This is a genomic window from Photobacterium sp. R1 (assembly GCF_054600795.1).
In genome coordinates this window covers 57,672-115,342 of the sequence record NZ_BAAHZP010000006.1, presented here as the reverse complement: position 1 = coordinate 115,342, position 57,671 = coordinate 57,672, and the positions used below count along the sequence as shown (strand labels likewise).

The window sequence follows — 57,671 nt, the reverse complement described above, 5'->3', positions numbered from 1 at the left end:
GACCAAGCAAAAACTTCAGCTGGTGAATATTGAAATTGAGGCCCGTCAGGCCTATCGTAATAATCTCCAGCTGATGCTCAACCGGCTGTTAAGGACGGATGCAGAACAGTCTGCGCAGGATACCGATGCGCTGGTACAGGAACTGGAGGATCTGCCCCCCGAGCTCAAGCAGCTGAGTGAAGAAAACCGCCGCTATGCCAATGTACTGTCTGCCCTGTCTGATCAGCTCGATCAGGTTCAGGCACTTCAGGAAAAAACCGATCAGCAGATTGAGCAGGTGGCGAAATCAGCCCAGGACCTGAACAACATGGCCGAGTGGCTGCCACTCAGTCCGGCATTCAGTGAAAACATGCGCACCCGCCTGAGCCGGTTACCAAACCAGCCGGATATGGCAGGACTCGATAACAACATCGCTCAGAATCAGGTCCGAAAATATGAGTATCAGCAGCGCTTTGAAGACCTCTCTGATATTGCCAAGTCGCCGCAGGCCAAAAGTCTGTCAGAGGAACAAAAAGCACAACAAAGTGAGCTGATCAAAAATAATCTTTCCCTGCTCGAAAAGCTGATCGACAGCAGCGATATTCTGATTTACCAGCAAGCGACGCTGAAAGTCGCTTATGACAAACTCGATTCTTCGTTAAATACACTGAAAAACAATGCCGCCAGACTCTTATTCTGGGCACCGGATACCAATGCTTTCAACCTGAAGTTGATTGAGAACACGCTGGAAAAATTACAGTGGTTTTTTTCACCGGCTCATTGGGTGGGCTTACTGAAAGTTCCGTTCGTCGCTGACCCAATCCTGCTGATCTTCTGTCTGGTGATCATCGGTCTGCTGATTACAGCACTCAGCTGGTGCAGAAAACGCTGGAAACGTTACCTGAAAGACACCAGCCAAAAGATAGGCAAAGTGACGCAGGACCGATTCAGTTACAGCACAATCAACGTCGCCGTCTCCGGCCTCTTTGCCTGGCCGGTTCCACTGTCTATTGCCGTATTCGGTGCACTGTTGACGGCACTCTGGCAGCTTCCGTTTATCCATCACCTGGGTCAGGCATTGGCCCTTCCCTGGCCGCTGGTGATGTATTGTTTCATGCGGGAATTAGTTCGCCCTGACGGTCTACTGATCAAACACTTTGACTGGCATCCCAGCATCATTCAGCGGTGTTTCAGTCACTACCGGCGTTTAATCTGGATCTATTTGCCCATGATGATCCTTCAGAATTTCGCTTTCTTTTATAACGACAGCGAAGTGAACGCTACACTGGGCCGACTGGCATTTCTGATCAGTAATCTGGCCGTCAGCTTTTTCCTGTGGAAAATGGCCAGTGAACGTATTCCCATGACCTACCGGGATCTGCCGCAAGGTAATCTCCACATCGGCCATCATCTATTCTGGTGGGCACTGATTCTGTTGCCGCAAATCCTCAATTATTTTGCACTGCAAGGTTACCTCGGTTCGGCACAAAAACTGATGTCGAAACTCGAATACGCGGCTGTTCTGGGTGTCTTTACGCTGCTGATCTATTACCTGATCAAACGACTGATGCTGATTCAGCGCCGCCGCCTTGCTTTTGAACGCGCCAAAGCCAGACGTCAGGAAATCCTCGCCCAGCGGAAAGCTGAAATACTGGAGTCGAAGGAAGAGCATGCCAGTCATGAACTGCAGATTGAAATTGAAGAGCCCGAGTTAGATCTGGATGTGATCAGCGCGCAGTCGCTCAGATTACTACGCTCTCTCCTGCTGCTGATCTACCTGTTTCTCCTTGCGCTGCTCTCTTCCGATCTCTACCAGGCCACCAGCTTTCTTGAAGATATTACGCTGTGGGATGTCAGCGCGAACATTGATGGCATTGAGCAACTCAGCCACATCACCCTCAAGAGTGTTCTGCTGGCTTTACTGGCGCTGTGGCTGACCGCCATTATTGCGCGGGATTTACCGGGCGCCATGGAGTTACTGGTATTGCAGCATATCAGCCTGAGTCCGGGAACGGGCTACGCCATCACCTCACTGACCCGGTATCTGGCCATTTTCTTTGGCATTATTATCGGCTCTGCACTGATTGGCTTTGACTGGTCGAAGATGCAATGGCTGATCGCAGCACTCGGTGTGGGTTTGGGGTTTGGTTTGCAGGAAATATTTGCCAATTTTATTTCCGGCCTGATCATTTTGTTTGAAAAGCCTATTCGTATCGGAGATACGGTCACCATCAGGGATTTAACGGGCGTTGTTGCCAAAATCAATACCCGGGCAACCACGATCGTGGACTGGGATCGGAAAGAAGTCATTGTTCCCAATAAAGCCTTTGTCACGGAACAGTTTGTGAACTGGTCACTCTCGGATTCCATCACCCGGGTGACCATTGCAATCAGCGTGAAGTATCTTTCCGATACTGAGCTGGTCACCCGGCTGCTGTTTGAAGCTGCTGAAGAATGCGAGCTGGTGCTGGATAATCCGGCTCCGGAAGTGTTCTTTCTCAGTATCACTGCAGATGCGCAAAACTTTGAAGTGCGGGCGTATGCCGCTGAAACCGGGCACCGTCTGAGTCTCACACACGATCTCCACAGTCGGATCAAACGTAAGTTTCTTAGTCACGACATTGCCATCGCCCATCCGCAGCTTGAAGTCGCTATCAAGAAGCAACAACGACATCCGATGCGTTAACTTGTCCTTTCTTGACAATCAAAAAAGCAGCCTGAATCGGCTGCTTTTTATCAGATATTCATGTGCTTCAGGCTTGCTGATAATATCCCGGCACTCTGAACATTCGCCGGCAAGCTTCCAGAAACTGTCCGTAGACACCACCAAGCATGCCACTAACAACGGCATTACTGGCAACAGCAGTCATGATTTGCTCAGGCGCTGCGCCCACAGCCCACAAAATTGCGGCGTACACAGGTGACTGGAACAGTACATAAGCCAGCATATCAGAAAGAAATTTCATCCATTTCTGTTGGCTCCGTCGCGATCCCTGCCGAATCATCCAGTCCCGGAACACTCCATAAGGCCAGGCAATGGCGATATTGACCGGAATGGCGAGTGTTCGGGATGCCAAAGACTGCTGAAGCGTCATCCCGGAAACAAACACTTCAATCATCATGCCTGTAATAAAGCAAAAAACGACCATCGCAAAAGTGTCTGCCGCTGCATTACGCACGTTAAATTGTTCTTTCACTGCCACCCCGACAAAAACAAAGAGATATTAACCAAAAAATAACACAATGAAAGACTATGCGACCGCAAAACCACCAATCACCCAGTCATATGTCGTATTAAATCAGCTTTTTTAAAAAATATCCCACCATATTGATATCAAGGTTGTCAATTTACTACTAATAAGTGTGATTCAGACCGAATTTTTAGCTACTTGCGCATCATTGGCGTGCTACACGCTCCCAAAAGCACATCTGAAACGGTCATTTTATTACACTCTTCTCGGGCAAAAACAGGCTCATGAGCCAGGTTCTGATATCAATAAACAGAATAAATCGTCAGGATAAAGAGTACGTATCAAAATCTGATAAAACGTTCCAAATGACCAATTAATCCTCTTTAAAACAATCTCTTATAAAACAAGCGCAATCAATAGCGAAGGTTTTTCAACGAATTGAATGCCTTTGCGCTACAAAAAAGTGGGTTTAAGGATCGGTACAGAAGGCAGTCGCAGAAAACACAGGAAAAGTGACAATAAAGTAATACATACGCTCATTCGTCACTCTGGCAGTAGATTTCACCAAAGAAATTAAATTACATTTTCAGCCACCAAACAGCAGAAATGAAAAAAGGGAGCCAGGCTCCCTTTCAAGTTTTGTCTCGAACACACTTAGTAGTTCAGGCTTAGCGTCACACCAGAGAAGCTGCTGTAGCCACGAACCATGACATGATATGTCTGTGATGCAGAAGCTGCGACATTACAAGTCTCACTGTTACCATAGCGATATGGACGGCAATCCCAAGAAGTCGTTGTTGGCTGGCTGCCTGCTTTCACATACAGATCCGCGTCACCTGAGCCACCGCTGATGCTTACAGACGCAGTCACAGACGATGGAACAGTGAAGGTATAACGCAGCTCAGTACCAGTGTTACCAGTCAGGCCAGTGATTGGCTTACCTTTTTCCAGCACATCAGTTGGTGGTGGTGTTGTGCCACAGTTCGCGTTCACACCAACAGTATTAAAGGCATCAATAACATCAGCCGTGTTATAACCCAGATCCTGTGCCGCTTTCACAACACCACAACCGCCCTGGTCGAAGTTCGAATTTGGTGTCCAGTACATCTGGTTCGCAACCGCAAAGATTTCAAAGCCCTTACGTGGATCCCAGCCAGCTTTATTCGACAGCAGGTAGTAAGCACGGTTGAATACACCACTTGAGTAGTGAACATTCAGACCCGAAGTATATTCAGATGCGTGGTCAATCGAACGGCCATCGCGAGAAGGCTGATCGAAATAACGTAATCCACCGGATTGCTTAAAGATATCGCTGCCGACTAACCAGTCAACATGACCGCGCATGTAGTATTCCGCAGCCTCACCCGCAATATCAGAGTAAGCTTCGTTCATACCACCGGACATATCACGGTATTCCAGGCCGGAGTTTTGCTCGGTGAAACCATGGCTGACTTCGTGCGCAGTGACGTTAATGTCAACCAGCGGATAGAAGGTGGTGGCACCATCACCGAAGGTCATCGCACTACCGTCCCAGAACGCATTTTCATATTTGGAACCATAGTGCACACGCATGGTCAGCTGGAACGTCAATGGTGAAGTGTTCAGCCAGTCTTTGTACATGTCGAAAACGACTTTACCAAAGTAGTGCGCGTCATTCAGCGGCGAATATGCGCCATTGATTTGCTTGTGATCATTGTAGTTACTGTCCGTCGAACAGTTATAGCTGAATGCGCTGGCACCCGAAGTTCCACCGTTCAGGTCTACAGTTTTCACCGCACTGGTATTCATGGTACAAGTCGAACCATTTTTCTCAACCATGAAGTTCGGGTAGTCGGTACCAAACTGATACTGACCGGTCTTCTGGTTACCACCAGGGCCTGTACCCGGTGCCTGAATGTGCGCAATGCTATCCCAGTTATCCACAACCGCACCCGTATTCGCATCAATGAAGTAATAAGGGCGTGACGGTTCATCACTGGCAACAAAGAAACTGACCTGATAAACAAGCTGTGCCTGATTGCTCTCATCCAGACGAACCATCAGTTTGACTTGTTCATTCTCAACCGGCAGCACCTCCCCGGCAACAGTATGTGCTGCTGCATGATGCGCCTTAGCAATCCCCAACGCTTTTTGACCTTCCAGTCCAGGCTGAATCGCAGGCAAATCCTGCTCTACATTCTGAACCATCTGACCATGGACCTGGCTCAGACCTTTTGCGTTCGTCGTCGCAACCACGCCCGAGTTATAAATAGGTAAGCCTTTATACAGCTGCTGATAACGGACTTTTTGTTTACCATTCGGCAAGGTGATCGTTTTTACTGGTTGAAAACTGTTATTTAAAGGTGTCAGTGAACGTGCCGTTAGTCCTTGCTCAAGCACGGAAGCATCAGTCACATCGACAATGTTTGCTGCCATTGCAGGCAAAGTAAATAGAGAGCCTAGCGTTAATACTGCCAATTTTTGTCGTTTGTTTGTTTTCATTACTCATTCCTAGAGATTTTTAGCGAGCTGTCCTGTTTTTCCCCAACCAATAAACCACTTCACTACAGATGCTTTATCGCCATACTTCTGAGGCCTTCCTGTTTCAGCCCTGTTATAGGTTGATTTGCTTTTTGTTAAAAGCCAGTCAACTGTGGCGTACTTTTTCAATTTGTTGCAAACAAAATAATTAAAAAATAGGGAGGGGTGTGTATATGATAATTAACACTTTATTAACAAGCAAAACAGTTATTAAGAGCAAAAACTCTAAAGTCAATGGAAAACAACGAGTTGACACAAATATCAATGTATCAAAATCTTTACACTTTGGTATCAACTAATATACAGATACAGGTGAAATGAAAAGTAAAATGTAAATTCCGGAGTGAAAATGAATAGTGACTCGCAAATATTTCCCTTATTTACTTTGGGGGAAATATTAAGTTTTATTCAATAAACTTTTTTGATTTTTTCAAAACTTTATTGTGTTAAATCTTAATTGATATGCCGTGTTGAAATCATGTATCAGAAACATTCCCTGAACATCACTCTTTCATGACATTTTGATGAAAAACGCGAATTGGTTATTTTTCAATCACAATCAATTCGGACTAGAATTCCAATCAACAGACCATGATCTTCTGACAATGCAGAATGCAACATTTCAATATGAAAAAAGCCCGCTGTATTCACAGCGGGCTTTCAGGATATGGCGGTGAGGGAGGGATTCGAACCCTCGATACGTTGCCGTATACACACTTTCCAGGCGTGCTCCTTCAGCCACTCGGACACCTCACCAAATTGTTTGGTCACCGTTTCTCGGCGACGGGGCGTACTATAGTGATCCTCTCATAACAGGTCAACCCAAATTCTTACATTGGCGATCAAGTGGGTAATTTTCCATCAGACATGCCGCAATCCCCCCATTTTGGGACCAATCAAAAGAACAACGCTGTGTCTTCCGGCTTCGCCTGCTACAATACCGGCATTCTGCTACAGGCTCTGCCACGCCAAGCCTGTTCATTCGATAAGAGAACGGATCATGTCTGCACAACTTTCAGTCATTTTGCAAAATTCTGAGCTCAGTCAGCATTTACTGTCTGAGCATCAAACCCGAGGCTTTGTCACTGCGATGGCTGCTGCCCCGCACCTGCTGGATCCGGCTGAATGGCTGGCCTATCTGTGGGGCGGAGAAGAGACCTCTCCTTTCACCAGCCATGAAGCATTAGAAGAGTATGCCAACGCTATTGTTGAGCTTTGGAATGAATCCAGACAGACGCTGCTTTCAAACACCTGGCAATGGCCTGAAGCCTGTCAGCTTGATGACAAGGAACTGGTGACTGAAGCAACCCGGGAATTTGCGGAGGGTGTGTTACAAGGCTGGCAACTGGCGCGTGACGACTGGGAAACCATCATGCCGGAAAATAGTCAGGACAATGCTTTATTAGGGGGGGTGCTGCTTTCCATCAGTTTGCTGTACGATCCGGAAAGTGCCATGGCGGCACTCAGTGAACAAGGTGCAGAAGGCTTAGCGCAATTTGAAGAAGTCTACCATGCTGTACCCCAGATGCTGTGTGGTCTTACCCAACGCGCACAACAACTCACTGATGAAAACCCCTGATCTTTTGATGAGCCTCTGATTCTCGCCTTTTTGAGATGATAAAAAGTTAGGATGAAAAAAGCGGCTTTAAGCCGCTTTTTCTGTATGAGAGCAGTACCTGTTTTGTCAGGCGTTCCCTTTCACTTGCATTTGTAGTGAAGCAGCGAAATCCAGCATGCGGTTTAACGGGATCAGTGATTTTTGACGAATCGCTTCATCGACAAAAATTTCGTGCTGTTCACCACCTTCACGAAGTGCCGTTTCAATCGCTTTCAAACCGTTCATCGCCATCCAGGGACAATGTGCACAGCTCCGGCAAGTTGCACCTGCCCCCGCTGTTGGTGCTTCGATCAATTCTTTCTCTGGCACCATTTGCTGCATTTTAAAGAAGATGCCTTTATCCGTGGCCACAATCAGTTTTTGCTGTGGCAGGCTCTTCGCTGCTTTAATTAACTGACTGGTCGAGCCGACAGCATCTGCTAATGCAACCACACTGGCAGGTGATTCCGGGTGGACTAAAATCGCAGCATCCGGATGTAAGTGTTTCATATCTTTCAGTGCTTTGGCAGAGAACTCGTCATGAACAACGCACTCCCCCTGCCACAACAACATATCAGCACCGGTTTTTTTCTGGATGTAGCTTCCCAGATGGCGATCCGGCCCCCAGATAATTGGCTTACCTTCGCTATCAAGATGCTCAATAATTTCCAGGGCGATACTTGAAGTCACGACCCAGTCCGCGCGTGCTTTTACCGCTGCTGAGGTATTTGCATAAACAACAACGGTATGATCAGGGTGTGCATCGCAGAATTCGGTAAACGCTTCCTCAGGACAGCCCAGGTCCAGGGAACATTCAGCTTCCAGTGTCGGCATCAGAACCTGTTTCTCTGGTGTCAGGATCTTGGCTGATTCCCCCATAAAGCGAACACCGCAAATAATTAAGGTTTTCGCTGGGTGCTGGTTACCAAAGCGTGCCATTTCCAGAGAATCACCAACAAAACCACCGGTTTCCTCAGCCAGGGCCTGAATCTCAGGGTCAGTATAATAATGCGCAATCAACACTGCTTCTTTCTCTTTCAGCAGCGCTTTAATTTTCGCTTTATAGTCTTGCTGCTCGTCCACAGTCAGCGGTGTCGGCTTAGGCGGGAATGGGTAAATCATTTCTGTAGGGTCAAATGTCAGACTCATTACGTCTTGCTCTATCGCTCGTCCTTTCAATCCGGGCATTATACACTGCAATAGCAGTGGAGTACCAACACGGATCGCAAAGGATGAAGCTCACCATCAACCCACAGCGTCACTGGATTGATGGCGAAGATATTCATCTGACTGAATGCAGGAGGTTTACTTCAGTGATTTCAGGCTCTTTGTCGCCTGTTGGGAAGTGGCCGTATTCGGGTATTCTGCAATTACCTGCTGATACAGTTTTTTCGCCTCTTCCGGCTTTTTCTCACGTTCAGCCAGGACGCCCATCTTCAGCAGCGCATCACCACGCTTATTCGAATCTTTGTAATTGGCGACCGACTGGAAATGCGATTTTGCCTCAGACAATTTGTTCTGAGTGAAATACAGCTGCCCCAACCAGTAATGCGCGTTCGCTGCATAGACAGATTCTGGATAAGCTGACAGGAATTCGTTAAACGCAGTAATCGCTCCGGCATAATCCTTTTCTTTAAGGATCAGATTCACGGCCTGGTCATAGGCAGAATTCTCATCAGCATTCGCTGCATAAGACTCGCCGCCAGCCGTCTCTGCCTGGTCGTCTTTTGCTTTCGCCGGTTGCTCACGGCTCAGTTTGTCAATTTCACGATATAGCTCACGCTGACGTTCCAGCATCTGCTTCATATCATAGCTATTTCGTTCAACCATACCGCGCAGTTCACCGACTTCACGGGACAGTTCATCAAGTTGACGCTGCATCTCCAGTTGCATCTGGCTACGCGCTTCAAACATACGTTCCAAACGTTGCAGACTGCTTTCACTGCCAGAGGAGCCAGAATTCAGCTCTGTAACAGGAGCAGGTGCGGCGACCACTGGGGTCGCCGCACCAATCAGCAACGTTAATGCGATGTTTCGCATCATGTTACTGTTCATCTTAATGGCCTTTCATTAGTAAACCAGAACCGAACGACGGTTCTTCGCGTAATCGGCATCAGTGTGGCCCAGTACCAGCGGCTTCTCTTCACCGTAACTTACGATTGAAATCTGGCTTGCAGAAACACCCAGTGCTTGCAGGTATTTAGCAACTGCATTTGCACGGCGCTCACCCAGAGCGATGTTGTACTCAGGTGTACCACGCTCATCGGCGTGACCTTCGACAACAATTTTCACATCGCTGTGGTTACGCAGGTAATCAGCGTGTGCTTCCAGCATTTCCTGGTAGCTGTCCTGAATTTCTGCATTATCAAACTGGAAGTAGATAGTTTGCTCTTGACGCAACTGCTGGTTGCGAACTTCCTGCTCTGACATAGCCGCTGAACCAGAATCTACAGGAGTTACAACAGTAGTCTCTGTACCAGTCGTCGCACCAGCGTTCGTTTGAGCTGCAGAGCTGTCAGTACTTTCAGTAGAGCTACAAGCAGCCAGAGTAAACATTGGCAGCGCAATTGCCAAACCCTTTAAAACTTTATTCAGTTGCATTATTTTTCCTTATATATCGCTTTATTGCGGTGAACCTTATAAAAACGGTCCCCAAGATGGTGCCCTAACTCGACCACTGGTGGCTGGCAAACGGGCTTTGAAACGCCCATCAATAGACACCAGAGACAATTCGTTAGACTTGTTATTTACCGAACTGTAGATAACCATCCCACCGTTCGGCGCAATGCTTGGAGATTCATCCAGGAAAGTCTTGGTCAGAATCTGCAACGCACCAGTTTTCAAATCCTGTTTAGCAATGTTGTAGCCAGAATCCGATCTGTGCACCATCACCAAATAACGCCCATCCGGAGTCAGCTGACCACCGAGGTTTTGCGATCCCTGCCATGTCAGACGCTCAGTCGAACCGTCAGCTAAATTTACTCGATATATCTGAGGTTTACCACCTCTGTCTGACGTGAAGATCATCGATTGACCGCTTGGATCCCAAAACGCTTCAGTGTTGTTCGCTCGTCCGTCAGTCACCTGTTTCATCTTCTTCGTCTGCAAATCCATCACGTAGACCTGCAAACTCCCGCTTTTTGACAGAACCATGGCCAGCTTCCTGCCATCTGGCGAGAATCGAGGAGAGCCATTGTGTCTTGGGAATGAGGCGACCATTTCCCGGGTCCCATTTGTAATATTCATAATAAAAATCTGGGACTGCTGATTTTCAAAGCTGACATAAGCCAGCTGATTCCCATCCGGAGACCAGGATGGCGACATTAATGGCTGTTTCGACTTAAGAACCAGCTGCTCGTTATAACCATCGTAATCAGAAATGCGCAGCTGGTATGGATAGTCTGAGCGATCGTCAATCACGACGTAGGCAATACGCGTCAGAAACGCGCCTTTCTCGCCTGTCAGTTTCTCATAAACCACGTCCGAGATACGGTGCGAGAACTGGCGCAGACGGTTCAGTCTGACCGTCGCACGGTTGTGCAGCAAAATATGATCACTGGTCTGAACCAGCTGGCCATTTTCCAGACCGCGACTTTCGCCATTTGTCAGTTGCCCGCGCACCACATCAATCAGTTTGTAGTTGATGACATAATTCCCGTCGGCATTCTTCGAAACTGAACCTGTCACCAGGGCATCAACACCCATGGCTGTCCATGCCGCGTAATCAATCTCTGCATCTGTCGCTGGTGTCTGCGGCATTTCGCTGGGTGCGACAGGACTGAATTTACCACTGCGGCGCAAATCAGATGCAATTACAGAAGCCATGTCGACCGGTGCAGCACCATTCCCTTCCCACTGAAACGGAATAATCCCGATAGGCCGGGCAGAGTTAACACCTTCGGTGATCACCAGTTCCAGTTCAGCATGCGCTAATTGACTCATCGTGAGCAGGGCTGCGCACAGGCCCAATATCCAACGTTTCATTTAGCCTTTCCTCTTAACTTACTGGCTTCACGGTTAAGCGAATTGATCGCACTTTCTCCGCCACAGCCGGATCTTCCGGCATCGGGAACTGGCTGACTTTCACAACAGCGGCTTTAGCGGCACGACAAAGACTGTTGTCCCCGCCAACATCCGCAACATCCAGCAATAAGCCGCTTGCCGAAAGGCGCATTTGCAAATTGCATTCTTTCCCGTTAAAACTCGGATCAGTCAGCAGATTTTGTTGAATCATCTGTTTATAGATTTCACCATACCGAGCAGCTTCATCTGCAATAAACTGCCCTTTCGCTCCGCCACGCTGCTCACTTTCCGCTTCCAGACCAGCGAACATATCATTGAGTGCAGCCTCCTGCTGACGCTGCAACTCTTTTGCTTCTTTCGCCTTCCGTTCAGCTTCCTTTCGGGCAGCTTCAGCTTTACGGGCCGCTTCTTCCGCTTTCTTCTTCGCGGCTAATTTGGCTTTTCGCTCTTCTTCCGCTTTACGGGCAGCCTCTTCAGCGCGTTTTTGCTCTTCAACTTTCTTCTGACGGGCAATTTCAGCCTGACGGGCCGCTTCTTCAGCTTCCTGTTTCGCTTTGAGTTTCACCTGACGTTCAGCTTCGGCTTTCTTCGCAGCTTCACGGGCAACACGTGCTTCTTCGTCCGCCTGACGCTTCTCTTCGGCAGCTTTCGCTTTTTCGCGCGAAATCCGCTCACGTTCAGCATCCGCTTCACGGGCAGCTTTTTCAGCCTGAAGTTTGTCGGCTCTCAATTTACGCAGGCGTTCTTCTTCAGCCTGACGTTGCTGTTCAAGCGCTGCAGCCTGTTGTTCCAGACGCTCTAAACGCTCTTTTTCCGCCTTCTTCGCCGCGTCACGCTGCTCGCGGATCTTGCGGGCTTGCTGATTCACCAGTGCCGGATCGACGACCACAGCCTGAATTGTTGACCCGGCGGGTTTCGGTTTCGATGTGGTAAAATCCGCCCCCCAAATCAACGCAGCAATCAGTACAGCATGAAAAAATAACGAAACGATGATAGCAACTGAGTAGTTGTTTTTTTTCATTGACTTCCCTACTGCTCAAGCGGCTCTGTCATGAGTCCCACAGAGCCAACACCCGCCTGATTTAAGGCATCCAGTGTTTCGATAATGGCTGAATAAGGTACTCTTGCATCACCGCCAACCATCACCGGCGTTTTCGGGTTCAATTGCAACTCTGCTTTCACCCGGGTCAGTAGTTCTGTCAGTGCCAGACCCCGGATCATGTCGCCGTTATCGACACTCAGACCCAGCTGTCCGTCTTTATCCACTTCAACAATGATGGGCGAGCCGCTGTCATTTTCACCAGCCAGTTCTGCTGCTGTTTTTGCCGTATGTGTTGCTGGTAAATCAACATCAACGCCCTGCGTGACGAAAGGCGCTGTGACCATAAAAATGATCAGCAGCACCAGCATGACATCAATGTAAGGCACCACATTGATTTCAGCCGTCATTTTCCGTTTTTTCGGTTGATACGCTGCCATGGTGTTTACTCCTGGTTAGCAGCAAACGCCTGGCGATGCAGGATACTGGAAAACTCTTCCATGAAAGTCGCGTAGTTGTGTTCCAGCTTAGAAACTTTGTTCGACAGACGGTTATAGAACATGACCGCCGGAATGGCAGCAAACAGGCCCATAGCTGTGGCAACCAGCGCCTCGGCAATACCCGGTGCAACCATCGACAAGGTTGCCTGCTTCACCGCACCCAGCGCAATAAACGCATGCATAATCCCCCACACTGTACCAAACAGACCGATGTATGGACTGATAGAACCAACGGTGGCCAGAAATGGCAGATGCGTTTCCATGTCTTCAACTTCACGGGACAAAGACACACGCATCGCACGGCCGGCACCTTCCATCACGGATTCCGGTGCTTTACCGTTATTCCGGTGCAGTCGGGCAAATTCTTTAAAACCCGCGTAAAAAATCTGTTCAGTTCCGCTCAGGTTATCTTTGCGACTTTGTACTTCCTGAAACAGATGAGACAAGTCAATGCCTGACCAGAAGCGGTCTTCAAAACGTTCCGCTTTCGCCGTTGCCTGAGACAGGACCTGAGAGCGCTTGAAAATCAGCGCCCAGGAGATGACCGACATGCCCAGCAGGATCAGCATCACAATCTTGACTAGCAGGCTCGCCTGCAAAAACAAATCCAGAATAGAAAGTTCAGCACTCACTTAGGCTATCTCCGACAATATATTCTTTGGTATCACAATGGGTTTCATTGTTTGAGGGTTGACACAGGCTACCTGAACAGTGGCTTTACACAAGAACTGCCCCTCATTGTTTACTAAAACCTGACAAAATTCGATCGAGGCACGGCGCACCTGGAGCGGCCAGGTACGAACCTTGAGCTGATCGTCTAATCGTGCGCCTTTCAGGAAATTGATGTCCATATGGCTGACCACAAAGCTGTAACCCTGGTCCAGCATGTCCTGTAAGCTGACTCCGAAGCTTCTGAAAAGTTCAGTTCTGCTTCGCTCAAAGAACTTGAGATAGTTGGCATGATAAACAATCCCGCCAGTGTCCGTATCTTCGATATAGATGGTAATAGGCCACTCAAAGGCGTTTTCTTCCGTCATCCGAATACCACTGTGATGATGCATGTTGGACGCCAAAATTATGACGTCTGAGAAAAATTTTCAGCGGTAACTATACCGGAGTTAATTTACAGAATGAAACTCTCAGCCCTCCCCCGGCTTAATTTCCTTTCAATTTTTGACCCTGATGGAATTTTATTAATTTCTCAGAGCATAAAAAATACGGCCCGCAATGAAAGCGGGCCGTATCATGGACAACAATTTTGCTTCAGCTCAGACGAAGCCAGAGGATCACGGCCAGTACAGGTAAGGCAATATAGGGGCTGAACAGTACCTGCCAGTACCACCGGCACGGCACAAAACCGACGCCAAAAATCATGGCAGTACAGCAAGACCAGATCAGCGCAGGTGAAACGACTGGACCAAAACCGCCAATCTCACGTGCAAACAGCACCGGGTCCCACATCACCAAACCGCCGGTAGCCAGCCCCATCACCAGGGCAAGCAAACGAAGCGGACTGCAGGCCAGCCACGCATGGCTGTTCTTGACCCAGAGATCAATCCTATGACTCAATGTCTGACTCATCATTCGCATCCATGTTCTCTGTCGTTTCCAGCCACAGCGCATTGATGATGCCAAATGAACAGGCTAACAGGACTCCCAGAATCCAGGCGAAATACCACATTGTAAGCCTCCTTAGTACAGTGAATTCTTGTTGTCTTCGATAAGCTGCTTATCGAGACGACCAAACATTTTGTAATAACACCAGCAGGTGTAGCCCAGGATGATTGGCACCATCACAAAGGCAACGCCGGTCATAATCTTCAGCGTCAACTCACTGGACGTTGCATCCCACATTGTCAGGCTATGTGACGGAATCTCGCTGGATGGCATGATGAACGGGAACATGGCAAAACCAAAGGTCAGAATGATACCCGCCATGGTCAGACTGGAGAACAGGAACGCAAAACCGGCACGCTCCATACGGGAAGCCAGGACAGTCAGCAATGGCATCCCAATACCCAATGCCGGCGCCAGCCACAGCAGCGGCTGTGCATTGAAATTATCCATCAGGGCGCCCGTTTTACGCAGAACCTCTTTGTTCAGCGGGTTGGATGCCGCATCTCTGACCAGGTCAGTCACGACAACATAGCCTTCCAGGTTTTTCGCCCAGAATCCCGCCAGAATGAAAGCAACCATGGTCATCAATGCCGTAATTGAAGCAACATTGCGAGAACGAGTGTGCAGTTCATCTTTGGTTTTCATCTGCAGATAAACCGCACCCTGCGTGATGATCATGGCCAGACTGACCACACCACACAGCAACGCAAAAGGATTCAGCAGTGCAAAGAATGATCCTTTGTAGGTTGGAATCAGCAAATCACTCAGGACAAAAGGCACGCCCTGTAGCAGGTTTCCGAAGGCCACACCAAAGATCACAGGCGGTACCAGACTGCCAATGAAGATGGCGCGGTCCCACAGGTTCCGCCATTTCGGATCTTCAATTTTTGAGCGATAGTCAAAACCAATCGGACGCAGCCACAATGCCGCCAGGGTGACAAGCATCGCCAGATAGAACCCGGAGAAAGCTGTCGCATACACCAGTGGCCACGCCGCGAACAGCGCACCACCTGCAGTAATTAACCAAACCTGGTTACCGTCCCAGTGAGGGGCAATCGAGTTAATCATGATACGGCGCTCGGTATCAGTTTTACCGATCACATTGGTCAGTACACCAACCCCCATATCAAAACCATCTGTCACTGCAAAACCGATGCACAGCACACCGATCAGCAGCCACCAGATCAGACGTAACACTTCATAATCAAACATTTATTATTCTCCTGTCCGACACTGATTACTTCATGACCGGATTTTCAGTCAAATCATACGGCGCTGGATTCTGCTCAAAATGGTAACGGCCGGTTTTCAGGCTGCTTGGACCCAGACGAGCAAATTTCAGCATCAAATACACTTCCGCGACCAGGAAACAGGTGTACAGCGTAATAATCGCGGCCATTGACGTCAGGATATCCGATGCTGCCAGATTAGAAGCGGCCATACTGGTTGGCAGAATTTCACCGACTGCCCATGGCTGACGACCGTACTCTGCGACAAACCAACCGGCTTCAACAGCGATCCAAGGCAGTGGAATCGAGTAAAGTGCCGCACGAAGTACCCATTTTTTCTCGGTAATTTTGTGACGGCAGGTCTGAATAAAGGCAGCACCAAACACACCCAGCATGATAAAGCCACAGGCCACCATGATTCGGAAGCTCCAGAACAGCGGCCATACGGTCGGCAATGAGTCAGCCGCAGCGTTGGCAATGTCTTCCTCAGTTGCATCAACAACTTTATCTGTATACGGCTTCAGCAGCAGGCCGTAACCCAGGTCTTTTTTCACTTCATCGAAGGCTGCAATGTTTTCCGGCGATTTGTCACCAGCGCGCAGTTTTTCAAGCAGACCATACGCGACCATCCCGTTACGGATACGCACTTCGTGCTCATCTTTCAGATCACGAAGACCCGTCACTTCGGTGTCGATAGAGCGCGTTGCGATAATCCCCATCACGTACGGAATTTTAATCGCATAATCTGTGTGCATGGTTTCCTGATTCGGAATACCAAACAGTGTAAAGGCTGCCGGCGCTTCTTCTGTGTTCCATTCGGCTTCAATCGCTGCCAGTTTGGCTTTCTGGACGTCACCCAGCTCATAACCGGACTCATCACCCAGCACGATCACAGACAGAATCGATGCCATACCGAAAGAAGCTGCGATCGCGAAAGAACGTCGTGCAAACGGAATATCACGGCCTTTCAGCATGTAGTAGGAGCTGATACCCAGAACAAACATAGCACCGGTGACATAACCAGATGCGACAGTGTGAACAAATTTCACCTGAGCAACAGGGTTGAAGACAACTTCAGCAAAGCTCACCATTTCCATACGCATGGTTTCAAAGTTGAACTCTGCACCGACCGGGTTTTGCATCCAGCCATTTGCAACCAGAATCCACAGTGCGGAGAAGTTTGAGCCCAGTGCAACCAGCCAGGTGACCACCAGGTGCTGACGTTTGGTCAGGCGATCCCAACCGAAGAAAAACAGGCCGACAAAAGTGGATTCAAGGAAAAAGGCAATGAGCGCTTCAATGGCCAGAGGGGCGCCGAAGATATCACCGACGTAATGAGAGTAGTAGGCCCAGTTCGTACCGAACTGAAATTCCATGGTGAGACCTGTCGCCACACCCAGTGCAAAGTTGATGGCAAAAAGCTTACCCCAGAACTTGGTCATGTCCTTATAGATCTGCTTTCCTGTCATCACATACACAGACTCCATGATGGCAAGCAGGAACGCCATGCCTAAAGTCAGTGGGACGAACAAAAAGTGGTACATCGCAGTCATTGCGAACTGTAACCGCGATAGTTCGACGATATCAAACATGATAACTCCTTAAGTCACCAGTCAGCTGGTAACGTACGACATTGTAGATAGAGTACGCCCGGATAGCTCTCGTGCTGGCCGTTTTCACCTGCTGAAAATGACAGCATTCCCAGACTATTAATTATACCGCGCAATACTCATCGTAAGGCTTCGCAAAAATTTCCAGCCTAAATACCTGCGTGATCCTGAACCCTCATCCGGCAGCCCTTCAGGGGATTTCACAGATGTTGCAGGCTTGTTTCGAATTATTGATTTTAATGTAAAACCATAACTCCCCAAGCTGTAACTCATACTACTGACTTCATTGTTGAGGTTCAAAGATATTTGTAAAAAAACGCATGAACCCGCAAAACAACAGACGATTTAAATGGCATAAAATCAGCTTTACCTTGCGATAGATCAAACTTTTCATCATTGCATAGCGGTGTAGATAACACTTTAAAAAAATGTGACTTTTCAGCAATAAAACACGATTTTCCGCAAAATTATTCACATCAACCCGGCGCCAAAAACCAGAGAAATTCACGTAAAATTTCTCAGTAAAACAGCCATGGGATGATTGCATAACTATTGCTCACTCTTTATCAAAACAAGTGCTAATACAAAGTATTTAAAATCCACAGCACAAAATTATAAGATTAGTTTTTTTAATGATTAATGCACTTCACCACCAACCATCCACCGAATGTAACACCAGCAGATGCAGCCAGTATTGATGCCCTGAAAGCATTTCAGGGCACTTTGTTATTAACATTTTCATGTGTAATCACGTAGACCTTGCTCGCATTTTAAACAATGCGCTGGGTCAAACATGCTTCTGCTGGTGATCCGATTTATCCGTCATAAGCCGCAAATTTTGACATGCAACGACCCCGCATCCAGCCTCAGTCCAGACTCGTATGTGCCAGTCAGCCGCTCCCCTTCACGCAAATGTTAAAAATCCTCACCGGATTTTGCACTTGAACCCAACAATGCCTGGATAAAAAACAAACAAAAACGGAGCCTTGCGGCTCCGTTTTTAACATTTGATGATCCCTGATTTTCAGCTCTCAGGCAAATCCAGCCCGAAGTGAAGGTAAGCGCGCTGCGTCGCAATTCTCCCTCTCGGAGTGCGTTGCAGATACCCCTGCTGAATCAGATAAGGCTCCAGCACATCTTCAATAGTATCCCGCTCTTCACCAATCGCGGCAGCCAGGTTATCGAGACCCACCGGGCCCCCCATGAACTTATCAATAATAGCCATGAGCAACTTTCGGTCCATGTAATCAAAGCCGCTGCTGTCGACATCCAGCATATCCAGCGCCTGACTCGCGATGTCCGCACTGATATGACCGTTCCCTTTCACCTCGGCATAGTCCCGAACCCGGCGCAGAAGCCGGTTGGCAATCCGCGGTGTGCCCCGGGAGCGCCGTGCTATCTCAAGCGCACCTTCAGTCACCATCGACAGGCCGAGACAATTAGCACTGCGCTGAACAATGTCCTGCAAATCAGCAACTTTGTAGTATTCCAGACGCTGGGTGATTCCGAAACGATCCCGCAACGGTGACGTCAGAGAACCCGCTCTTGTGGTCGCACCGACCAGCGTAAAAGGTGGCAGATCAATCTTAATGGAACGCGCTGCCGGTCCTTCACCAATCATGATATCGAGCTGATAATCTTCCATCGCCGGATACAGCACTTCTTCAACCTGAGGGCTGAGGCGGTGGATCTCATCGATAAACAGCACGTCATTTTCTTCAAGGTTGGTCAGTAAAGCAGCCAGATCCCCCGCTTTTTCAAGCACAGGGCCGGAAGTCGTCCGGATACTCACGCCCATTTCATTCGCGACAATGTTTGCCAGCGTCGTTTTACCCAGCCCGGGCGGACCAAAGATCAACAGGTGGTCCAGCGCCTCAGAACGCAGTTTCGCCGCCTGAATAAAGATCTCCATCTGGCTGCGAACATGATCCTGTCCTTGATAATCCTGAAGCAGCTTCGGACGGATGGCGCGGTCAATCACCTCCTCTTCCTTATTCAGTGGGTAATTACCGGAAACCAGACGGTCAGCTTCTATCATAACGCCTCACTCAATTACACCATGGAACGCAAAGCTTCACGGATTATCGTTTCACTCTGCATGCCTTCCTGTGCAACCTGAGCCACAACTTTCGAGGCCATCTGTGGTTTATAGCCCAATGCAACCAGTGCACTCACTGCTTCATCCTCGGCACGGTTCTGCGCCGATACCATTGGCTGAGCCTGGCTGGCAGCCGTATCCAGTGCAGGTGTAAACAAATCACCCTCACCCCAGCCTTTAAGACGATCTTTCATCTCAACCAGCAGGCGCTCGGCTGTTTTCTTACCCACACCCGGAATTTTCACCAGCGTCATCACATCTTCATTTTCAACACACAGTACAAACTGACTGGCTGTCATGGCAGACAGAATCGCCAGTCCCAGTTTCGGACCGACACCATTGGCCTTAATCACTTCCCGAAACAGATCGCGTTCGCTTTTCTTATTAAAGCCGTACAGCAGCTGGGCATCTTCACGCACCACAAAATGTGTGGCGATCGTCACTTCCTTTCCCGGCTCCGGCAACTCGTAAAAGCAGCTCATCGGCATCTGGACTTCGTATCCGAGACCACCGGCTTCAATCACCACTTCCGGTGGCTGTTTTTCTATGATGATTCCACGTAATCGGCCAATCACTGCCTTGCCTCTATCTCGCAAACAAAATTGGCCCTAGGATAATCAAGTGCTGGATGGATATCCAGCCCTTTATCGGTGCAGCAATGAGATTAGTGGCGCACCTCAAACTGTCTGGCGGGAGACCAGTGCATTCAGACTGTCGGCCAGTCCTTTCAGGGTTTCAACCCGGCGGGTCAGCTCTGCGCCCTGCAATGCAACCTGATCAGACACCTGATTGGTTTGAACCACACTTTGCGCCACATCAGTGCTCGTTTGGTTAAGCTCTTTTAACGACTGAACCTGACCACCCAGCGTCTCTGCCAGCTGATTGACATCATCAGACAGCCCGGTGATCTCCGTGATAATCCGGCCCAGTTCAGTTGCAGTGGCATGAATGACTTTCTGCCCCAGCTCAACTTCCGTTTTGCTTTTTTCAAGTAATCCTCTGATTTCCGTCGCTGACGCATTACTCTTTGCCGAAAGTTTACGGACTTCATCCGCCACCACAGCAAAACCACGGCCGAATTCTCCGGCACGCGCCGCTTCAATTGCAGCATTCAGCGCCAGCAGGTTGGTTTGCTCCGCAACCGCGGTAATCAGATCCGCAGCCGTCATCACTTCATTATTACTGCTCTGAATTCGTGCAATGGCATCTGTTGACGCCTCCAGCGACGCAGAACTGTTTTGTGCCTGCTGTTCAATCGTTTTACTTTTCTGCCTGAGCTCAATCACGAATCGATCCGACTCATCCAGACTCTCGGTCATTTGTTCAAGTTGCTGACTCATCTGCTCGGCAGCACTGGCCTGAGACAGACAATTCTGATTGAGGTCTTTCACCTGACCGTGAAGGACATCCGACTGCGCTTCCAGCTCTTCCGACACCTGAGCCAGCTGGCCGGCATTATCGCTGGCTCGGGTCATGATATCCGCCAGCGCCTGTTCACCGTGTTTTGCCTGCTCAGCCAGTGAATAACTGGCTCGTTCAGCCTCAAAGGACTTCTTCAGTGCCGCTTCACGCTGCCGCACGGTAAAAGACTGCGCAATCCCGATCACGACCAGCGGCAACAGCAGCCCGGACCAGGTCTCCAGTTGCTCCGCGGCTGGCGTCAGCACAAGATGCGGAAAATCATGCCCCGCCAGATGTTCTTTGACCATCCAGGCCGAAATCAGCACAACCACGGCACTCCAGACCATCGCCGTCACCGGCCTTGCGGCCAGGAAAAAGGCAACGATCAGTAATGGCATCCAGAACGCCTGGGTCGATACCACAAGACCACCGCTCTGATACACAATATTGACGGCGTGAATCACCATGCCAAGAAAGCCGACATTAATTGCCAGCTCAATCTGTTTCAGCCACCGGACAATCAGGCCGGCACAAATTTCACAGCCAATGAGCGTCACCGAAGTCATCACCAGACTGGTGTGCGAATGACTGGCCCATTTTATCCAGCTGTAGAGACCAACAAAAAAAGAGATGAGGGTGAAAAATAGCAGGGTATCAACCAAGCGGGCCTGTTCGCCTTGCCACTCTTCCGATGAGGGAAGGAACAGACCGCGCCAGAATGCGACTGGGGACATGAGGTTATCCTTGTCTTTGTTTTTATTAGAGCTTCAACAGAGCTCCGACCACTATATTCCAGTTAACAAGGAAGTAACAAAGAAAAAAGCAGCACTAAGCTGCTTTTTTTGATCTGTTCTACACAACGAATACCCTGAAAGGATATCCGCCGGATTTGGATAAACGTCCGGTACTATCTGTACCGGCCCCGACGGGATCCGGTTGCTTGCCCAGCCATAGCGGCCAGCGTTTTGTAGGTATGCGCATGACAAATTGCCACAGCCAGTGCATCCGCTGCGTCCGCCTGGGGTTTGCCTGGCAGTTTCAACATATGGCAGACCATGTGCTGCACCTGGACTTTATCCGCACTGCCCTTGCCGACGACCGCCTGTTTGATCAGGCGCGCCGCATATTCGTTTACCGGCAAATGCGCGTTCACTGCTGCCACAATCGCACTGCCCCGCGCCTGCCCCAGCTTCAGCGCTGAACTGGCGTTCTTGCCCATGAAGACTTCTTCAATCGCAAAGACATCCGGGCGGAACTGGGTGATCACTTCGGTGACTCCGGCATAAATCTGATGCAAGCGCCCCGGAATATCCTCACAGCTGGTACGAATGCAACCGCTGCCCAGATATTCCAGTTGTCTGCCCACCTGACGAATCACACCATAACCGGTAATTCTGGAGCCGGGGTCAATCCCTAAAATAATAGCCATCTGACTTACAGCTGCGCTGCCACCTCATCGGAGATATCACCGTTATGGTATACCTCCTGCACATCGTCGAGATCTTCAAGCACATCAATCAGACGCAGGAGTTTTGGTGCGGTTTCCGCATCCAGATCGGCTTTGGTCGACGGGACCAGCGTCACTTCAGCGTTCTGCGCTTCAAAGCCGGCCCTGTCGAGTGCGTCTTTCACGGCACCAAAATCTGCCGGTGTGGTGTAAACATCAATTGAGCCGTCATCATGGGTCTCAACATCATCGGCCCCCCCTTCCAGTGCAGCTTCCATCACAACGTCTTCATCCAGACCCGGCGCGTAAGAAATCACACCTTTTTTATCAAAGAGATAGCTGACGCTTCCATCCGTACCCAGATTGCCACCAGCTTTACTGAATGCATGGCGAACCCCGGAAACAGTCCGGTTACGGTTGTCCGTCATACACTCCACCATGACAGCAGTACCGCCCGGGCCGTAACCTTCATAAATCACGGTTTCAACGTTATCGTCACCCTCGCCACCCGCACCACGACTGATGGCACGATTAATGGTGTCGCGGGTCATATTATTTGAGAGCGCTTTATCGACTGCAGCACGCAGGCGCGGGTTACTTTCGGCTTCCGGACCGCCTTCTTTGGCAGCGACCACAATTTCCCGGATTAATTTTGTGAAGATTTTACCGCGTTTCGCGTCTTGCGCTGCTTTACGGTGTTTGATGTTGGCCCATTTACTATGACCTGCCATAACAATTCTCCGATTGTCTGCTCCCCGAAGGGAACGAATGTACTTTGAGGTTGTTTCCCGGAATCATGTCACCGGGAGGCGTTGATCACTGTTCAGAACACGGTGTGAAATCGTTCATGTGATGGTATGAAGTTTAAAATACAATGTCTTGAAGAGTGATCGGGCTGGCAGAACAGCCAGCCCGGAATAAGCCGATCAGGCTTCAGCTTTTTCTGCGTCTTTCGCCGCAATTTTCACTGCAATGGCCAGTTCTTCCAGCGCCGCCGGATTCGCCAGGCTTGGTGCGTCGGTCATCAGACACGCTGCCGCCGTGGTTTTCGGGAAAGCAATCACGTCACGGATGTTTTCTGTACCGCACAGCAGCATCACCAGACGGTCCAGACCGAACGCCAGACCCGCATGCGGCGGCGTACCGAATTTCAGTGCATCCAGCAGGAAGCCGAATTTCAGTTGCTGTTCTGCTGCATCAATACCCAGAATGTTGAACACAGCCGCCTGCATATCTGCATTGTGGATACGGACTGAACCGCCGCCCACTTCATAACCGTTAATCACCATATCGTAGGCATTCGAGTTTGCCGCAGCCGGGTTTGCAGCCAGCTCTTCAGCCGTCACACCCAGCGGTGAAGTGAACGGATGGTGCATCGCATGCAGGTTCCCTTCGTCATCTTCTTCAAACATCGGGAAGTCAACCACCCACAGCGGCGCCCATGCAGACTCATTCGTAATACCCAGGTCTTTACCCAGTTTCAGGCGCAGCGCACCAATGGCTTCGGCCACTACGTTCGCTTTATCTGCACCGAACAGAATGATATCGCCAGATTGTGCACCGGTACGTTCGATGATGGCGTTGATGATCTCTTCTGTCAGGAATTTCGCAACCGGAGACTGAATGCCTTCCATGCCCGCGCTCAGATCGTTCACTTTCAGCCATGCCAGACCTTTCGCGCCGTAGATAGCCACGAACGCAGTGTATTCGTCGATTTGCTTACGCGTCAGCGCTGCACCGCCAGGGACACGCAGTGCTGCAACACGGCCTTTTTCATCATTCGCCGGACCGGAGAACACTTTGAAATCCACATCTTTCAGCAGATCCGCTACATCGACCAGTTCCATTGGGTTACGCAGGTCAGGTTTATCAGAACCGTAACGGCGCATGGCTTCTTCATACTTCATGATCGGGAACGCGCCCAGATCAACATTCAGCAGCTCCTGCCACATGTCTTTAATCATTTTTTCAGTGACGGCGCGCACTTCTTCCGCACTCATGAAAGACGTTTCGATATCGATTTGAGTGAATTCCGGCTGACGGTCAGCACGCAGGTCTTCATCACGGAAACATTTCACGATCTGATAGTAACGGTCAAAACCAGACATCATCAGCAGCTGTTTGAACAGCTGTGGCGACTGAGGCAGTGCATAGAAACTGCCTTTATGAACACGGCTCGGCACCAGGTAGTCACGGGCACCTTCTGGTGTTGCTTTTGTCAGAACCGGCGTTTCGATATCCAGGAAACCGTTCTCATCGAGGAAACGACGCACAAAGCTTGAGGCTTTCGCGCGCAGCTTGATACGGTCACTCATTTCCGGACGACGCAGGTCCAGATAACGATACTTCAGACGCTGCTCTTCAGTGTTCTTCTGATTGAAATCCAGCGGCAGAACATCGGAACGGTTGATGATTTCCAGACCTTTGGCAATCACTTCCACTTCACCGGTCGCCATGTCTTTGTTGATCTGGCTGTCCGGACGCAGACGGACTTCACCGGTCAGACGGATACAAAATTCATGACGCAGATGGTTCGCAACCTCGAAGATATCTTTCATATCCGGGTCAACCACTACCTGAACAATGCCTTCGCGATCTCGCATATCAATGAAAATAAGACCGCCTAAATCACGACGGCGGTTTACCCAGCCGCAAAGCTCCACGGTTTGTCCCGCATGGGACTTGTTCAGGTGACCACAATATTGGGTGCGCATAAGAATTTCCCGATCTGTTTACTTTCAATCCTGTGTGTCCGTCTGCAAAAGAGAATGACAGACACCAACTGTGCCAATTCCGGCCGTGATTTCCTCACCACAATCGGAGGATTTAACGCCCGGAACAAAATAACGAGGCATTATAAATGAAAAATCCCACTGTAGGGAAAACCTCAGGCTGAAATCAAGCAAAATAGCCTAATTCACAGCCATATGGTTGACCGGATGACGGGATATTCTCCACAATGCAGCCAGAAAACGATTTGATTCCCTCTAAAGACGTACAGCAAGGTTTCGTAATGGACTTTTCCTCTCCGCTCAGAATCGGCATGGCCATGTGGTCTCACGCCCCCTGGCAGCGCAGCTTATATGGTCGCGGCTGCCCTTCAACCGAACGGCTGAGCCGGTATGCAGAAACCTTTTCGACCGTAGAAGGCAATACCACCTTCTACGCCACGCCGAAACCAGCCACTGTTGTGAACTGGCATCAGGCGACTCCTGAAGACTTCCGTTTCACCTTCAAGCTGCCCAAAACCATCACTCATCAATATAAGCTGATGCACTGTCAGAGCCAGCTGAGCGAATTTTTCCAGGTGATGGCACCGGTGGCTGAAAAAACCGGGATCTGGAAAATTCAGCTGCCCGCCAGCTTCGGACCGGCTCAACTGCCTGCACTTTCCGCATTTCTGAAACAGCTTCCCCAGGATATGCCGGTTGGGGTCGAAGTCCGCCATCTGGCATTCTTTGCCAAAGGTGAAGACGAAAAAGCCCTGAACCGCCTGCTGATAGAACACCAGGCAAACCGCATCATAATGGATACCCGACCGGTCTTTTCCGCCCCGCCAACCACTGAAGCCGTCATCGATGCGCATCACAAAAAGCCAAAAGTCCCGGTTCATGCCATCGCTACCGGACATCACCCGGTCGTGCGCTTCATCGGCCACCCCGAACTGGCCGAGAATGATGCCTTCTTTGCCAACTGGCTGCAGCGACTGGCGCTATGGCTGAATGAAGGCAAACAGCCCTATCTCTTTATTCATACGCCGGACAATGACTTTGCCCCTGAACTGGCGGTCCGGTTGTACCGGCAACTTCGGCAGCAGATGCCCCTCAACACGATGCTGCCTGAGCTCAAGCTGCCCGAAGGCGGCGATCAGGGAACACTGCTGTGAACACCGCTCGTTCCGACCTGGGCACCGACCGCCATCGAACCAAATCGCAAGACAAAAGGCATGATTTTATCTACAATACGCGCCTTTTCAGCTGGAGAGGGACCCTCTGCACAGCAAAGAACGCCGACAGGCTACCCCGTCCGACGTTCTGCGGGAGTATGGAATCCCCGATGTTCTGGTAATGAATGTGAGGTAAGGACAATGGCAGGCCACGACAATCTGTTCGCCGCCCCGATTGACAAGCTGGGTGATTTTACCTTTGACGAGCGAGTCGCCGAAGTATTCCCGGATATGATCCAGCGCTCCGTGCCGGGCTACAGCAATATCATCTCTGCCATTGGCATGCTGGCAGAGCGTTTTGCCACACCGGATTCCAACGTGTATGACCTGGGGTGCTCGCTGGGCGCTGCGACCCTGTCGATGCGCCGTCATCTCAGCCAGTCCGGCTGCAAAATCATTGGCGTCGACAACTCGCCTGCCATGGTTGAGCGGTGCCGTCTGCATGTGAACGCCTATCGTTCCGAAACCCCGGTTGAAATTATTGAAGCTGATATCCGGGATGTGGATATTCACAATGCATCCGTTGTGGTGCTGAATTTCACGCTGCAGTTTCTGGTTCCGGAAGACCGCCGGCAGCTTCTGGAAAAAATCTATGCCGGTCTGCGTCCGGGCGGGATTCTGATTCTGTCGGAAAAGTATGTTTTTGAAGACAGTCAGGCTCATGAACTGCTGATCGACCTGCATCACGATTTTAAACGTGCCAATGGATACAGCGAACTGGAGATCAGCCAGAAACGCAGCGCCATTGAAAATGTGATGCGTCCTGACAGCATTCCGACACACCGGGCCCGTCTGACTGACATCGGCTTCAGCAGTGTGGAAGTCTGGTTCCAGTGCTTCAACTTTGGCTCTATGTTTGCCATTAAGTAACGTCAATTCATCTGAAGGTTCTGTTTCGCCCCATGTTTAGCTTTTCTGAATTTTACCGTTTACTGGCCAACGACGAGCAACTGCGTCCCTGGCTGAATGTTTTACCGCAGCAATTGTCGGACTGGGAAGCTGCCCAGCACGGTGACATGGGTCGTTGGATACGGGCACTGAAAAAATTTCCGACCGATAAGCCGGATTTAATCGACCTGAAAACCCGGGTCAGTGTGGACAATGAAATTCCGGTTGCCGATGGTGAGAAAAAACGCCTGGAAAGCCTGCTGCGCCTCCTTCATCCATGGCGGAAAGGTCCGTACCATATCCACGGCATCCACATTGATACCGAATGGCGTTCCGACTGGAAATGGGATCGTGTCCTGCCCCACATCTCCCCGCTGAAACACCGGAAAGTGCTGGATGTCGGCTGCGGCAACGGCTATCACATGTGGCGTATGCTGGGCGAAGGTGCAGCCCTGACCGTGGGGATCGACCCGTCCAATCTGTTCCTGATCCAGTTTGAAGCGATGAAGCGCCTGATGGGACAAGATGAACGAGCCTACCTGCTTCCTTTAGGGATTGAACAACTGCCTGAGCTGAAAGCGTTTGATACCGTTTTCTCCATGGGCGTGTTGTATCACCGCCGCTCTCCGCTGGATCATCTGCTTCAGTTGAAAAACCAGCTGCGTCTGGGCGGTGAGCTGGTTCTGGAAACACTGGTGATTGAAGGGGACGAAAATGCCGTGCTGGTTCCTGCACACCGGTATGCACAAATGCATAACGTCTACTTTTTCCCGTCTGCAAAGGCTCTGAAGGTCTGGCTGGAAAAAACCGGCTTTGTTGACGTCAAAATTGTGGATGAAAATATCACCACCACAGATGAGCAGCGCTCGACGGACTGGATGACAAATAATTCACTCCCTGAATATTTAGACCCGCAAGATTCCTCAAAAACGATCGAGGGCTATCCAGCCCCCCGCCGAGCGGTCCTTGTTGCAACAAATCCTGACTGAAGGTTAACAAAAGGGTGCTACCCGCATCCTTTTTTGTGCGCTAAACTACGGCCCCCTAAAGAAAAACTTATAAAAGACTATACAATTTTTGCGGGAGTGCGAATGCTTGGCCGTGGCGCGACTTTGATTGCATTGACCTTTCTTTCCGGCTGCTCAATGCTCAAGACAGAACAGGTTAATCGACGGGACACCAATACACTGACAGCGATAGAGATGATGGAAACCAATGTACATTTCCGTCTGAACCGCATGTCACAACAAATTAATGAACAAAATGAAAACATTGCTAAGTTAGAAAAAGAGCTATCATCAATGTCAGAAGAACTGAATAAAGTAACTTCTGTGCCACCCCCTAAACCTGAAGTGATTGTTGAGAAAAAAATAGTGCCAGTACCACAAAATTCTATCGACATCGATCCAAAAACTGCCCATGGAAAAGTCATTCTGGGTGAAGAGGAATGGGTCTGGCTGGATTCAGTACAATCCTTTTTTAAAGCAAGGGTAGACACTGGCGCGACCACCTCTTCAATCAATGCCCTGGATATCCAGGTGTTTGAGCGTGACGGCAAACAATGGGCCCGCTTCAACCTCAGTCATAGCGGTGAAGAGAATCAGCCTGCCGACCAGATTGTCGAAGCGCCAGTCATTCGCTGGGTCAAAATCCGACAGTCCTCTGCCGATGATTCCGAGCGCCGCCCGGTGGTAGAAATGTGGCTGAAGCTGGGTAAATTGCATGAGAAAGCTCAATTTACTCTGGCAGACAGAACACAGATGACCTATCCGGTATTACTGGGCCGGGAGTTCTTTAAAGACGTGGCATTAGTTGACGTCGGTAAACAATTTGTACAGGGACGATAATCGCATTCCGTTGGGGCATAACCTGGTTACTGCCCCATTTTCATATTCATCACTTTGCTGATTCAACCAACAAAGGGAAAAATATTCATATTCAGAGGTTGTCATGTCGTCAAGAGTTCCGTTTTATTTTCTCATTACCTTGCTCGTCATTGCCGGCGCCGCACTGAGCCTTTACCGTCATGATGTCTATGGTGTGCCATGGACTCCAGGTGAAAAACGAGCCCTGTGGGAGCTGGAGGCGCGCATTGAATTTGACGCCATTGGTAAGGCCGTCAAAGTTTCCATGGCTGCCCCGGAAACCCAGAAAGGCTTCACCCAGATTGATGAAAGCACCTCTTCTCCCGGCTATGGTGTCGCTTTAATTGATACCGATCAGGGCCGCCGCGCCGAATGGTCCATTCGCCAGGCTTCAGGCCGGCAAGTGCTTTATTATAAAACCCAAATGCTGGTCGACCCTCTGGCCACCTTCTCTTCCGACAAACCCAAAGGCGCACCGGAATCCCCCAGTCTGGACAGCCCTCAGGAAACCGCTGCAACGGCCATTCTGACTCAGGCCAAGGCATTGTCGGCAGATAACCTGACCCTGACCCGTGAAATCCTCAAACAGCTGAATGACCGAAATAACCAGAACGCCTCACTGCTGCTGAATTCTTTCAAGAAAGAAAACGTGGTTGTTTTTTTGCTTTCCATGGAAGGCATTCATGCCCGTCTGGTGGGCGGCTTACAGCTTGAGGATGGCCGCAGACGTCAGAGCATCACACCGATGGTTGAAGTCTGGGGTGGCGAGAAATGGCACCTGTTTGACCCGCACACCGGCCAGGAAGGCAAACCCAATGATGTGCTTGTCTGGAACCAGCAAGGCCACTCCCTGCTGGATGTGATTGGCGGACGCAATTCCAATATCAGTTTTTCAATTATTTCTCAGGATATTACACCTCAGCAGGCCACCCGGGAAAAAATACAGGCGGAAGACCTGCTGAACTTCTCCATTCACAGTCTACCGATTGAAGAACAGGCGATGTTCAAAACCATCATGCTGGTGCCGATTGGCGCTCTGATCGTGGTGTTCTTGCGAATTATTGTCGGTCTGAAAACATCGGGAACCTTCATGCCGGTACTGATTGCTGTCGCCTTCGTGCAGACACAGCTGGTGACTGGTGTTCTGGGCTTCCTGCTGATCGTCGGCACCGGTCTGATCATCCGCGGTTATCTCTCGCGGCTGAACTTACTGCTCGTCGCCCGGATATCTGCGGTCATTGTGTCGGTCATACTGATCATCTCTATTTTCACCGTCGTAGCCTTTAAGATCGGCCTGGTGGAAGGCCTGACCATTACCTTCTTCCCGATGATCATCCTGTCATGGACCATCGAACGGATGTCCATTCTGTGGGAGGAAGAAGGGGCAAAAGAAGTGCTGATTCAGGGCGGCGGCTCGCTGCTGACCGCGATTATTGTCTATGTCGCGATGACCAATGACCTGATCCGCCACCTGACCTTCAACTTTATCGGTCTGCAACTCATTGTGATGGCTCTGATCCTCATGCTGGGTAACTACACCGGCTACCGCCTCAGCGAACTGCGCCGCTTTAAGCCGCTGGCGGAGGATTAAACCATGTTTTTATCCCGTTACACCATGCCATGGCGGCTGCGTGAGCGCGGCATTATGGGTATGAACAAACGAAATCACAGTTATATCGGCCGGTATAATGATCGCAGTTTGTTCCCGCTGGTCGATGACAAACTGAAAACCAAGATCCTTGCCCAGCGCGCAGGCGCCACTGTCCCTGAGCTCATCGGGGTGATCCGGAGTCAGGTTCATGTCAAAGAAATTCATGACATGGTCCGAGACTGGCCCGGGTTTGTCATTAAGCCCGCACAGGGCTCTGGCGGTAAAGGCATTCTGGTCATTGTCAAACATGAAAACGGCCTGTATACCAAGCCCTCCGGTGCCGTGATCAACAAGCAGGATGTTGAGCGTCATATCACCAATACCCTAGCCGGCCTGTTCTCGCTGGGGGGAAAAAACGATGTGGCGATGGTCGAAAACCTGATTCAGTTTGATGATGTCTTTGATGGCTTCAGCTTTGAAGGCGTACCTGATATTCGGGTGATTGTCTTTAAAGGTTATCCGGTGATGGCCATGATGCGTTGCTCGACGGCAGCCTCTGACGGAAAGGCAAACCTGCACCAGGGCGCTGTCGGTGTCGGCATTGATATTGCGACCGGGAAAGCCGTGCGGGCGGTTCAGTTTAACCAGCCGGTTGAACATCACCCGGATACCGAGCGCCAGCTGAGTGAACTGTGTGTTCCCAACTGGCAAAAACTGCTGGAGCTGGCATCCGGTGCCTGGGAAATGACCGGGCTGGGCTATCTGGGGACAGACATGGTGCTGGATAAAGTCCGGGGACCTATGGTCCTGGAGCTCAACGCACGTCCCGGACTGGCGATTCAGATAGCCAACGGATGTGGCTTGCTGCCACGCCTGCATCACATTGAAAGCCTGGGCACACCGTCCAAGATCCCCTCTCCTGCCGAACGGGTCGCTTATGCCGCTGACCAGTTTGGTGCAAAACCACTGTTTTGATATCTATCCAGCCCCAATCCAAGATAGGGGCTTTCTTCATCTGACTGATTCATCGCATAATCACTGAAAGATATCATCAACTTGCCAGAGAAAGCCGATGTCAGAAGACCTGCACTTATTTGATCAGCATATTGACCGTACCCGCAGTAACAGCATCAAGTGGAAGAAATATCAAGGCAGAGATATTTTGCCTATGTGGGTTGCCGACAGTGATTTTAAAGTACCAGATGCGATTTCCAACGCCCTGCATCGTCATATCGACCACGGTATTTTCGGCTATGGCTCGGCACCGGCTTCCTTAACCGAACTAATAGTTGAACGGATGGCGGAGCGATATCACTGGCACATTAAACCAGAATGGATTGTCTATCTGCCCGGTTTAGTCAGTGGTCTCAATCTGGCCGTTCGCGCCTGTACGGACAGTCATGAAGGCGTCATCACGCCAGCACCGATTTATCCCAAATTCGTTACGGCAGCAAAATTTGCCCAACGGCCTCTGACTTTATCCCCGATCAAATTGCAGCATGAACGCTGGCTGACGGATCTTGAAGCAACCGAAGTGCCGGACGACAGTAAGCTGATGCTGTTCTGTAATCCCCTCAACCCGGGCGGAACCGTGCATACTCGCAGTGAACTGAACACGTTGCACCGCTTCGCGAAAAAGCATGATCTCATCGTCTGTTCTGATGAGGTTCACTGCGACCTGATTTTAGATGAAGAGGCACACCATATTCCTTTCGCCAGCCTGGATGAAGATGCAGCGCAACGCTCCATTACTCTGATTGCACCGAGCAAGACCTTCAACATTGCCGGACTGGGTGCTGCAATGGCCATTATTCCGAGTTTTGAGCTCAGACGTCGCTTCAACCGGGTCCGGGCCGGGATTGTACCTGACATGAACGTACTGGCCTACACCGCGGCTGAAGCTGCCTATCGGGATTGCCAGCCCTGGCTGACGCAACAGCTCAATTACCTGCGCCAGCACCGAGACCGACTGATGAAAGAGATCAACGCAATGCCCGGGCTGAAACTTCACCCGATTGAAGCCACGTATCTGGCCTGGATAGATGCTTCTGAGTTGCCTGTTGAAAATCCGCATGCCTTTTTTGAAACGGCTGGTGTCGGCTTTTCTCCCGGTGCAGATTTTGGGCATCCGGGCTTTATCCGAATGAACTTTGCGTGCACAACTGATACACTGACGCTCGCCATCGACCGGATGCGACATGCAATTGAATCGATTGGTTAATATCCAAACAAATCCGCGTTAATTTCTCTAAAGATTTTTGTAAAGCGTCCGATAGAGAGTGTACAGGTTTTATTTTTTGTCGGACTCCATGCAAATCCATACCCTAGACAAAGCGCAGCTGATCAGTGAAGTACAGCTCGGTTACTCCCTCAACCATGCGGTTGAGCAGGGTCGCCGTTCTGACTTCGCGTTGATGCTTGCGATGCTGTCGCCGGATTACCTGGAAACTGTCCCGACAGAAAAACCCCTGCCCCCCGGAACCACAGAAGAGCAGCTGCGGACCTATTTTGAGCTGCAGGACCCGGCCCCGCTCACCACATCCGAGTACTGTTACCCGCGGGGTGCAGAGCAATCCGACGCTTTCCATCGCGGAGGACTGATCGCAACTCGCTTGCTGAGTTCCTTACAGCCGATTGCCATTACCTTCCCGCCTCAGGACACCAAAGGCATGCCGGAAGAGCTGTACCATAACCTGTCCGGGCATGAGCGCCGCCGTCTCCCTCCGGTTCAGCAGGAGCCAATGAAGGGTTCGCCACAGGATCTCTACATGAACCTCATCCGCGCGAAACGTTCCGCAGAAATGTATGGCACAGTAGCCAAATTCAACTGATCAACCTCACCGATTATTCCTGTTATATTTCAGTCAATTAGATATGTTTTTCGTGATGGATCACAAAGAGAAAAATTTCGTGACAGGTGTCATAAGCCGAACAATCGAATACCGCTTTCCATAAGTGCTTAACTAAGATTTAACAATATCGGGGTGTTATTAGTTTACATAATAACGAATAAATATTGATGAAAGGCTCCTTCTTGGTTGAAGCATCATAACAATATCTGTGTATCCAAATAATAGGAAGATTGCGCTATGAATATTGCAGACTCAGTGATCCTGATTACAGCTGCAGGCTGCCCATTAGGAAAAGCAGCGTCGTTCCACTTTGCTTCACTGGGGGCAAAAATTGCCCTCGTGGATACAGAATCAGATCGGTTGGATACCAACTACAAAGAATGCAAAAGTCGTGGCGGTGACTGCTTTGCACTTTGTCTGGCGGATAATAAAGAGTCCACGATCGCCCATGCGATCGAATCGGTTCATGAGCATTACGGAAAAATTGATGTGCTGATTAACTGCTGGTTAGGCGTTGATATGCCGATGCTCTTAACCCAAACATCTGTCGAAGAATTTTGCCAGCTGATGACGGAAGGCACCTCTGCTTTCCTGTCATTCGGAAAACAAACAGCCGGTTATATGCGGGCGCACAACCAAAATGGCGTGATAATCAATCTTGCCGCCTGCAGACCGGACAACCCGGTCCCGCTCAACAGCAGTTCCAGAGCCATGCTGGCCGGATTTACTCAGAGCTGGTCCAAAGAACTGGCTCAATACAAAATCCGGGTCGGTGGCGTATTTCCGCTGATTTTCGACGAAAAGCAGGATCTGCCGCCCAGTACGCTGCTCAGTCTGCCGATGCAGTATGAGATCGCCCGAAGCGCTGAGTACATCGTCACCAATGACTATTTTAATGGCCGCATGATTGAAGCCGAAGTCGTCTGAACACAAACGTCGTTCATACAGATTCACACAAAAAAAGAACCCGCCGATTGGCGGGTTCTTTCATGCTGCAGAGTGATTAAGCTTTATGCTTTCTCTGCAACTTTTTTCGCTTTTGCTGCAGGTGCCGCGACTTTTGTTGCTTCCGCTGGTTTCTGATCTGCTTTTTTCAGAATCACAGTGGTGCCTTCAACGGTTTCACCTTCGACATAAGCTTTACCGTAGTAAGAAGCCAGCAGCACTTCTTTCAGCTCAGTGATCAGCGGGTAGCGAGGGTTCGCACCGGTACACTGGTCATCGAATGCTTCTACGGCCAGCTCATCCAGCTTCGCCAGGAAGTCTGATTCTGGCACACCCGCTGCCTGAATAGACTTCGGAATGTCCAGGTTGTCTTTCAGCTCGTCCAGCCAGCTCAGCAGACGCTCAATTTTCTTAGCTGTGCGGTCACCCGGCTGAGACAGACCCAGATGATCCGCGACTTCAGCATAACGACGGCGTGCCTGTGGACGGTCGTACTGAGAGAAAGCTGTTTGCTTGGTTGGATTGTCGTTGGCGTTATAGCGCACCACGTTCGCAATCAGCAGAGCATTCGCCAGGCCATGCGGCAGATGGAATTCTGCACCAATCTTATGCGCCATTGAGTGGCACACACCCAGGAAAGCGTTCGCAAATGCGATACCGGCAATGGTTGCGGCATTGTGCACTTTCTCGCGGGCAATCGGGTCTTTCGCACCGTTTGCATAGCTTGATGGCAGGTACTGTTTCAGCAGTTGCAGGGCTTGCAGTGCCTGACCGTCTGAGTACTCGTTTGCCAGAACAGACACATAAGCTTCCAGTGCATGCGTCACGGCATCGTAACCACCAAATGCAGTCAGCGACTTCGGCATGTTCATCACCAGGTTAGCATCCACAATCGCCATCTGAGGCGTCAGCTCGTAATCAGCCAGCGGATATTTCGCACCGGTCCCATCGTCAGTCACAACTGCAAATGGCGTTACTTCAGAACCAGTCCCTGAGGTGGTTGTAATACACACCAGCTCAGCTTTCTTGCCCATTTTCGGGAATTTGTAGATACGTTTACGGATATCCATAAAGCGCATCGCCAGTTCCTCAAAATGAGTGTCCGGATGCTCATACATCACCCACATGATTTTAGCGGCATCCATCGGTGAACCACCGCCCAGTGCAATGATGACATCCGGCTGAAAGCTCTTCATCGCTTCCGCACCTTTTTTCACCACGGTCAGTGTCGGGTCTGCTTCCACATCGTAGAAAGCATGCACATCCATCCCCTGCGCTTTCAGCAGCGACATCACTTCGTCCGCATAACCATTGTTGAACAGGAAACGGTCTGTCACCAGAAATGCACGTTTCTTGTCTTCCAGGTCAGTCAGCGCAACCGGCAGGCTGCCACGACGGAAGTAGATAGATTTCGGCAGTTTGTGCCACAACATATTTTCAGCCCGTTTTGCGACAGTTTTCTTGTTGATCAGGTGCTTAGGACCCACGTTCTCTGAAATAGAGTTACCGCCCCATGAACCGCAACCCAATGTCAGGGATGGCGCCACGTTGAAGTTATACAGGTCACCGATACCACCATGAGTGGTTGGAATGTTCACCAGAATACGCGCTGTTTTCAGCTTGTCACCGAAGTACTTGATACGATCTTCATTGATATCCTGGTTGGTATAGAGGCCGGACGTGTGACCGATACCGCCCAGTTCAACCATTTGACAGGCCATATTGACCGCATCTTCGAATGTCTTCGCACGGAACATCCCCAAAGTCGGAGACAGTTTTTCATGCGCAAATTCTTCGTCGATGGTGATCGCAACACCTTCGCCAATCAGCACTTTGGTGTCTGAAGGAACCGCAATCCCAGCCATCTCAGCAATCTTGGTGGCCGGCTGACCAACGATATTCGCGTTGAGATTGCCTTCAATCAGAATCACTTTACGGACTTTGTCAGCTTCTTCTTTGCTCAGCACATAACCTTTATGGCTTGCAAAACGCTCTTTCACTTCGTCATAGACTTCATCCATGACAATCACAGCCTGTTCTGAAGCACAGACCACGCCGTTATCGAAAGTTTTTGACATCAGGACAGAAGCAACTGCACGCTTGATGTCCGCTGTTTCATCAATAACGACAGGCACGTTACCGGCACCTACACCGATGGCAGGCTTACCAGATGAATAGGCCGCTTTCACCATGCCCGGACCACCGGTTGCCAGAATCAGGTTGATATCGTCATGCTTCATCAGTGCATTGGACAGCTCAACCGATGGCTGATCAATCCAGCCGATAATATCTTTCGGTGCACCTGCGGCAACCGCAGCATCCAGCACCAGTTTGGCCGCAGCATTGGTTGATTCTTTCGCACGCGGGTGTGGCGAGAAGATAATACCGTTACGGGTTTTCAGTGAAATCAGAGACTTGAAGATCGCTGTTGACGTCGGGTTGGTGGTTGGCACAATACCGCAAATCAGGCCCACCGGCTCAGCAATCGTCAGCGTGCCAAATTCATCATTTTCTTCAAGAATGCCGCAGGTTTTTTCGTCTTTATATTTGTTATATATAAATTCAGAGGCAAAGTGGTTTTTGATCACTTTGTCTTCGACAATACCCATGCCAGACTCATTCACCGCTTGCTGTGCCAGCGGAATACGGGCATTGTTTGCCGCCAGTGAAGCCGCACGGAAGATCTTATCGACCTGCTCCTGAGAGTACGTCGCAAACACTTTCTGTGCTGCTTTAACACGGGCAACCATTGCATCGAGTTCAGCCAAATTCGTGACAGGCATAGTCAACTCCTAACTTTAAGATTGAAAACTTTTTAGTAAGGATACGTCTTAAATCCTTGCCATAAGGGCGCTTATCGCCGATGTCGCACTCTTAGTAAATTGCTTTCAAAACTGATTTTATGACTTCATCTTCGTAAAAGACTTGATCTGGATCATGTGAAGTGCACAGTTCAATAACACTTCAAATGAAGAAAAATTCAATAAAAAAATCAGATACTTAAAAGCAACACATGTTCAACCAATTCAATATTCAGCCAATGTGCACTGAATTGATCTTGAAAAAAAATTACTCGACTGAAAATAAATTTCGTTAGCACAACAAACCGCATGTTCCGCTGCATCCAGCCCGGGATGGCCCATCATGAGGATGGTTGCTATCCCATAAAGCCTAATCCACATTGGTACGTCACGATAAATTCACTGTATAAATTTTCACCCGAAATTCAGCAACAAAGAGCATATCACTTCAGGGAAGAAGTCTCACGATATGAAAACAAAATCGTATTTCGCTTCCCAGTTCCCAAAGACATTGAACAACGCCATAGCAACGGTCGCTACACTTGGGTATGCTTTTGTTTTTTCACCTTTCAGATTGTATTTATGTCCCGTTCGTCATTGCAGGAAACCATTTACGTCACCATTTTTGGTACCCACACGCCTGCCGGTAAAACCTTCGATATTGCACTCATTGTGACCATCCTTGCTTCTATTACTGTGCTGATGCTTGGCTCAGTCAGCAGTATCGGCGCGCTGTGGGGAAAAGTGTTTTACTGGATGGAATGGGGATTCACGCTGGTATTCACGATTGAGTACCTGCTGCGTCTCTACAGCTCGCCGAAACCAGCAGCCTATGCACGCAGCTTTTATGGCATTGTGGACTTATTAGCCATCCTGCCCACATATCTGGTGTTCCTGTTCCCGACAGCCCATTATCTGATGGTCATCCGACTTCTGCGGGTGATGCGGATTTTCCGGGTGCTGAAACTCATGCGCTACTTACAGGACTCGAATCTGCTGCTCCGTTCCCTGCTGCAATCGAGCCGGAAAATTTTGATCTTTTTCACGACTGTCGCTGTACTGGTTACCGTTTTCGGTTCGCTGATGTTTGTGATTGAAGGGCCCGAACATGGGTTTACCAGTATTCCCTACAGCATTTACTGGGCCATCGTGACACTGACAACGGTCGGTTATGGTGATGTCGTACCTCAGACTGACCTGGGCAAGGCGCTGGCTTCATTTACCATGCTGATGGGTTACTCCATTATTGCCGTCCCAACCGGCATTATTACGGCAGAGATAGGCCATCAGAGCCAGCTGCACCGTACGCTGGTGAAATGCATGAACTGTTCCCGCGCTGGCCATGAACCTGATGCTGTCTTTTGTAAGCACTGTGGCAGCCAGCTGGCTGACCCTGATGATCGGGTCGTTCAGACGACAGAAAGCTGAATCAGTCCAGCAATGTATGTCCGGAGATTTCTTTCTCGCCGGACATACACACTTTTTTTACTGCGGGCACATCTCACTGCCACTAAATTCCAGTAACCCCTGAGGCACTTCCATAGTATCCACCAGCCGGCCCCACCGGTACACTTGGGCGGTGATCCGGGCATTCATCGATTTCATAATTGGCTGGTCCTGCCCGAAGACGACTTTCGAAGGCATTTCCGAAATATAAAAATCGGTCAGATCAGAACTGGCTTCGACTTCAATTTTCTTCCCGAGCTTGGTGATGGTCAGTTTCAGGTAGCCGTTACAGGCATTGGATTCTTTCTGAACACTCAGGCCCACCAGAGACGGATGTAGCAGAATATCTGCTTGTTCTGACACATAGCGGCCAACCCAGAGCTCCAGAGGCAGCCCTCCCTGTGAACCGCCGGTCATCATCAATTGCCTTTCCGGCGTAAATGCCCCTAAAAAAGAAAATCCTTCGCTTTTCTTGGCATCAAACCACCCCTTGTCCAGATAAGTCACCCCCTCTCCGGAATGAGAGATCTCCCCGAGCCGGAATTCATACTGGCTGGGCGTGCCCATCGAATAAACAAAGTAATTCACAGCCACGCCGGGAAAATCGCCAATCAACCCGAACGGATTCTGACCCGGATTTGAACCACCAGTGTAGTGACGGTGCTCCCCGGTGTATTTCAGATGAAAGCTCAGATTCTCCAGATTCAGACGAATGCCATCCTGATCAATATCGACCTTATCCGGCACAGAAAACCGGAACGCTTCGCTGCCGGGCTGACCTTCCAGTTCAACCTGATCAAAATACTGATCCAACACAACCTGTTGTCCCCCAACCGGCGCATAAACGACGTGTACATATGCATGCTCAGCCTGAGGGTCAAGATCAGGGGTAAGATATGTTTGTGCACTGATTTTAAAATACCCCACCAGCGGATCATTGAGATAATAGAACCACTGTTCACTCCAGGTGTTGCTGGTCGGTGTATGCGGGCGAATGTCATCCAGACGTGTCGCCTGACATGTCCAGCTCACAGACATGAGCAGACACCAGCTGATGATTGATTTCATCGTCACATCCCTTTTCATGCAAAGAAATGTGGCAGCTGAATCGCTGCCACGTTTGAAAGAACGCCTCAGCGGCAGATTCGTGCGTCCGTAAAGTAACGGCCGGGCTGACAGCTGGTTCCTGTCGGGCAGTGTTCATCCGTCTGGCAGTAGCACTCCCCGCGCGTGTTACACCCGGGAGTCAGATAATCTTCCAGCGGAATCTCCCCACTGACCCGCTCCCAGAATGGATTGGTGAAGACATTCAAAGGATCCAGCTCGTTTTTGGCCTGCAGGAATTCCGGCCAGCGGTTAAAGCGTGCCGGCATGTCTTCGAAAATGGCGACGGAGTTTTTCCCCCAGTGCGGACGGGCACCGTATTTCCGGAGCGACAACTGTTCGATCTCCAGATTCACGAAATAGTTTTTCGGTTCCTTCTTCCCTTCCTGACGCAGGGTATATTCGATGCCGACAAACGCCGTATCGCGATCTGCACTCATGCCAATGTAACTTTTCGAGGCCTGACCGAACCGGAAATAAATACCGTTGAGCGGGAAACAGGTTCGGGGATGGGCTGCAACAATCTGACGAACATCCCGGATCCAGTCGGGCAACTGTTCAATATCAATGGCCACTTCCTGCAGTGCGATGGGCAGCCGGTCCCAGATACACTTGTTCGGGTCCTTACACTTGAAGTACTGCATCTGGTCGGAATAGCCGACAGGGTTGCTGATTTTCTTACCGGTCTGAGTATCCCGGAAATATGAATTCGCTCTGGCCTGATAACGGGCTTTGGCTGCCAGACACTGTAAACCGCTGCCCGGGAACTCATGCGCCGCATTAAAGAGCAATCCGAAGAAAAACTCCTGCACATCAGACACATCAGCCTGAGCGTTATAAGCTTCTCCCGGTGTATCCAGTGGAACCGGGTTGTACAGTGTCGTGGTATAACGACCCAGCCCCGGGAACCAGGCAATATTGGCCGAGTAATTACTGCGGGCAATCTCAAGGACTTTGTCTTCCAGCCCTTCATCACTCAGGTAACCTTTGACGTCTGCCCTCACTTTAAAGGCGTCTTCCAGTTGCAGTGTGACTTCAACAACCACACCCAGTACCCCCAGATTCACCCGGGCCGCATCGAGCAAATCACCCGTCAGTACTCTGGCCTGCCCCTGTCCGTCGACGATTTTCATACGGGTGACGTAGTCCGCCAGCATATTACTGGGTTTTTCCAGGGTAGAGCCATGAGTACCGCTGCCCAGCATCCCGCCAATGGTAAAGGTGCCCAGCTCGGTTACCATATTGACGGCCAGCCCCTGCGAGCGCAGAAAATCATTCAAATCGTTAAATCGCATTCCGGCTTGAACCGTGACTTGCTTGCTTGCAGCATCAAACTGAACAATTTTATCCATATTTTTCAGTGTGATTTGAACCTGCTCGTCAGCCGCACAGGCAGCATCAATCTGGCTGGCAAACTTGCGGTTCCCGGTCATCACAGTTTTGCCCTGAGCCAGCGCATCTTCCACAATGGACTGCACTTCCTCTACCGAAGTGGGATCGTAGATGACACCGGGATGACAAGTGTAAGTTCCCTGATAATTTGAGAGCGTGTTTTCCGGTTCATTCGAGTGGAGCGCAAATGCCACACCAGCAGCCGCCACCCCGGCTAACAGCAGTCGTCCGACTTTCTTCATGATTTTATCCTTATAATTTGCGACTCACAGCAGAAGCTGAACCCATCCAGAGTTCGTCACCAGAGCCATTGTCCTAGCCAAAACGCGGTAATATTTGTTCTTCAATCACCTTCCTGACCGATGCCCTGTGCGACGACGCACGGGAGCGGAAAAAGTCACCCACATTGGCCCGGTAACTGTTGTCAGGCCGCCGATCAATTTCCGGGACCCAGAGTGCATGATTGGTCGTGGCAAAATTCAGATCCGGATGCCCCAGAATCGCAATGGGTCCCATCGCCAGATTCTGTGCATCAAACAACCAGATTTCCTTGCCATTCCCAAGGCCATGTGTCGGTTGCTGACGCACCACGGCAGTAAAGAGGTAGCCATCCTGCTGAGAAGTTGCATTCGGTCGGGAAATAAACTGCGGTGTCCGCATCACGCAGTCTGCCGGAAACTGATAGGCATCCGTCAGAGTCATGGTGAGACAATCCAGATGCACCAGTGCAGAAGGCTGCGTTTCCTGCGGCAGTGAGTCATTGGTGAACAGACGATTCGGATAATCCTGATAAGCTTTCGCGACCCGCGACACAACATGCTCCGGCCGGTAACCGACAGCAGCCCAGTAAATATGCTCGAACGTTTCCGGGAACTGGAAATGGCCCTGATAGGCGGGATCGTTCATGTCCCAGAACAGCTGATCATCACGCAGTAACCGGAAATCCGCATGGATCTCCCGTACTGAATCTGACTTCACCTGAATGCGGGTCCGGGTTAAGCCGCCCACATCCACCGGGGCGGCCGGATAGCCTGCAATCCTTGCAGAGACCCGTCCACCAAAATGCAGCCGGTCCCAGGTATATTGCGGCTCCGATTTATCCATTGCGCCGAGATACTGGCCATACAGGGTAATTTCGTGGTCATGGTCATCGTAATTACACATGACATCTGAGGTATCAAAATCCAGCTCAAGATAATCTGCGATAACCTGTGTCTTTCCCGCCAGCAGATCTTTTTTGCGGATCACCCAGACCGGCGTCCGGTGTTTTTGCGGCTCGACACTGCGAATTCCGATCATGCGCAGTGGCTCAACCTGAGCAGCCGTTTCAAAAACCAGGATATGGTGGCGTGTTACTCCCAGCGAATGCGCGGTTGCCGCGATAAATGCCGGGCGGCCATCGCGGCCCATCACCTGCCAGCGCTGCAAGGCCCCTTTCTGATCCCATTTGATTAAATGAATGAAGCCGTGACGCGTCCCAAGCTTCCCAATATTGCCGCCGTAATTGATGGTGAAGCAGTCATTGGTTTCCAGATCAAAATAGGGATGTCCCGTGGTCCGGACTTGCGGGAATAACCATTTCTCCGGCGTCAGTACATCCATCAGCGGCGGCAGGCTGCTTTCCCATTCGTCGTAATGACCGATCGGCGTAACCAGTTCGAGTGACTGAGCATCAAACTCGTAAGGCACGCCGCCTTCAAAACTCAGGGCAAAACGCTTGTTCCCCATGTAATTTGGTGCCGTATTGCAGGTATTTACAAACCCCATCGTTGGGCTGTAGTACGCCATCCCCCCCATAAGTTTGAAGCGGTCCGGCCAGCTGTCGATATGCTGCTGCATCAGCACTGATGGGGTATTGATCATTTTTCGGATAAAGCGGACACCCTGCTGGGAGAGATCAACCCGGGTCAGTGCGCCCCGGCCACTGGGCGTAAAATGTCCTTCTTCGAGGGGGATACCTTCGGCAAAAAAGACATGCCCGTGGATGTCATCCGGAAGCTGACCGGACAGTACAGACAACTCACCTGAACGGTCAGTGAGGTGCGCATCCATGATACGCTGCGGAAACGATGATGAAGACTCTGCACTCATCGTCATGCCGCTGACCGGTACCATCGCAGCGCCCGCCAGCCCTTTCAAAAATGTCCTTCTTCTCATGAAGATCTTCCGCCAAAGTTACGAAAAATGTTACGTAAAAGTAACTCTAGCGGCGAATTCATTTTTCAAATGAATGTTTTAAAATTTTGCAAAACATATCAAGATATGTATGAAAAAATTATCATAATTACAAAGATTTTAGTTATTAAGCAGAAAAGTACGAGTTAGAGATAGATTTATCGATAAAAATTGTTATTTATAAACAATTTAAATTGGGCAAAGAATGACCATCACTGATAAATACTGCTATTCATTCATGATTTATCGGAGAGAAAAATTACAAAAAAAAGAGCTGTGCATCAAACACAGCTCTTTCTCGATAAAAATGTTATTTCTGACGTTCAGAAACCAACGAATCGTCTGACCGTTTACTTACGACGCCACGTGGTGCCCTGAGGACCATCTTCCAGAATAATGCCCATTGCGGTCAGTTTATCACGCGCGGCATCTGCGGCTGCCCAGTCCTTCGCGGCACGAGCATCCAGACGCTGCTGAATCAGCGCTTCAATCTCAGCCACATCATCTTCTTTGGCACCACTTTGCAGGAAAGCTTCAGGTTCCTGTGCCAGCAAGCCCAGTACGCTGCCCAGTTCACGCAAGCGCGCACCCAGTGCTGAAGCGGCTGCCAGATCTTCAGTCTTCAGACGGTTGATCTCACGGGCCATATCAAACAGCACCGAATACGCTTCAGGCGTATTGAAATCATCATCCATAGCAGCTTTGAAACGCTCAACGAAAGCTTCAGCGCCCTGCGCAGCAACTGTCTCGTCCAGTCCGCGCAGTGCCGTATATAAACGTTCCAGCGCAGAGCGGGCCTGCTTCAGGTTTTCTTCGCTGTAGTTCAGCTGGCTGCGATAATGCCCGGACATCAGGAAGTAACGTACGCTCTCAGCATCGTAATATCCCAGTACATCGCGGATGGTAAAAAAGTTTCCCAATGATTTGGACATCTTCTCGCGATCAACCATCACCATGCCACTGTGCATCCAGGTATTGACATACTGGGTGTCATGGGCACAGCAGGACTGAGCAATTTCGTTTTCATGATGCGGGAATTGCAGGTCAGAGCCGCCGCCATGAATATCAAAATGATCGCCCAGAATGGCAGAGTTCATCGCAGAACATTCAATGTGCCAGCCCGGACGACCCGGTCCCCAAGGGGATTCCCAGGTCGGTTCACCCGGCTTGGACATTTTCCACAGGACAAAATCCAACGGACTGCGCTTGGCGGTTTCGATATCAACACGGGCGCCGGCCTGAAGCTGCTCCAGATCCTGGCCGGACAGCTTGCCGTATTCATCAAACTTGCTGACTTCGAACATGACATCGCCGTTGTCCGCCACATACGCGAATCCGCGCTCAATCAGACGTTCACACAGTGCAATGATTTCCGCAATAAATTTAGTCGCACGCGGTTCCACATCCGGACGCGCCATCCCCAGTGCATCAAAATCGGTGTACATTTCACCAATTAGACGCTCTGTCAGAGAGTCACAGCTTTCACCGTTCTCAGCGGCGCGTTTGATAATTTTGTCGTCAATATCTGTGATATTACGGACAAAAGTCAGGTCATAACCGCTGTAACGCAGATAGCGTGACACCACGTCGAATGCGACAAAAGTTCGACCGTGGCCGATGTGACACAAATCGTAAATGGTAACCCCGCAGACGTACATGCCGACTTTGCCTGGCACGATGGGTTTAAATTCCTCTTTTTGTCTTGTCAGTGAGTTATAGATCTTTAACATGTCTGATAATTACTCATTTTTGGGGTTACGATTTAAAGCGCTAATTACACCTTTAATGACCTTTGAAGGCAAGGGAAATTGCGGTATCAGCCTGATATTCGCGACCGATTTTACCTCTCCGAACCCTCTTCTATAGTTAAAGGATTACGCCTGTCCATTCCGGGCAGATTGATAGCAAACTTGTATTGACGCTTAGCCTTAGTTCGTTAGAATTCAGGGTTTAAAAGCAATACACTCCAGTAAAGGATAAGCTCATGGTAACGCTTCACACCACATTTGGTGATATTAAAATTCAGCTAGACACAGAAAAAGCACCAGAGACCAGTGCGAACTTCCTGCAGTACTGCCGTGACGGTTTCTATCAAGGCACGCTGTTTCACCGTGTGATTGACGGCTTCATGATCCAGGGCGGCGGCATGGCTTCCGGCATGGTAGAAAAAGAAACCCGTGCGCCAATCAAGAATGAAGCGAATAACGGCCTGAGCAACAAAACTGGCACGATTGCAATGGCACGTACCATGGAACCACACTCTGCCAGCTCTCAGTTTTTCATCAACGTTAACGACAACAACTTCCTGGACTTCAAATCTGAAACGCCAGACGGTTGGGGTTACTGCGTATTCGGTGAAGTGGTTGAAGGTATGGACGTCGTCAACAAGATTAAATCTGTGGCGACAGGCAACTGGGGTTACGTACACCAGGATGTTCCTGTAGAAGAAGTTGTGATCAACTCTGTCACCATCGAAGAATAATCATCTGTCAGTGGCCGGATTCCTCCGGCCACTTTCTCCGGACGCTATGACCACTTGCTTTATTGCAGATTTGCACCTGAGTGCGGATCGACCTGACATCACCGATTGTTTCCTGCGCTTTATGTCTGAAGAAGCCACCCAATGCGAGGCGCTGTATGTGCTGGGTGATTTGTTCGAGATGTGGATTGGCGATGATGACGACAATACGTTTCACCGACAGATTAAAGGGGCGTTCAAAGCGCTGACCGAATCTGGCGTTCCCTGCTATTTTATTCATGGTAACCGGGACTTTCTGATCGGTTCACAATTCAGCCGGGAAACCGGAGTCACTTTGCTGCCTGAACACACCGTGATTGATCTCTACGGCACGCCGACCCTCATACTGCATGGCGATACCCTGTGTACGCTGGATGAAAATTATCAGCGCTATCGCAAAAAGGTTCATAACCCTTTCATTCAGTGGCTGTTCTTGCGGTTACCCCTATCTTGGCGACAGTCCATTGGCCGTAAAATGCGTTCTAACAGCAGTCAGACCAATCAGATGAAAGCGAATTCAATCATGGATGTCACACCTCAAGCCGTGATTGACCTGATGAAAGAGAAAAAAGTCACCCGTATGATTCACGGGCATACCCACCGCCCGGCGGTTCATCAGATAAACAGGGATGATCTGCAAGCCACAAGAACCGTGTTGGGAGACTGGTATGATCAAGGCTCTGTACTGCGTTGTTCGCCAATGGGTTGCCAGCTCGAAACCCGCCAATTCCCGGATGCCTGAAAGGGATAAAAAATCTTCAAAAAGTATTCATCAGGGTTATCTCTCGTCGTTTTCACTTTCGCTCACGACCAGATTTGAGTATTATTTTTACTTATCCACATTTTCTTTTGGGCTAAAGATCACAAGCCGCGTAATTTCTCCGCCAAAGGTCACAACCGGTAGAAAATTCTACTGCTAATGTTACGCAACGGTGATAATTATAAGTAATCGAATGGACTAACTCAGTCATGCGGACTATTCACCAACGAGAAACTCAGGCTATGCAAGCCCTCGCCGACAGAACGATAACCATCAACAGTACTGATATCATGTATTCATATCTAGCGAGACAGCCCGTATTAGACCGAGATAAAACGACCATCGGCTATGAATTACTGTTCAGGGACGGGCCGAGAAACTGTTTTCCCAATGTTCCTCCGGAAGAAGCAACTAACCGCCTCTTGCTGGATAACTTTTTCTCAAACGGTTCGAACGATGTATGCAGCGGCAAACTCGCTTTTGTAAACTTCCCTGAAAAAAGCCTGTTACAAGGTACACCACTGCTCTTCCCGTCCCACAGCTTCGTCATTGAAGTCCTGGAAGACTGCACGCCTTCAGAGCAACTCCTGGAAAAGGTCAAGGACCTGTTTCAGAGAGGTTATCTGATTGCCCTGGATGATTTTAATCCGAGCGTGGAATGGAACCGATTTCTGCCGTATGTACATATTGTCAAATTCGACCTGCAACTGACACCGATCGAAAAAGCACGCTTTTTTATCCGCCGTCATAAAGACAAACCCATTCAGTTCCTGGCTGAAAAAGTCGAAACCTACGCAGAATTCAAAGAAGCGAAAGCAGCGGGTTTTCATCTGTTTCAGGGCTACTTTTTCAGTAAACCTGAGATGATGCAGCAAAAAACCCTGAGTCCGTCAGCACTGACAACGCTGCGCCTTTATCAGCAGATTTGCCAGGATGATGTCGACTTTGACGCCGCTGAAGAAGTCATCGCAACCGACTTGTCTCTCTCTTACAAACTGCTTCGGCATGTGAATGCGATCACTTCAAATCGTGCAGTCCCGATATCATCTTTCAAACAGGCACTGATTTATCTGGGACAGGAAAGGCTGCGCCGTTTCATCAGTTTTGTAGCGACATCTCATGTCACCAAAGACAAGCCGCCATCACTGTATTGCCTCTCTCTGCAGCGGGCACACCTGTGTGAACTGCTGGCAGCCGACGTTTCTCCGCAGCTGAACTGCAACCGGGCTTTCCTCACGGGGTTGTTTTCAATGCTGGATTCTCTTTTGGATCAGCCAATGGATGTCCTGATTCCAATGCTGCCATTAGATATCACAATCCAGGATGCACTGATCAGCCGAAACGGTGATCTGGGCCATCTGCTCTCGCTGGTTTGTGCCTACGACTATGCCGACTGGGAGCAGGTGGATGCGATGTGCCGCAGACTGGGACTGAATACCGAAAGCGTTGCGAAGCGCTATCTGGAGTCCGTAGAATGGGTCACCCAAATTGAAGAACTGCAATAACCAATGAAAGAGACAACATTTTGCCCTTGCGGTAGTCAGCATCCACTCACAGACTGCTGTGCGCCTGTCCATCAGAATCCGTCAGCCGCACATCATCCGGAACAGCTGATGCGCGCCCGTTACAGTGCACATGTGCTCGGGCTGGTCGATTTCGTCGTCGCCACTTACCACCCCAGCTGTAAAGCTGAACAGTATCGTGATGCGATTGCAGAATCGGTTCACAGTGAGTGGCTGGGGCTTGAGGTTTGTGACAGTCAGATTGCCAGTGACACTGAGGGTTATGTTGAGTTCAAGGCCTTTTATCAGGAACAAGGCGAAAAGCACTGTCTACACGAAAAATCTCGTTTTTTACATGAAATGGTCGGTAACAATCCGCAATGGTTCTATATTGACGGTGAATATCCGGGAAATGCTGCCCCGGTCAAAGTGGGGCGTAATGACCTCTGCCCGTGCGGAAGCGGCAAGAAATTTAAGAAATGCTGTATGTAATCTGATGACTGCCGGAAAACCAGCCATCAATAAATTTTGAAAATGTACTAATTAACTGTTGCAAATTCCCAATACCTTGGTTAGTGTGAAGACAAGTCCGCAATCAATAATGATTTAAATAGAGTACATAGTTATGCGTATCCCAATGGTCAATCTACACCATCATCACCATCATCCTGACTAGTCTTTCAGGAGGATACGCCTCATCTGGAAGACGACAAGTTCGCCTCTTCCAGCGGTCGCTACGACAAAGCAGCATTCAGACCCCCGGAAGAGAAATCTTCCGGGGGTTTTTCGTTTAAGCACCGAATTTTAAAGATAAATCAAATCTACAGGGAATATCATGATGCAAACACAACGACTACGTATCGCCATTCAGAAAAAAGGACGCCTGAGCACAGAATGTAAAGAACTGCTGAAACGCTGCGGTGTGAAATTCAATCTGATTGGTGAGCGTCTGGTAGTTCACAGTGAAAACATGCCAATCGACCTGCTGCTAGTGCGTGATGATGATATTCCCGGACTGATTATGGACGGTGTTGTTGATCTGGGTTTCATTGGTGAGAATGAGCTGGAAGAAGTCAGCCTTGAACGCGCCGCGCAGGGAGAGCCCAGCCACTACGTGAAGTTACGCCGGCTGGATTTTGGCGGATGCCGTCTTTCCATCGCCATTGATAAGGACGAAGTCTACAACGGACCTCAGGATCTTCAGGGTAAACGCATTGCAACCACCTATCCTCAACTGGTGAAACGCTACATGACTGAACAAGGCGTATCGTTCAGCACCTGTATGCTCAATGGCTCTGTAGAAGTGGCACCGCGTGCCGGTCTCGCCGATGCTATCTGTGACCTGGTGTCTACCGGTGCTACGCTGGAAGCAAACGGCCTGAAAGAGGTAGAAGTCATTTTGCAGTCCAAAGCGGTCCTGATCCAACGCAGCGGCGATTTCAGTGCAGACAAACAAGCGCTGATTGACCGTCTGCTGACCCGGATGCAAGGGGTCATTCAGGCCAAAGAATCCAAATACATTATGCTGCATGCACCGACAGAATGTCTGGAACAAATCACTGCGCTGTTACCGGGTGCAGAAGACCCGACAGTCATGCCTCTGTCACACGATAAAAGCCGGGTTGCTGTCCACCTGGTCAGCTCAGAAAACCTGTTCTGGGAGACCATGGAACAGCTGAAAACACTGGGCGCCAGCTCAATTCTCGTCCTGCCCATTGAGAAGATGATGGAGTAATCCCATGAAGACTGTTGTATGGCAATCTCTGAGTGAAACTCAACGTGAATCGTTATTGCAACGCCCGGCCATCACGGCAGGCGAAAATATTTCAACCATTGTTGCCGGTGTCATCTCAGATGTGCGCAAACGCGGTGATGATGCGCTGCTGGAACTGACAGAGAAGTTCGATAAAGTCCGTCCCGATTCAATCAAAGTGAGCGGAGATGAGATCCAGGCTGCAGCAGATCGTTTAACCGATGACATGAAACAAGCGCTTCAGCAGGCCTATGCCAATATTGCCTGTTTCCACAAAGCGCAAAAAACCAAGCCGCTGCAGGTTGAAACCCAGCCGGGTGTGATCTGCGAGCAGGTGACACGTCCGATTCATGCGGTGGGTCTGTATATTCCGGGTGGCAGTGCGCCACTGCCATCGACCGTGCTGATGCTGGGCGTGCCAGCCCAGATAGCCGGTTGCCGTCGTGTGGTTCTGTGTTCTCCCCCACCGATTGCCGATGAGATTCTCTACGTCGCACAACTATGTGGGATAACAGATGTATATAATGTTGGCGGTGCACAAGCGATTGCTGCCATGGCATTCGGAACAGAAACCGTCTCTAAGGTCGACAAGATTTTCGGGCCCGGGAATGCCTTTGTGACCGAAGCGAAACGCCAGGTCAGTAATGACTTTTATGGTGCCGCCATTGATATGCCTGCCGGTCCGTCTGAAGTCATGGTGATCGCTGACAGCACGGCAGACCCGGATTTCATCGCTGCTGATCTGCTGAGTCAGGCCGAGCACGGGCCGGATTCTCAGGTGGTGCTCGTCACGCCGGATCCAAGCATTGCCGACCGAGTCGCAGATGCCATCGGTCAGCAGCTGCAAAGTCTGTCCCGGGCTGATATTGCCCGTCAGGCCTTAGGGTCAAGTCTGACTATCATTGCAGACAGCATGACGCAATGCGTGTCGATATCGAATCATTACGGCCCTGAACACCTGATCGTGCAGACCCGGAATCCACGCGATCTGGTTACACTGCTCGATAATGCCGGTTCAATTTTCCTGGGCCACTGGTCACCGGAATCGGTCGGCGACTATGCCTCCGGTACCAACCATGTCCTGCCGACTTACGGCTACACCAAAACTTACTCCAGCCTGGGGCTGGCCGATTTTACCAAACGGATGACCGTGCAGGAACTCAGTGCCGATGGCCTGTTAGGACTGGCACCGACCGTTGAGACCATGGCAACCGCGGAAGGTCTGGATGCGCACCGCCGCGCAGTCAGTATCCGGGTAGAAAAACTGAAACTATCTTCCACCAGCGCTTCGACGCTGAAAGAGGCTTAATATGAACCCTGAATTACTGGCTCGTAAAACCGTCCGCGATCTCACCCCCTATCAGTCTGCCCGTCGTCTGGGAGGCAGTGGTGATATCTGGCTCAATGCCAACGAGTCTCCATTCGTCAATGAATACAGCATTCAGTGTGATCGCCTGAACCGCTACAGTACCTGTCAGCCGGATGCGCTGATTCAGGCCTACGCCGATTATGCCGGTGTCGATAAATCTCAGGTGCTGACCTCTCGTGGCGCCGATGAAGGCATTGAACTGCTGGTCCGGACCTTCTGTGAGCCAAAGCAGGACAGCATTCTGTATTGCCCGCCGACCTACGGAATGTACAGCATCAGCGCTGAAACCTTTGATGTCGATGTCAGGCAGGTGCCTCTGACCAGCGACTGGCAGCTTGATCTGACAGGAATTCGGGAGAACCTGGATAACGTCAAACTGGTCTTTGTCTGCAGTCCGAACAATCCGACCGGCAACCTGATACGCCGTGAAGACATCATCGAGCTGCTGAGCATGACTCAGGACAAAGCCCTGGTCGTGATGGACGAAGCCTATATCGATTTCTGTCCGGAAGCCTCTACTGTCGATCTGCTGGCACAATTTCCGAATCTGGTCATCCTGCGCACGCTATCAAAAGCATTTGCGCTGGCAGGTCTGCGCTGCGGTTTTACGCTGGCAAATCCCGCTGTCATTGACATGCTGCTGAAAGTGATCGCTCCCTACCCTGTACCTGTACCCGTTGCTGAAATCGCCATTCAGGCGCTGTCTCCGGCCGGTCTGGCCAAGACCAAGTTTCAGGTTTTGGATCTGAGCGCCAACCGCGCTTATCTGCAAGCGGGTCTGAGTATGCTGCCGGGGGTCACAGTTTACGACGGTTACGGCAATTATCTGCTGGTGCGTTTCCCTGACGGCGATGCTCTGTTTCAGGCCCTGTGGGATAACGGCATTATTCTGCGCCGCTCCCCGATTGAAAATTGTATCCGGATCAGCATCGGCAACCGTGATGAGTGTGAGAAAACCCTCGCCTTTATCCGCACCCAGCTGGGCAAGAATTTATAAATTGGAAGGATCCCATTGTGAGCAAGGAAAAAATTCTTTTTATTGACCGTGACGGCACACTGATTGTTGAGCCGCCGGAAGATTTCCAGGTCGACCGTCTGGACAAACTGGAACTGGAACCTTTCGTCATCCCTGCCCTGTTAAAGCTGCAGGATGCAGGCTACAAACTGGTGATGGTCACCAATCAGGACGGTCTGGGAACCGACAGTTACCCGCAGGCCGACTTTGACGCACCGCATCAAATGATGATGGCGATCTTCGAATCTCAGGGCGTCCGCTTTGATGACGTGCTGATCTGCCCGCACTTTGAACATGACAATTGCAGCTGCCGCAAACCAAAACTGGGGCTGGTGAAAGACTACCTGCAGAAAGGCAGAGTCGAGTTTGCAACCTCCGCCGTCATCGGAGACCGGCAGACCGATCTGCAACTGGCCGAAAACATGGCCATCCGCGGCATTCAGTACAAGCGCGGTGAAATGGACTGGCAACAGATCGTGACCGATCTGACCACCCGACCACGGATTGCTGAAGTTACCCGGAAGACGAAAGAAACTGACATCAAGGTAAAAGTGAACCTGGATCAGACCGGCGGAAATGTGATTCAGACCGGCATGGGTTTCTTCGACCACATGCTGGATCAGATTGCCACTCACGGCGGTTTCCAGCTGCAGTTGACGGTTGACGGCGACCTGCACATTGACGATCACCACAGTGTGGAAGACACCGCACTGGCCCTGGGTCAGGCGCTGAAGGAAGCGCTGGGTGACAAACGCGGCATTGGCCGGTTTGGTTTCAGTCTGCCGATGGACGAATGTCTGGCGCAATGTGCACTGGATTTGTCTGGCCGTCCTTATCTGAAATTTGATGCCAAATTCAGCCGTGAGCAAGTCGGTGACCTGTCGACAGAAATGGTGTCGCACTTCTTCCGTTCGCTGACCGATACTCTGGCCTGCACGCTGCACCTGTCTTCGACCGGTGATAACGATCACCACATTGTCGAAAGCCTGTTTAAGGCCTTTGGCCGCACCCTGCGTCAGGCAATCAAAGTTGAAGGAAACGAGCTGCCAAGCAGTAAAGGGGTCTTGTAATGACACAGTCCACACAGAAAGTCGTCATCATCGATACAGGCTGTGCCAATGTTTCTTCTGTCCGGTTTGCCATTGAACGTCTCGGTTATGCCGTGACTGTCAGTCGGGATCCTGAAACCGTTCTGGCAGCCAACAAACTCTTCCTGCCGGGTGTCGGCACGGCCAGTGAAGCAATGAAAAACCTGGCGGAGCGCGATTTAATCTCTCTGGTCAGCAAAGTCGACAAACCACTGCTGGGTATTTGTCTTGGCATGCAACTTCTCGGCGAATACTCGGAAGAGCAAGGCCAGAATGGAACTGAAAAAGTGCCTTGTCTGAATTTATGCCCGGCCCCGGTCGTCAAAATGCAGACCGGTGACTTACCGCTGCCGCATATGGGCTGGAATACCATCACGCCGGAGGAAGGCCACCCGCTGTTCAAAAACATTCCGGCCGGGACTTATTTTTATTTCGTGCACAGCTACGCCATGCCGGATTTTCATACCGAACTGGGCCGCACCATTGCCGGTTGTGAATACGGACAGCCATTTACCGCCGCTGTTCAGAGCGGCAATTATTACGGGGTGCAGTTCCACCCTGAGCGTTCCGGGAAAGCCGGTGCACAATTAATTCAGAATTTTCTCGAAATGTAGGACGACAAGGACTGGTTATGATTATTCCCGCACTCGATTTAATAGATGGTCAGGTCGTCCGCCTGTTTCAGGGCGATTATGGTCAGGTGACCGAATATAAAGTCAATCCTGCTGAGCAGTTTGCACTGTACCACCAAGCCGGTGCTGACTGGTTGCATTTGGTTGATCTGACAGGCGCCAAAGATACCTCTGCCCGCCAGCTCGGTTTAATCCGGACACTGCTGGCCGGCACCCCGGCTAAGATTCAGATTGGCGGCGGTGTACGTACCGAACAGGACGTGGCCGATTTACTCGATGCCGGCGCGCAACGTGTGGTTGTGGGTTCCACCGCTGTCAAAACGCCCGAGACAGTAAAAAGCTGGATGGAAACCTACGGTCCGGAACGCATCGTACTGGCACTGGATGTCAACATTGATGACAACGGCCAGCGGAAAGTTGCGGTTTCCGGCTGGCAGGAAGACTCCGGGGTGACCATTGAAGCCCTGATTGAAGATTTTCGCACCGTCGGACTGAAACACGTCCTCTGTACCGATATTTCACGCGACGGCACCCTCGCAGGCTCAAATGTCGACCTGTACCGTGATTTATGCGCGCAATACCCGGACGTACAATTCCAGTCTTCGGGCGGTATCGGTTCTCTGGATGATATTGCTGCACTGAAAGGCACCGGCGTAGCAGGTGTGATTGTCGGTCGCGCCCTGCTGGACGGCAAATTTACTGCAGAACAGGCTTTTGCCTGCTGGAACGAATAAGGAGCCCGACATGTTAGCGAAACGCATTATTCCCTGCCTGGATGTTCGTGATGGTCAGGTGGTCAAAGGGGTTCAGTTCCGCAACCACGAGATTATCGGAGACATCGTTCCGCTGGCGAAACGCTATGCTGAAGAAGGAGCTGATGAACTGGTCTTCTACGATATCACCGCTTCCAGCGATGGCCGTGTCGTTGATAAAAGCTGGGTGGAACGTGTCGCCGAAGTCATTGATATTCCGTTCTGTGTCGCTGGCGGTATCAAATCTGCCGATGATGCCCGTCAGATCCTGCAGTTTGGCGCGGATAAAATTTCAATTAACTCACCGGCGCTGGCCAATCCGGCACTCATTACTGAGCTGGCAGATAAGTTTGGTGTGCAGTGTATTGTCGTTGGGATCGATTCTTACTTTGATGCGGACACCGGCAAATACCAAGTTTATCAGTTCACGGGAGATGAGTCCCGGACTCAGGTCACCCAGTGGGAAACCGCAGACTGGATTCAGGAAGTCCAGCAACGCGGGGCCGGTGAAATTGTGCTGAATATGATGAACCAGGATGGTGTTCGTCAGGGCTATGACCTGACACAGCTGAATCTGGTCCGCGATATCTGTCATGTACCGCTGATTGCTTCCGGTGGTGCGGGTACCATGGAACACTTTGCCGATGCCTTCAATATTGCCGGAGTCGACGGTGCACTGGCTGCATCTGTATTCCACAAACAAATCATCAATATCGGCGAACTGAAGCAATACCTTCAACAACAACAGGTGGAGATCCGACTATGAGCCTGAGCAGTGAAATTAATTGGGAAAAGGTCGATGGTCTGGTGCCCGCCGTGGTTCAGGACTGTCGCAGTGGTCAGGTACTGATGCTTGGCTTTATGAATGATGAAGCTTTAAATAAAACGCTGGACACCCGCCAGGTAACTTTCTGGTCCCGCAGTAAGCAACGTATCTGGACCAAAGGTGAAACCTCAGGAAATGTGCTGCAACTCAAGCAAATTCAGCTCGACTGTGATAAAGACACCCTGCTGGTCAGTGCCGAGCCGATTGGCCCCACCTGCCACCTGGGCACAACAACCTGCTTCGATCAGGGCAGTACTGACGACGGTGAAAATGCCAGTATGCCCGATCTGGTGTTTCTTCACCGACTGGAGCAAGTGCTGGCTGCCCGTAAAGGCGCCGATCCCGAGTCTTCCTACACCGCCAGCCTCTATGCCCGTGGCACCAAGCGGATTTCGCAGAAGGTGGGTGAAGAAGGCGTTGAAGTCGCGCTTGCGGCAACGTCGGGTGACAAGGCGGAAGTGATTTCTGAGTCTGCTGATCTCTTGTATCACCTGATTGTCCTGTTGCAGGATCAGGGACTGAGTCTGGCAGAGGTTGTCGCCAAATTGCAGGAAAGACACAAGGGCTGAATCAGCCCCCGATACGAAAAAAGGAAGCCTGAGCTTCCTTTTTATTTTTATACGGTTTCAGTGGCCTATCGGGCTTCTTCAATCGCTTCTTTATAGTGTTTCCGGCAAACCGAAACATAGCGATCGTTCCCGCCGATTTCAACCTGATCACCATCGGCAATGGCTTTGCCTGAAGCATCGTGGCGAATCACCATATTCGCTTTGCGGCCACAATGGCAGACAGTTTTCAGTTCCACCAGTTTGTCAGACCATGCCAGCAGATACTGACTGCCTTCAAACAGCTCGCCCCGGAAATCAGTGCGCAGCCCATAGCAAAGCACAGGGATATCAAGCTTATCGACAACTTCAGTCAGCTGTAAAACCTGAGTTTTGGTCAGAAACTGGCACTCATCGATCAACACGCAATCTACACGAGACGCGTGATTCATCAGAGAAAGCTTATCCCACAGATTATCTTCCGGACCGTACAATTCTGCATCTTCCGACAAACCGATACGAGAACTGACTTTTCCCTTCCCAAACCGGTCATCAATTGCCGCTGTAAAGATGACAGGCGACATCCCCCGCTCACGGTAGTTAAATGACGACTGCAATAATGTCGTCGATTTCCCGGCATTCATGGCCGAGTAATAAAAATACATTTGCGCCATCAGGCTTTCCGCTCAACTCTGAATAACGGCTGATGCTACCGAAGAAGATTCTCAATTGGAAGCAAATCGGTGCCATTCATGTCTTTCCCCGTCAATACGTTCATGAATCAAGCATGACAGTCGACTCAGGCTGACCGGACATAAAAAGCCGGCCAAGTGCAGCACTTGACCGGCTTGAAGCGCATACAGGCAGATCAGCTTACCTGGCCAGCTCCTGAGCGCCTTTTAAAGGACGCTTGGCAATCCAGCCAAGGCAAACGCAAACCAGCAGGAAGCTGACGGTCGCAGCCATGAAGGACACCCCCAGTGAGTCTGTCAGACCTAAAACGGTAAAGCCCACGGCTGTCACCAGAGCGACGGACAAAGCATAAGGCAATTGCGTCGACACATGATCCATGTGATTACAACGTGCACCTGTTGACGACAAAATCGTGGTGTCAGAAATTGGCGAGCAGTGGTCACCGAAAACAGAACCCGCCAGCACCGCACTCAGCATTGGCAGAATCAGACTGATTTCTGTCGCAGCGGCCAGATCACCCGCGATTGGCAGCATAATTCCGAAAGTGCCCCAAGACGTTCCGGTAGAAAACGCCATCAGACCTGACAGTAAAAACAGAATAACCGGCAACCACACCGGAGCAATATTTCCCTGAACCATCGTCGACAGGAATTTACCCGTGGCCATATCACTGATCACACTGCCAATCGTCCAGGCAAAGAACAGAATCAGAATTGCGCCGAACATTGATTTCGCGCCAATCCATAAAGCATGAACAATTTGCTTAACCGGAATTGCCTGACGCCCGACAGCAATCAAGGCAGAAAGTAGTCCCAGCAAACCACCGTAACAAAGTGATGCACCAACATCTGTTGATTCAAACGCACCCAGAACAGAGAAAGGTTTTCCGTCTGCCTGCAAACTCTGGTTACCGGTATAAATCATGAAGAATAAGGTTGCTGCAACCAGCACAAGAATAGGAA

At 50.3% G+C, this 57,671-nt stretch carries 51 protein-coding genes, 1 tRNA gene and 1 other annotated feature (2 of these 53 cut by a window edge); of the genes, 24 read left to right on the top strand and 28 right to left on the bottom strand.

Annotated features, from left to right (window positions below; all coding sequences use genetic code 11):
- Positions 1-2,665, top strand: the 3' portion of a protein-coding gene (gene mscM, locus ACYP03_RS11805) for a miniconductance mechanosensitive channel MscM (protein ID WP_459779996.1). The gene continues 650 nt to the left of window position 1, outside the view; the window shows 2,665 of its 3,315 coding nt (coding positions 651-3,315); its start codon lies beyond the left edge, outside the window; its stop codon occupies positions 2,663-2,665.
- A 67-nt stretch (positions 2,666-2,732) separates the two neighbouring features.
- On the opposite strand, the gene ACYP03_RS11800 is transcribed toward mscM, so the two are convergent.
- The 3 genes from ACYP03_RS11800 to ACYP03_RS11790 form a co-directional block, all read right to left on the bottom strand.
- Entirely contained in the window at positions 2,733-3,182 is a 450-nt protein-coding gene (locus ACYP03_RS11800; protein WP_459779994.1) for an L-alanine exporter AlaE, read from the bottom strand.
- Positions 3,183-3,824: 642 nt separating this feature from the next.
- On the bottom strand, positions 3,825-5,651 hold the full coding sequence (locus tag ACYP03_RS11795; protein ID WP_459779992.1) for a M4 family metallopeptidase: 1,827 nt from the start codon (positions 5,649-5,651) through the stop codon (positions 3,825-3,827).
- A gap of 707 nt (positions 5,652-6,358) precedes the next feature.
- Positions 6,359-6,446, bottom strand: a tRNA-Ser gene (locus ACYP03_RS11790).
- A 244-nt stretch (positions 6,447-6,690) separates the two neighbouring features.
- Here ACYP03_RS11790 and ACYP03_RS11785 point away from each other — a divergent pair.
- Positions 6,691-7,269: a UPF0149 family protein gene (locus ACYP03_RS11785; protein ID WP_459779991.1), complete on the top strand. Its 579-nt coding sequence runs from the start codon at positions 6,691-6,693 to the stop codon at positions 7,267-7,269.
- Between the two features lie 105 nt (positions 7,270-7,374).
- Here the strand turns inward: ACYP03_RS11785 and nadA are convergent, their stop codons facing one another.
- The 18 genes from nadA to aspS all read right to left on the bottom strand — a co-directional run bounded on the left by nadA (position 7,375) and on the right by aspS (position 24,965).
- Positions 7,375-8,436: a quinolinate synthase NadA gene (gene nadA, locus ACYP03_RS11780; RefSeq protein WP_248140822.1), complete on the bottom strand. Its 1,062-nt coding sequence runs from the start codon at positions 8,434-8,436 to the stop codon at positions 7,375-7,377.
- Positions 8,437-8,592: 156 nt separating this feature from the next.
- Complete coding sequence (gene ybgF, locus ACYP03_RS11775) at positions 8,593-9,342, bottom strand: tol-pal system protein YbgF (protein ID WP_248140824.1); 750 nt, start codon at positions 9,340-9,342, stop codon at positions 8,593-8,595.
- A 15-nt stretch (positions 9,343-9,357) separates the two neighbouring features.
- Positions 9,358-9,888 (bottom strand): peptidoglycan-associated lipoprotein Pal, encoded by a 531-nt coding sequence (pal, locus tag ACYP03_RS11770; RefSeq protein ID WP_248140826.1) that lies wholly within the window; start codon positions 9,886-9,888, stop codon positions 9,358-9,360.
- 36 nt (positions 9,889-9,924) lie between these two features.
- Positions 9,925-11,271 (bottom strand): Tol-Pal system beta propeller repeat protein TolB, encoded by a 1,347-nt coding sequence (tolB, locus tag ACYP03_RS11765; RefSeq protein WP_248140828.1) that lies wholly within the window; start codon positions 11,269-11,271, stop codon positions 9,925-9,927.
- Positions 11,272-11,284: 13 nt separating this feature from the next.
- Positions 11,285-12,331, bottom strand: coding sequence for a cell envelope integrity protein TolA (tolA, locus tag ACYP03_RS11760; protein WP_248140830.1), 1,047 nt, complete (start codon positions 12,329-12,331; stop codon positions 11,285-11,287).
- Between the two features lie 8 nt (positions 12,332-12,339).
- A complete protein-coding gene (gene tolR, locus ACYP03_RS11755; protein WP_248140832.1) occupies positions 12,340-12,789 on the bottom strand; it encodes a protein TolR in 450 nt (149 codons plus the stop codon).
- Between the two features lie 5 nt (positions 12,790-12,794).
- On the bottom strand, positions 12,795-13,481 hold the full coding sequence (gene tolQ / locus ACYP03_RS11750; protein WP_248140834.1) for a protein TolQ: 687 nt from the start codon (positions 13,479-13,481) through the stop codon (positions 12,795-12,797).
- Positions 13,482-13,886 carry a tol-pal system-associated acyl-CoA thioesterase gene (gene ybgC / locus ACYP03_RS11745; protein ID WP_248140836.1) on the bottom strand — a complete coding sequence of 135 codons (405 nt, stop codon included), beginning with the start codon at positions 13,884-13,886 and terminating at the stop codon, positions 13,482-13,484. It abuts the gene before it with no gap.
- 226 nt (positions 13,887-14,112) lie between these two features.
- Positions 14,113-14,430 carry a cyd operon YbgE family protein gene (locus ACYP03_RS11740; protein WP_459779986.1) on the bottom strand — a complete coding sequence of 106 codons (318 nt, stop codon included), beginning with the start codon at positions 14,428-14,430 and terminating at the stop codon, positions 14,113-14,115.
- A complete protein-coding gene (gene cydX, locus ACYP03_RS11735) occupies positions 14,408-14,530 on the bottom strand; it encodes a cytochrome bd-I oxidase subunit CydX (protein WP_248140839.1) in 123 nt (40 codons plus the stop codon). The genes ACYP03_RS11740 and cydX overlap by 23 nt, the downstream gene beginning before the upstream one ends.
- Positions 14,531-14,541: 11 nt before the next feature.
- Positions 14,542-15,678: a cytochrome d ubiquinol oxidase subunit II gene (gene cydB / locus ACYP03_RS11730; RefSeq protein WP_459779983.1), complete on the bottom strand. Its 1,137-nt coding sequence runs from the start codon at positions 15,676-15,678 to the stop codon at positions 14,542-14,544.
- Positions 15,679-15,703: 25 nt separating this feature from the next.
- On the bottom strand, positions 15,704-17,287 hold the full coding sequence (gene cydA / locus ACYP03_RS11725; RefSeq protein ID WP_248140842.1) for a cytochrome ubiquinol oxidase subunit I: 1,584 nt from the start codon (positions 17,285-17,287) through the stop codon (positions 15,704-15,706).
- Between the two features lie 1,042 nt (positions 17,288-18,329).
- Positions 18,330-19,343, bottom strand: coding sequence for a Holliday junction branch migration DNA helicase RuvB (ruvB, locus tag ACYP03_RS11720; protein WP_248140843.1), 1,014 nt, complete (start codon positions 19,341-19,343; stop codon positions 18,330-18,332).
- 14 nt (positions 19,344-19,357) lie between these two features.
- Positions 19,358-19,978 (bottom strand): Holliday junction branch migration protein RuvA, encoded by a 621-nt coding sequence (gene ruvA / locus ACYP03_RS11715; RefSeq protein WP_459779980.1) that lies wholly within the window; start codon positions 19,976-19,978, stop codon positions 19,358-19,360.
- A gap of 102 nt (positions 19,979-20,080) precedes the next feature.
- On the bottom strand, positions 20,081-21,538 hold the full coding sequence (locus ACYP03_RS11710) for a methyl-accepting chemotaxis protein (RefSeq protein ID WP_459779979.1): 1,458 nt from the start codon (positions 21,536-21,538) through the stop codon (positions 20,081-20,083).
- 173 nt (positions 21,539-21,711) lie between these two features.
- On the bottom strand, positions 21,712-22,233 hold the full coding sequence (gene ruvC / locus ACYP03_RS11705) for a crossover junction endodeoxyribonuclease RuvC (protein WP_459779977.1): 522 nt from the start codon (positions 22,231-22,233) through the stop codon (positions 21,712-21,714).
- 5 nt (positions 22,234-22,238) lie between these two features.
- Positions 22,239-22,982, bottom strand: coding sequence for a YebC/PmpR family DNA-binding transcriptional regulator (locus tag ACYP03_RS11700; protein WP_459779974.1), 744 nt, complete (start codon positions 22,980-22,982; stop codon positions 22,239-22,241).
- A gap of 195 nt (positions 22,983-23,177) precedes the next feature.
- On the bottom strand, positions 23,178-24,965 hold the full coding sequence (gene aspS, locus ACYP03_RS11695; RefSeq protein WP_459779972.1) for an aspartate--tRNA ligase: 1,788 nt from the start codon (positions 24,963-24,965) through the stop codon (positions 23,178-23,180).
- A gap of 299 nt (positions 24,966-25,264) precedes the next feature.
- On the opposite strand from aspS, the gene ACYP03_RS11690 reads away from it, so the two are divergent.
- The 9 genes from ACYP03_RS11690 (at position 25,265) to ACYP03_RS11650 (ending at position 34,320) form a co-directional block, all read left to right on the top strand.
- On the top strand, positions 25,265-26,137 hold the full coding sequence (locus ACYP03_RS11690) for a DUF72 domain-containing protein (protein ID WP_459780203.1): 873 nt from the start codon (positions 25,265-25,267) through the stop codon (positions 26,135-26,137).
- A 201-nt stretch (positions 26,138-26,338) separates the two neighbouring features.
- A complete protein-coding gene (gene cmoA, locus ACYP03_RS11685) occupies positions 26,339-27,067 on the top strand; it encodes a carboxy-S-adenosyl-L-methionine synthase CmoA (RefSeq protein ID WP_248140852.1) in 729 nt (242 codons plus the stop codon).
- 32 nt (positions 27,068-27,099) lie between these two features.
- Entirely contained in the window at positions 27,100-28,074 is a 975-nt protein-coding gene (gene cmoB, locus ACYP03_RS11680) for a tRNA 5-methoxyuridine(34)/uridine 5-oxyacetic acid(34) synthase CmoB (protein WP_459779970.1), read from the top strand.
- A gap of 102 nt (positions 28,075-28,176) precedes the next feature.
- Positions 28,177-28,932 (top strand): ATP-dependent zinc protease family protein, encoded by a 756-nt coding sequence (locus ACYP03_RS11675; protein WP_371929406.1) that lies wholly within the window; start codon positions 28,177-28,179, stop codon positions 28,930-28,932.
- A gap of 103 nt (positions 28,933-29,035) precedes the next feature.
- Positions 29,036-30,541 carry an inactive transglutaminase family protein gene (locus tag ACYP03_RS11670; protein WP_248140857.1) on the top strand — a complete coding sequence of 502 codons (1,506 nt, stop codon included), beginning with the start codon at positions 29,036-29,038 and terminating at the stop codon, positions 30,539-30,541.
- A gap of 3 nt (positions 30,542-30,544) precedes the next feature.
- Positions 30,545-31,516 carry an alpha-L-glutamate ligase-like protein gene (locus ACYP03_RS11665; protein WP_248140859.1) on the top strand — a complete coding sequence of 324 codons (972 nt, stop codon included), beginning with the start codon at positions 30,545-30,547 and terminating at the stop codon, positions 31,514-31,516.
- A gap of 97 nt (positions 31,517-31,613) precedes the next feature.
- Positions 31,614-32,762 (top strand): MalY/PatB family protein, encoded by a 1,149-nt coding sequence (locus tag ACYP03_RS11660; protein ID WP_459779967.1) that lies wholly within the window; start codon positions 31,614-31,616, stop codon positions 32,760-32,762.
- Positions 32,763-32,850: 88 nt separating this feature from the next.
- Positions 32,851-33,372 carry a VC2046/SO_2500 family protein gene (locus tag ACYP03_RS11655; RefSeq protein WP_248140862.1) on the top strand — a complete coding sequence of 174 codons (522 nt, stop codon included), beginning with the start codon at positions 32,851-32,853 and terminating at the stop codon, positions 33,370-33,372.
- A gap of 258 nt (positions 33,373-33,630) precedes the next feature.
- Positions 33,631-34,320: an SDR family oxidoreductase gene (locus tag ACYP03_RS11650; protein WP_459779964.1), complete on the top strand. Its 690-nt coding sequence runs from the start codon at positions 33,631-33,633 to the stop codon at positions 34,318-34,320.
- An 83-nt stretch (positions 34,321-34,403) separates the two neighbouring features.
- Here the strand turns inward: ACYP03_RS11650 and adhE are convergent, their stop codons facing one another.
- Positions 34,404-37,121 carry a bifunctional acetaldehyde-CoA/alcohol dehydrogenase gene (gene adhE, locus ACYP03_RS11645; RefSeq protein WP_459779962.1) on the bottom strand — a complete coding sequence of 906 codons (2,718 nt, stop codon included), beginning with the start codon at positions 37,119-37,121 and terminating at the stop codon, positions 34,404-34,406.
- A 600-nt stretch (positions 37,122-37,721) separates the two neighbouring features.
- Here adhE and ACYP03_RS11640 point away from each other — a divergent pair.
- On the top strand, positions 37,722-38,567 hold the full coding sequence (locus ACYP03_RS11640) for an ion transporter (RefSeq protein ID WP_248140867.1): 846 nt from the start codon (positions 37,722-37,724) through the stop codon (positions 38,565-38,567).
- A 57-nt stretch (positions 38,568-38,624) separates the two neighbouring features.
- Here ACYP03_RS11640 and ACYP03_RS11635 read toward each other — a convergent pair whose 3' ends face one another.
- The 4 genes from ACYP03_RS11635 to cysS all read right to left on the bottom strand — a co-directional run bounded on the left by ACYP03_RS11635 (position 38,625) and on the right by cysS (position 44,986).
- On the bottom strand, positions 38,625-39,653 hold the full coding sequence (locus ACYP03_RS11635) for a hypothetical protein (RefSeq protein ID WP_459779959.1): 1,029 nt from the start codon (positions 39,651-39,653) through the stop codon (positions 38,625-38,627).
- Positions 39,654-39,718: 65 nt separating this feature from the next.
- A complete protein-coding gene (locus ACYP03_RS11630; RefSeq protein WP_459779957.1) occupies positions 39,719-41,323 on the bottom strand; it encodes a D-arabinono-1,4-lactone oxidase in 1,605 nt (534 codons plus the stop codon).
- Positions 41,324-41,396: 73 nt separating this feature from the next.
- Positions 41,397-43,238, bottom strand: coding sequence for a carotenoid oxygenase family protein (locus ACYP03_RS11625; protein WP_459779955.1), 1,842 nt, complete (start codon positions 43,236-43,238; stop codon positions 41,397-41,399).
- 368 nt (positions 43,239-43,606) lie between these two features.
- Entirely contained in the window at positions 43,607-44,986 is a 1,380-nt protein-coding gene (gene cysS, locus ACYP03_RS11620) for a cysteine--tRNA ligase (protein ID WP_459779952.1), read from the bottom strand.
- Positions 44,987-45,240: 254 nt separating this feature from the next.
- On the opposite strand from cysS, the gene ACYP03_RS11615 reads away from it, so the two are divergent.
- The 12 genes from ACYP03_RS11615 to hisIE all read left to right on the top strand — a co-directional run bounded on the left by ACYP03_RS11615 (position 45,241) and on the right by hisIE (position 56,040).
- Positions 45,241-45,738, top strand: a complete 498-nt coding sequence (locus ACYP03_RS11615) for a peptidylprolyl isomerase (RefSeq protein ID WP_248140872.1) — start codon at positions 45,241-45,243, stop codon at positions 45,736-45,738.
- Between the two features lie 46 nt (positions 45,739-45,784).
- Entirely contained in the window at positions 45,785-46,516 is a 732-nt protein-coding gene (lpxH, locus tag ACYP03_RS11610) for a UDP-2,3-diacylglucosamine diphosphatase (protein ID WP_459779949.1), read from the top strand.
- A 308-nt stretch (positions 46,517-46,824) separates the two neighbouring features.
- Entirely contained in the window at positions 46,825-48,039 is a 1,215-nt protein-coding gene (locus tag ACYP03_RS11605; protein WP_248140874.1) for an EAL and HDOD domain-containing protein, read from the top strand.
- Positions 48,040-48,042: 3 nt separating this feature from the next.
- Entirely contained in the window at positions 48,043-48,528 is a 486-nt protein-coding gene (locus ACYP03_RS11600) for a YchJ family metal-binding protein (protein ID WP_459779946.1), read from the top strand.
- A gap of 159 nt (positions 48,529-48,687) precedes the next feature.
- Positions 48,688-48,827: a sequence feature (His leader region), on the top strand.
- A gap of 47 nt (positions 48,828-48,874) precedes the next feature.
- On the top strand, positions 48,875-49,771 hold the full coding sequence (gene hisG / locus ACYP03_RS11595) for an ATP phosphoribosyltransferase (protein ID WP_248141689.1): 897 nt from the start codon (positions 48,875-48,877) through the stop codon (positions 49,769-49,771).
- A gap of 4 nt (positions 49,772-49,775) precedes the next feature.
- Positions 49,776-51,098: a histidinol dehydrogenase gene (gene hisD / locus ACYP03_RS11590; RefSeq protein ID WP_248140876.1), complete on the top strand. Its 1,323-nt coding sequence runs from the start codon at positions 49,776-49,778 to the stop codon at positions 51,096-51,098.
- A gap of 1 nt (position 51,099) precedes the next feature.
- Positions 51,100-52,155 carry a histidinol-phosphate transaminase gene (gene hisC / locus ACYP03_RS11585; RefSeq protein ID WP_459779944.1) on the top strand — a complete coding sequence of 352 codons (1,056 nt, stop codon included), beginning with the start codon at positions 51,100-51,102 and terminating at the stop codon, positions 52,153-52,155.
- 17 nt (positions 52,156-52,172) lie between these two features.
- Positions 52,173-53,243 (top strand): bifunctional histidinol-phosphatase/imidazoleglycerol-phosphate dehydratase HisB, encoded by a 1,071-nt coding sequence (gene hisB, locus ACYP03_RS11580; protein ID WP_459779942.1) that lies wholly within the window; start codon positions 52,173-52,175, stop codon positions 53,241-53,243.
- Complete coding sequence (gene hisH, locus ACYP03_RS11575) at positions 53,243-53,875, top strand: imidazole glycerol phosphate synthase subunit HisH (protein ID WP_459779940.1); 633 nt, start codon at positions 53,243-53,245, stop codon at positions 53,873-53,875. The genes hisB and hisH overlap by 1 nt, the downstream gene beginning before the upstream one ends.
- A 17-nt stretch (positions 53,876-53,892) precedes the next feature.
- Complete coding sequence (hisA, locus tag ACYP03_RS11570) at positions 53,893-54,627, top strand: 1-(5-phosphoribosyl)-5-[(5-phosphoribosylamino)methylideneamino]imidazole-4-carboxamide isomerase (RefSeq protein WP_459779938.1); 735 nt, start codon at positions 53,893-53,895, stop codon at positions 54,625-54,627.
- A gap of 10 nt (positions 54,628-54,637) precedes the next feature.
- Positions 54,638-55,411, top strand: a complete 774-nt coding sequence (gene hisF, locus ACYP03_RS11565; protein WP_459779936.1) for an imidazole glycerol phosphate synthase subunit HisF — start codon at positions 54,638-54,640, stop codon at positions 55,409-55,411.
- Positions 55,408-56,040: a bifunctional phosphoribosyl-AMP cyclohydrolase/phosphoribosyl-ATP diphosphatase HisIE gene (gene hisIE / locus ACYP03_RS11560; protein ID WP_459779934.1), complete on the top strand. Its 633-nt coding sequence runs from the start codon at positions 55,408-55,410 to the stop codon at positions 56,038-56,040. Before hisF ends, hisIE begins: the two co-directional genes overlap by 4 nt.
- Positions 56,041-56,105: 65 nt before the next feature.
- On the opposite strand, the gene ACYP03_RS11555 is transcribed toward hisIE, so the two are convergent.
- Entirely contained in the window at positions 56,106-56,690 is a 585-nt protein-coding gene (locus tag ACYP03_RS11555) for a thymidine kinase (RefSeq protein WP_459779932.1), read from the bottom strand.
- Between the two features lie 199 nt (positions 56,691-56,889).
- Positions 56,890-57,671: the end of a Na+/H+ antiporter NhaC family protein gene (locus tag ACYP03_RS11550; RefSeq protein WP_459779931.1), read on the bottom strand. Its footprint extends 820 nt past the window's final position; only the last 782 of its 1,602 coding nucleotides appear in the window; its start codon lies beyond the right edge, outside the window — the gene reads right to left on this strand; its stop codon occupies positions 56,890-56,892.

Bases quoted from the DNA above. Each gene is read 5' to 3' on its own strand.
- ACYP03_RS11795 (WP_459779992.1), bottom strand. From the start codon at position 5,651: ATGAAAACAAACAAACGACAAAAATTGGCAGTATTAACGCTAGGCTCT.
- ACYP03_RS11785 (WP_459779991.1), top strand. From the start codon at position 6,691: ATGTCTGCACAACTTTCAGTCATTTTGCAAAATTCTGAGCTCAGTCAG.
- nadA (WP_248140822.1), bottom strand. From the start codon at position 8,436: ATGAGTCTGACATTTGACCCTACAGAAATGATTTACCCATTCCCGCCT.
- ybgF (WP_248140824.1), bottom strand. From the start codon at position 9,342: ATGAACAGTAACATGATGCGAAACATCGCATTAACGTTGCTGATTGGT.
- pal (WP_248140826.1), bottom strand. From the start codon at position 9,888: ATGCAACTGAATAAAGTTTTAAAGGGTTTGGCAATTGCGCTGCCAATG.
- tolB (WP_248140828.1), bottom strand. From the start codon at position 11,271: ATGAAACGTTGGATATTGGGCCTGTGCGCAGCCCTGCTCACGATGAGT.
- tolA (WP_248140830.1), bottom strand. From the start codon at position 12,331: ATGAAAAAAAACAACTACTCAGTTGCTATCATCGTTTCGTTATTTTTT.
- tolR (WP_248140832.1), bottom strand. From the start codon at position 12,789: ATGGCAGCGTATCAACCGAAAAAACGGAAAATGACGGCTGAAATCAAT.
- ybgC (WP_248140836.1), bottom strand. From the start codon at position 13,886: ATGACGGAAGAAAACGCCTTTGAGTGGCCTATTACCATCTATATCGAA.
- ACYP03_RS11740 (WP_459779986.1), bottom strand. From the start codon at position 14,430: ATGAGTCAGACATTGAGTCATAGGATTGATCTCTGGGTCAAGAACAGC.
- cydX (WP_248140839.1), bottom strand. From the start codon at position 14,530: ATGTGGTATTTCGCCTGGATTCTGGGAGTCCTGTTAGCCTGTTCATTT.
- cydB (WP_459779983.1), bottom strand. From the start codon at position 15,678: ATGTTTGATTATGAAGTGTTACGTCTGATCTGGTGGCTGCTGATCGGT.
- cydA (WP_248140842.1), bottom strand. From the start codon at position 17,287: ATGTTTGATATCGTCGAACTATCGCGGTTACAGTTCGCAATGACTGCG.
- ruvB (WP_248140843.1), bottom strand. From the start codon at position 19,343: ATGATAGAAGCTGACCGTCTGGTTTCCGGTAATTACCCACTGAATAAG.
- ACYP03_RS11710 (WP_459779979.1), bottom strand. From the start codon at position 21,538: ATGTCCCCAGTCGCATTCTGGCGCGGTCTGTTCCTTCCCTCATCGGAA.
- ruvC (WP_459779977.1), bottom strand. From the start codon at position 22,233: ATGGCTATTATTTTAGGGATTGACCCCGGCTCCAGAATTACCGGTTAT.
- ACYP03_RS11700 (WP_459779974.1), bottom strand. From the start codon at position 22,982: ATGGCAGGTCATAGTAAATGGGCCAACATCAAACACCGTAAAGCAGCG.
- aspS (WP_459779972.1), bottom strand. From the start codon at position 24,965: ATGCGCACCCAATATTGTGGTCACCTGAACAAGTCCCATGCGGGACAA.
- ACYP03_RS11690 (WP_459780203.1), top strand. From the start codon at position 25,265: ATGGACTTTTCCTCTCCGCTCAGAATCGGCATGGCCATGTGGTCTCAC.
- cmoA (WP_248140852.1), top strand. From the start codon at position 26,339: ATGGCAGGCCACGACAATCTGTTCGCCGCCCCGATTGACAAGCTGGGT.
- cmoB (WP_459779970.1), top strand. From the start codon at position 27,100: ATGTTTAGCTTTTCTGAATTTTACCGTTTACTGGCCAACGACGAGCAA.
- ACYP03_RS11675 (WP_371929406.1), top strand. From the start codon at position 28,177: ATGCTTGGCCGTGGCGCGACTTTGATTGCATTGACCTTTCTTTCCGGC.
- ACYP03_RS11670 (WP_248140857.1), top strand. From the start codon at position 29,036: ATGTCGTCAAGAGTTCCGTTTTATTTTCTCATTACCTTGCTCGTCATT.
- ACYP03_RS11665 (WP_248140859.1), top strand. From the start codon at position 30,545: ATGTTTTTATCCCGTTACACCATGCCATGGCGGCTGCGTGAGCGCGGC.
- ACYP03_RS11660 (WP_459779967.1), top strand. From the start codon at position 31,614: ATGTCAGAAGACCTGCACTTATTTGATCAGCATATTGACCGTACCCGC.
- ACYP03_RS11655 (WP_248140862.1), top strand. From the start codon at position 32,851: ATGCAAATCCATACCCTAGACAAAGCGCAGCTGATCAGTGAAGTACAG.
- ACYP03_RS11650 (WP_459779964.1), top strand. From the start codon at position 33,631: ATGAATATTGCAGACTCAGTGATCCTGATTACAGCTGCAGGCTGCCCA.
- adhE (WP_459779962.1), bottom strand. From the start codon at position 37,121: ATGCCTGTCACGAATTTGGCTGAACTCGATGCAATGGTTGCCCGTGTT.
- ACYP03_RS11640 (WP_248140867.1), top strand. From the start codon at position 37,722: ATGTCCCGTTCGTCATTGCAGGAAACCATTTACGTCACCATTTTTGGT.
- ACYP03_RS11635 (WP_459779959.1), bottom strand. From the start codon at position 39,653: ATGAAATCAATCATCAGCTGGTGTCTGCTCATGTCTGTGAGCTGGACA.
- ACYP03_RS11630 (WP_459779957.1), bottom strand. From the start codon at position 41,323: ATGAAGAAAGTCGGACGACTGCTGTTAGCCGGGGTGGCGGCTGCTGGT.
- ACYP03_RS11625 (WP_459779955.1), bottom strand. From the start codon at position 43,238: ATGAGAAGAAGGACATTTTTGAAAGGGCTGGCGGGCGCTGCGATGGTA.
- cysS (WP_459779952.1), bottom strand. From the start codon at position 44,986: ATGTTAAAGATCTATAACTCACTGACAAGACAAAAAGAGGAATTTAAA.
- ACYP03_RS11615 (WP_248140872.1), top strand. From the start codon at position 45,241: ATGGTAACGCTTCACACCACATTTGGTGATATTAAAATTCAGCTAGAC.
- lpxH (WP_459779949.1), top strand. From the start codon at position 45,785: ATGACCACTTGCTTTATTGCAGATTTGCACCTGAGTGCGGATCGACCT.
- ACYP03_RS11605 (WP_248140874.1), top strand. From the start codon at position 46,825: ATGTATTCATATCTAGCGAGACAGCCCGTATTAGACCGAGATAAAACG.
- ACYP03_RS11600 (WP_459779946.1), top strand. From the start codon at position 48,043: ATGAAAGAGACAACATTTTGCCCTTGCGGTAGTCAGCATCCACTCACA.
- hisG (WP_248141689.1), top strand. From the start codon at position 48,875: ATGCAAACACAACGACTACGTATCGCCATTCAGAAAAAAGGACGCCTG.
- hisD (WP_248140876.1), top strand. From the start codon at position 49,776: ATGAAGACTGTTGTATGGCAATCTCTGAGTGAAACTCAACGTGAATCG.
- hisC (WP_459779944.1), top strand. From the start codon at position 51,100: ATGAACCCTGAATTACTGGCTCGTAAAACCGTCCGCGATCTCACCCCC.
- hisH (WP_459779940.1), top strand. From the start codon at position 53,243: ATGACACAGTCCACACAGAAAGTCGTCATCATCGATACAGGCTGTGCC.
- hisA (WP_459779938.1), top strand. From the start codon at position 53,893: ATGATTATTCCCGCACTCGATTTAATAGATGGTCAGGTCGTCCGCCTG.
- hisF (WP_459779936.1), top strand. From the start codon at position 54,638: ATGTTAGCGAAACGCATTATTCCCTGCCTGGATGTTCGTGATGGTCAG.
- hisIE (WP_459779934.1), top strand. From the start codon at position 55,408: ATGAGCCTGAGCAGTGAAATTAATTGGGAAAAGGTCGATGGTCTGGTG.
- ACYP03_RS11555 (WP_459779932.1), bottom strand. From the start codon at position 56,690: ATGGCGCAAATGTATTTTTATTACTCGGCCATGAATGCCGGGAAATCG.